The organism is Bacteroidales bacterium (assembly GCA_023229505.1).
Lineage (GTDB): Bacteria > Bacteroidota > Bacteroidia > Bacteroidales > JAGOPY01 > JAGOPY01.
Map to the genome: position 1 here is coordinate 1 of JALNZD010000024.1, position 57,148 is coordinate 57,148.

Here is a 57,148-nt window from a genome sequence, read left to right on the forward strand (position 1 = left end):
AATGACAGGCGAAGTATTCTTTCCTAAACTCAATGAAAACCAACTCACCTCATTCAAGGACATCACTGAAGAATTCATTAAATCCTCAGGCTCTGAATAGTCCTGAACTCTCCAAAGCAGCCATTGTACAGGTGATGACTGAATGTTTACCAACCTTTCACCATATAGAGACGGGGAAGAATCTGGACCAGAAGATGTGACGGATAGAGCGAGGGAGCGAACGAAGCGAACGAAGCGAAAGAGGCAAAAGAGGCGATAGGGCGACTTATGCGAAGGTAGTGTAAGTAGCAACTTTAGCAGTTTTTAAAATAATCAACTCATTATAAATTGAAACTGATGGAAAAGATCAAAACACACAGGGAACTAAAGGTTTTTCAGCTATCGTTTGAAGCAGGTATGGAGATTTTCAGGATCAGTAAATCATTTCCGAAAGAAGAGACCTATTCACTAACCGATCAAATTCGCAGATCATCGCGTTCGGTTTCAGGCAATTTAGCCGAAGCATTCAGGAAAAGAAGATACCCTAAATCTTTTGTCGCAAAGCTATCTGACTCAGAAGGTGAGAGTGCCGAAACCCAGGTCTGGCTTGATTATGCGCTGGAATGCAACTACATTGACAATGTATCCCATGCATCACTGAACGACAAATATGACCACATCATAGCTATGATCGTCAACATGAGCAACAAACCCGAAAACTGGGCTTTCTAAAAGAATGACTCGCCCACTCGCCCACTCGCCCTTTCGCTCCCTCGCCCACTCGCCCACTCGCCCCTTCGCCCCTTCGCTTATTTTTCTTTAAAAAATCACCTATGCTAAAAAAAATCCTCTTCTTCGCATATCTTGTCCTGATCACCGCCCTCAGCCTCTGGCCCTCGGATGGTCTGCCGGATGTAACGCTTGTTCCGTTTGCCGATAAATTAATTCATGCAGGCATGTATGCAGGGTTTACTTTCCTGATGCTTTGGGCCTGGCCTGAGGAGTTTTCCGGAGCCAAACAAATTTTGCCTTTATTATTAGTCATTGCATGGGGATTTTTAATGGAAGTATTACAACAATACAGCTATTTCGGCCGTTCGTTCGACATTACCGATGAACTGGCTAACAGCCTGGGATTTCTGCCGGGATGGATTGGCTGGAGGTGGTTCGGAAGAAGGCATGCATAACAACAAAATGAGAAAATACTACCTGCCGCTAACGTTGCTTTACTTGCTTTTGCTAACGGTCCTTTACTTGCTGCCGGGCGGTTTGTTTCCGCGGCTGCACCTCAAGGGTATAGACCTGTTGGTGCATTTTTCCAGCTATGGCTTGTTTACCTGGATGGCATTGGCTGCACTTGGAAGTTGTCCGTTGCGCTGGCGTAACCTGGCCCCCTGGGTTTTTGTGATAGCCCTGGCCCATACCTATTGGATGGGATTTTTACAGGGGCAGTTGCCGCAACTCAACCGCCATTCATCCTATAGTGACCTGTTGGCGGGCTGCATCGGCGCTGTTTCAGGCATCCTGCTCCGCATCCGGCTCGCATACAGGCATTGTAACTGTAGCCTGATGGCGATTGCCACCCGTGCCGGGCTGCCCGCACAAGGTATAGCGCTGATAGAGGCTGCCATGCAGGAACCTCCCTCAGCGCTGCCCCTCACCATCGCCAACCATCCTGGCCTCAATAGCATCATCGCCGGAAGCTTCGGATGGAAGCCCATGCAACTGCAGCCTGTACCGGGCATCACTATCGACATGGTATGCACAGGCAAAAGCTTAGTCTCGTTACCACACTTCTCTTACGGTAGTACTCATAACAGCACAGGCAAAGCGTTTACAGCCGGCGACTGGCAAGAAACACTGTCCGGCTTTGCCCTACCCCGCAACATCGCACAGATGGAGGTAAGGGTCCCCTGGCCAAATCAGCCACATGAAAGTATCAAAATTGCCTCGTGGCTAAACCTGTCAAACAGCATGGATAAACAGATGCACACCTTCAACCCCAACCTGAGGCGCAAAATCAGAAAAGGCCTGCTAAACGGGTTTACTGTCGAGCAGGGCAGCAACGGCCTGCTGAATGATTTCTGGCATGTTTACGCCCGGCATATAGACTTGTTGGGATCAGTTGCCCTACCCAAACGATTCTTTTACAACCTGTTACACCAATATACACAGGGCCATGTTACTATTTTCCTTCTCCGGCATAAGGGCCGGGTGGTGGGTGGTGCCTTCAACCTGGCCTACCGGGGTTTTTACGAAAATGGCTGGTTTGCCACTCTGCATGACGTTCAAGGCCGCTACGCTTCTTATGTGCTGCATCATGCCATGATCGCCCATGCCATCAGCATGCAATGCCATACTTACAGCTTTGGCCGCAGCACAGCCGGCAGTGGTGTACACCGCTTCAAGCATCAATGGGGCGCTACCGATGTTCCGCTATTATGGGCCCATTACCCTGTGCAAAAAATGAGCCTGCGCAAACAGCACTGGCTGCATCACTTTTGGAAAATCCTTCCCTGGCCCTTCCGGCAGCATCTTGGCAGCTATCTTGCCAAGTGGGTTTATTAGATTTGCATGAATGGAAGTGGGTTTTTTAAGACCGGAGGCATTTCTTTTGGTATTTTTGCCGGAACGACTTAAAAGAATGGGGTAAGATTTGCATGTACTAAGTTTCGATTTTGAAGAATGGTTTCATATTTTTGGACGCAATCCACTACTGCAACGACATCGCTGGGATAATCTTCCGGTCATGTTGCCCCGTATTACCGGCTCAATCCTCGAGATGCTCGAGCGGCACCAGGCCACAGCTACCTTTTTTTGCCTGGGCTGGGTGGCCTCACGTTATCCGCAGCTCATCAGGGCCATTGCTTTGGCAGGACACGAAGTGGCGGCGCATTCCTACTGGCACGAGCAGGTTCACCGCCAGCAGCTTCCTGCTTTCCGCGACGATCTGTTTCGCAATATTGGCGAACTTGAAAGCATCACCGGCACAAAAGTAATAAGTTACAGGGCACCCGCTTTCACACTTTTCCCTGTTTCGGGCCATGCTGTTGAATTGCTGCTCGAAGCGGGTATCCGTGTTGACAGCTCCATCATGTCGGGCATGCGATACAATGGCATGAAGCTTCCCAACCATCCTTTTACTTTCGGTCCTGCAGGCAGCGCATTGGTTTACTACCCCGTCAGCACCTTCCCCTTTCTCTTTCATCGGATACCCTATGCCGGAAGCGGTTATTTCAGACTGTTGCCCTTCCGCTTCGTGAAAAGAAACCTTGCACAGCCCGGTTACCACATGCTGTATTTCCATCCGCGTGACCTTGATGATCGGCTGTATGAAGTGAAAGAATTCAATCCTGTTGAGCGCCTGCGTTTTCTCCCGGGAACGGGCTTAAGTATGGCAAAACTTGGGCAATTGTTAGCTATGTACAATATGTCTAGCATCATAAGTTCATTAGTATCCGAAAACAACCTGCTGATGTTTCCCTTGTCCTGTGCGGTGAATAACGTAACAAATAAAAAAAATCGTTGAGTTGGATAAATTTTCTCAAAAAAAACACTATATTTGTATCCGTGATGCCAAACACACTAGTTATAACAATTAATCATTATGCCATCAACTCTTGACCCCCCGATCCTGTTAGTTGTATTGAGCCTTTCTGTAGCTTTCTTAGTAACATATATTTCCATCCCTTCCATCATTGAAGTGTCCAGAGCTAAACATTTGTTCGACGAACCCAATGGGCGTACTTCTCACCTGGTAAGTACGCCCAGGTTGGGCGGAATGGCCATTTTTACAGGCTGCATCATTTCCGGGATGATCTTTATCAATATCTCACGCATTGGCTATATCCAATATGTCATTGCCGGTTCGATCATTATCTTTTTTCTGGGTTTACAAGATGATATTCTCTCCCTTTCACCCCTGAAGAAACTGCTGGGGCAAATTGTTGCGGTTGCCATCATCATCGTCCTGGGGGATGTACTTTTGACCGACCTGCATGGTTTTTTGGGCATTCATAAGATTGGCTATGTGTCAAGCGCTTTCCTCAGCCTGTTCGTGATCATTGTGACCATCAATGCCTTTAATCTGATCGATGGGATCGACGGACTTGCCGCTGGTGTTGGGATACTGGCGGTGGGTTTTTTTGGCATCTGGTTCTTTTTGGTTGGTCATATTGAATTGGCTGTGTTGTCGGCTGCATTGGTTGGCTCCCTGGCCGCTTTTTTAAGGTATAATGTCTTTTCAATAAAGAATAAGATATTCATGGGGGATATCGGTTCTCTCACCCTGGGCTTTTTTGTTGCGGTACTGATGATCCGTTTCAATGAGATCAATATTGGCCTTCAAAGTCCTTATGCCATTCATGCAACGCCTGTCGTTACTCTTGGTATCCTGATACTTCCCATGTACGACACCCTGCGCGTATTCACCATTCGTGTTGCAAGAGGACATACGCCTTTCAATGCCGACAAGCTGCATTTGCACCACAAGCTGCTCGCCCTTGGTATGAGCCACCGCAGGGCAACAGCCACGCTGCTCCTGGTCAATATCCTGTTCATTGTTATGGTACTCCTGTTGCAGCGTATCGGAATGCATTTGCTATTCCTGATCGTGTTTGGGCTGGCAACCATCCTGTCGTACCTCCCCACTTATCTTTGCAACAAAGAAGCCAGGTTAACCGGTAAGATTCCCACAAAAGTGAAAAGGAAGAACTGACTTTTTTTTAAGCAAAACGACTAAGCGAGCGGAGCAAAGGTAGATTTACTACTCCTAAATTTCTCAACCCACCAAACCCAAAGTGCAAAAATCACCACATAAAAAAACGGACGAAGAATCCATTCATGCGTAATAGTCCAGTATTCCGGTTTCCAGACTACCATGACCGAAAGGAGCACGATGCGCAAAATGTTCACGAAATGCATGATCAGGATGCTCATCGGGATGAACCATAGCTTATGCTTCCATGGCCCGGGAAACAGCACAAAAAGCACAATGATCTGGTAAAACTGTTTTAATCCTGAGCAACTTTCACTTACGCCCACATAGCCTCCGTTGCTGAACCACATCGTGTTGGGGTCTTCGGTGGTGATGTGCAGTCCAAGAACATTCCGGTTTATCCACAAGCTGGATTGGTAAACCTGCCTGGCCAACCAGTCGGCTGTCATATTTACCGCAGTGAAAGATTTGATGAAATTGGCGAAATCCCACCACAGGCGGTGAAAAGCGTAGGTGATGATAGCAAAGAGCGCAATATCAATTACAAAGCCAAAAGGGCCGGCATAAAACTTCCGAAACCGGTGGTAATACCGTCTGAGCATAAAGCTTGATTTTGACGCAAATGTAGCGTTAATTTCCTGTTTTGGTTTCGACAAATATGTTTCCGGCAACTGACAATAAGCTACCTTCATCTCACTGACTTTGCTTATTTTTACTTTCTGAAATAGATTATTGCAAAGCCTGCCTTTCAGTCAAGACAAGCAAACTATTAAAGAAACAACATTGATAAGTATGTTAAAATTTGTACTCTGCACTTTCTTCGCTCTTCTGCTGTTTCCTTTGCTTAGCTACGGACAGTATATTCCCCTGGATAATCATTTTTATGATCTTATCATGCAAAAGTCCCAGGCGAATAACACTTCATTGCTTTCATCAATGAAACCTTTGCTGTTGCAGGATATGGATAGTTTGGCAGACACTGAGAATGCATTATACCAGGTTCCGGGTAATGCAAAACATAAAAACACCTTTGTTTACCGTAAACTTTTTAGTGAGAACCTTATCAGATACAAAACAAAAGATTTCAGTATCACGGCTGATCCGGTATTTAATTTTGGACTTGGATATGATATAAAAGAACCTAAAAACACCTGGATAAATTCCCGTGGTTTTACTGTGACAGGATTAATTGGTAAAACGTTATCGTTTAATACTGAACTATATGAGAATCAGGGAGTATTTGCTTCATGGCCTGATTCAATTATCCGTGCAACCGGGGTAGTACCCGGACAGGGTGCGACCAAACCCTTCAAAGATACCGGTGTCGATTTCTTTTACTGTAATGGATACGTGAGTTATAGCCCTTCAAAATACATTAACATGACTTTGGGCTATGGTAAAAACTTCATTGGTGATGGTTATCGCTCTATGATATTATCGGATGTCTCGTTCAGTTATCCATATTTAAAGCTGACGGCTAATTTTAAGAAAGTTAAATATACTGTACTTTACAACCAGTTTATTGATCGCAGTTCGACGCTCTCGAGTGGATTTGGCCTAGACCGCAAATGGGCAACCATGCATTACCTGCAGGTTATGCTCTGGGGCAGGCTGAGCCTGGGAATTTTTGATGCCATAGTTTGGGAAAATGCCGATTCGACAGGTTATCGCGGATTTGATATTCAATACCTGAATCCGGTCATTCTAATCATGAGGCCTGTTGAAGAATCATTTGGTTCGCCGGATAATGCCCTTATGGGAGGTACTTTTAGTCTTCGTATCAACAAACATTTCAATGTTTACGGTCAATTGCTTCTGGATGAGTTCAAATTGTCGGAAGTAATGGCAAATGATGGATGGTGGGCAAATAAGTTCGGTTACCAATTGGGGATTTCGGGATGGAACCTGCTGAATATCCCAACGTTAAATGCCCGGATCGAATACAACCAGGCTCGCCCCTATACCTACGCCTATGATAAAACCATTGAGAGCTACGGGCATTATAATCAGCCGCTGGCCCACCCGCTGGGGGCCAATTTCAGAGAATTCATTGCCATGGCTTCCTATATCAGAGGAAACTGGATGGTTCATCTTAAATTGAATTTTGCTATGTATGGGGTAGATACAGCTGGGATGGATTTCGGAAAAAACATCTTTATTCCATATAATCAGCGTGTGAGTGAATATGGCAATGAAATCGGACAGGGGTTAAAGACTAATCTTGCTATTGTTGATTTTAACATTTCGTATCTGCTCAACAGACGGACCAATTTGCGTCTTGAAGCTGGTTTCACTAACCGGAAAGAGCATAATACAAAGTGGGACAAACAGATGCAATTCATCTATTTTGGCATCCGAACCGGGTTGAGAAATATCTATTATGATTTTTAGCATCGGGTTCATGAGTGGAACGGTGGAACGGTGACTGGGTGACTGGGTGACTAGGTGACTGGGTGACTGGGTGACTGGGTGACTGGGTGACTGGGTGGAAAAGGTGAAACGGTGAAACAGTGAAACAGTGAAAAGGTGAAACGGTGGAACGGTGGATGCATGTTAGTTGGACAGTTGGCAGTTGGACAATTTCCAATTTCAATTTTCAAATTTCTTGACCGTCTTACAGTCTTAAATTAAGCTTAAATCGTAAAAGGTGAATTGGATACGGAAAACTCTTTATCTTTGCGAATAATATCGCAACGAAAAATATCGCAATAAATGAAAAACAACCCTTTCAAATTTGGCAGCATTGTCGAAGATCAATACTTCACTGACCGTACTAATGAAATAGAGCGGGTGAATTCAATCATTGGTAGTCAAAATCATCTGATTATCATCAGTCCCCGCAGATTTGGAAAATCAAGTCTTATCATGAAAGTAACCGGCCAGCTCGACAGACCAGTGATTGCCATTGATATGCAACTGATCACCAGTACAACTGATCTTGCAGCCCAGATTCTTAAGCGGATTTACAGGATTTTCCCTTTCGAAAAAGTCAGACAGTTGGTGCAACATTTCCGTATCATCCCCACCATCACGTTGAATCCGGTTACTAACCAGGTAGAGGTGGCATTTCTCCCCGACAGTTCCCACCTTCCTTTGCTTGAAGACGTGCTGAACCTGATGGAAAAACTCAGCACCGAAAGAAAAAAATTACTGGTCATCTTTGATGAATTCCAGGAAATCCGGCGAATTAACGCAGATCTGATGCGGCAATTGCGGTCTATCATGCAACAGCATAAACTGATAAATTATGTCTTTCTGGGCAGCCAGGAGTCATTGATCAAAGAAATCTTCGAAAAGAAAAAATCTCCTTTCTACCACTTCGGCATGATTCTTCAACTTGGCAAAATTCCTGAGGCCGACTTTATCGATTACCTGGAAAAACGACTGATGCCGGTCCATGAAAATGCAGCAAATCTGGCCCAACAAATTATCAGTTATACCAGCTGTCACCCCTATTATACGCAACAGCTAGCATTTGTGGTTTGGGATAAATGCAACCAGGATTCCTTAACAAGTAACCCCGTTAGGGATGCTGTTATGGACTTAATTGCCATGCATGACATGGATTATGAAAGGTGGTGGATGGCTTTAAATAAAACTGATAAAAAACTTATGATCGGACTGTCATATTCCGGTTTTGCTCCGCTTTCGGAAGCGTTCTACAGAAAATATGATATCGGGGCATCAAGTACCGCTTTTAGCAGTATCAAACGACTGATGGAAAATGGATATATTAATAAAGTCGATAATAAATACGAAATGGATGATCCGTTCTTCAGCCAATGGCTGAAACAAAGAAGAGAGGCGTGATACTGTAAAACGGTGACTAGGTGACTGGGTGACTAGGTGACTGGGTGACTAGGTGACTAGGTGACTAGGTGACTAAGTTACCCAGTTACCATGTTACCAAGTTACTATGTCACCTTTCCAGGAGTGACTGGGTGACTGGGTGGAAAAGGTGAAACAGTGAAATGGTGGAATGGTGGGACGCAGGAAGATTCGAATTATTGTTGTTCTTATTAGTTAAATTTGTATTATTTTTGTAGAATATACACAACAATAAATGGAGGCACTGATTAGGAAATCATTAAGAAAAGTTCAGCAAACCGATTCGTCATTTAAGCGATATCTCTATGATATAATTGACTGGTCCGACCGGCTTATTTTTATCAAAGGTGCAAGGGGAACGGGTAAGACGACCCTGCTGTTACAGCATATTAAAGAAAATTTGGGAACCTCTGAAGAAGCGCTTTATGTTAGCCTGGATGATATCTGGTTTTCTGATAATAATCTTGTCGATCTTGCTGAAAATTTTGTCAACCTGGGCGGTAAGTTCCTTTATCTCGACGAAGTTCATAAATACCCCGACTGGTCACGTGAAATAAAAAATATCTATGACGACCATCCCGGTCTAAAAATAGTTATTACCAGCTCTTCTGCACTTCATATTTTTAAACAACAAGCCGACCTGAGTCGACGGGCAATGGTTTATGACCTTCGTGAACTTTCACTTAGAGAATTTATCGCATTGCGATACGGACATCTCTTTCCGGCTGTTGACCTTCAGCATTTACTCTCTGACCATGTTAACCTGAGCTTCGGGATCATCGAAAAGATTAAACCGCTCCGAATATTCAAAGAGTACTGCAGTATTGGCAGTTATCCATATTTCATGGAAAACCAGGATAATTACCATCAACGTTTGCTGATAACTGTTAATACTATTTTGGAAACAGACCTTCCTGCAATCCTTAATATCGATTATTCTTCATCAACTGTCTGAGGCACACTTGATCTTACTTCTCCAAAGCAATAAAGGAGGCAATAGTATTTTAACCAAGCCCGAAAAAATATACCTTCATAACAGCAATTTAATGGCAGCACTAGCGGAAAATGAAGCTAACGTGGGAACAATCAGGGAAACATTCTTTCTTAATCAACTTTCTGCTGCCGGAAAAGTAAACTATTCCGAACAAGGTGATTTTGTTTTTCAGGATAGGTATGTCTTTGAGGTCGGTGGAAAAAATAAAACCAGGAAACAAATCAAAGGATTATCTGACGCATTTATCGTTGCGGATGATATTGAGTCGGGGTATAAGAATAAAATCCCTTTATGGCTGTTCGGTTTTTTATACTGATAATTTGTGAGACGTGAAGCGTGATGCGGTGGAATAGTGAAACGGTGACTGGGTGACTAAGTTACCATGTTACCATGTCACCTAGTTACTATGTCACCTTTCCAGGAGTGACTGGGTGACTGGGTAACTGGGAATAACAATTTAACAATTTATCAGTTTAACAATTTTATAAAATTTGCTTCTTTTTGTAGAATCACAAAAAATTAGTAATTTTGTAAACTAATAATACGATAATATTGGATGTTTGGTTCACAAAATAAAGATATCGTACTGACCTTGTACAAGGATACCCGTACTGTGTTCCGGTTGGTTGATGTAGCTATGCTTGTCGGAGAAACAGATTTGCAGATACTTGGTAAGAAACTAAACTATTATGTACACAAGGGTCAGCTGCACAACCCGCGTAAGGGCATCTATACCAAACCGGAATTTATTACTGAAGAACTGGCCTGCCGCCTCTACAGCCCTTCCTATATTTCGCTTGATTATGCGCTGCAGAAGGCTGGAATAGTCTTTCAATTCGACTCACAAATTACTATAGTCAGTTATTTGAGCCGTTTTATTGAAATTGAAAATCAATTTTACCGTTTCAGAAAATTAAAAGGAACGATATTGACAAATACAACTGGAATCATACGGCAGAATAACCACGTAAATCAGGCTTGTCCTGAGCGTGCATTGCTTGATACACTGTACCTCGAACCTGATTACTACTTTGATAATCTCAATCCTTTGGATAAATCCCTTTTAAAAAAGATTTTACCGATCTATCAATCAAAGTCGTTAACCCAAAGGATTAAAAAATTGATCAAAGATGTTTGATATTAACCGCCATAAATTTTTTCTTGTTCAAATACTTAAGGATATCTATTCAGATCTTGAACTGGCTAATTACCTCGGATTCAAGGGTGGTACAGCTTTGATGTTTTTCTATGATCTGCCCCGGTTTTCGATAGATCTGGATTTTAATTTGTTAGATACCAATAAAGAGGAAATTGTTTTCGAAAAAGTTCGGAAAATTATTATGAAATACGGGACGATTTTCGATGAAGCTAAAAAGTACTTCGGTCCTTTGATTGTATTGGATTATGGTATTGGTGAGCGTAAATTGAAGGTAGAAATATCCAATCGACCGTTTAACAATAGTTATGAAATAAAAAACCTGTTAGGATTCAATGTCAAGGTTATGACGGTTTCAAACATGTTTGCACATAAGTTGTGTGCTTTACTTGATAGAAGTACAGCAACAAATCGCGACATTTTTGACACATGGTTCTTTTTGCAGCGTCAAACTCCTGTGAATAAAAGTATTGTGGAATACCGAATGAAAGTGGCGCTGGCAACCCATATCGAAAACTGCATAAGCCTTCTTGAATCTATGAAGGGCAATCGCTTACTGGACGGCCTGGGTGAATTAATGGATGCTGACACAAAAAAATTTGTTAGAACAAAACTTCTGGTTGATACGATTAACCTTTTGAAATTTTACCAGAGATTCCCGATTCTTTCAGAATAATAGCATGTTACCCAGTTACCATGTCACCTAGTTACTATGTCACCTTTCCAGGAGTGACTGGGTGACTGGGTGACTGGGTGAAACGGTGAAACGGTGAAATGGAGTTATGTTCCAAATTTCAAATTTCAATTTTTCAAATTTCTTAACAGTCCTACAGTCCTAAAGTGATGTGGCGATGTATCGAAGTAACGAGGTAACGATATTAAGGTCAGCAATTTAACAATTTATCAGTTTAACAATTTTATAATGGTTAATACTAAAAAATCATTTGTTTCCTTTTTAAGAAGGAAATAAATAATTATATTTGTCCCTTTATAAAGGGAATAAAATGAAAGAATATTATAGAGAACTAATCATAGATTTTGTAGATCGGGATTTATCGGCAATAAAATCAAGAGAGCTTTTACTGCCCGATGAACCTGGTAGAATAATTACAGTAATTGGTGCGAGACGTGTTGGAAAAACCTACTTATTCTTACACCATATTGATAAGTTGCGTAATAAAATTCAAGCCTCAAAATTGCTATATGTTAATTTTGAGAATGATAAATTGTTTTTTGTTTCTTACAGGGTCATCATCGCGCTTGTTAAGTAAAGAAATTGCAACATCGTTGCGAGGACGTACCATCACTTTTGAACTTTTTCCTTTATCGTTTCGCGAATATATTCAATGGTCTGGTTTTAAAATATTAAAGAATTATTCGTCCAAACAAAAGGCAGAAATAATTAATGCTTTTCATCGTTACATTGGCTCATCGGCTTTACCCGAGTTAATTAAAGAATCAGATATTACTATACAGCAAGCTGTTTTACATGAATATATTAATATGGTGGTTTATAAAGATCTTATTGAAAGACATGGATTGACTCAACATACTTTAATTAAACTTTTTATTCGATTTTTAACGGTTAATATTTCTAATCTGATAAGTATAAACAAATTATTTAATGATTTTAAATCACAAGGATTGCAGTTATCAAAAAATAGTTTATACGATTTTCTGATTTATTTAGAGGATAGTTACATTTTTTATAATACAAGCGTATTTTCCAAAAACTTAAGAGAACAGCAACGAAATCCCAAAAAAATATATGCTGTTGATATTGGATTAAAGTTATTGATGGATTATCAAGTAGATAAAGGACGTTTACTCGAAAACCTTATATTTCTCCAATTAAGACGCAAATACCAGGAAATTTTTTATTTAAAAGGCATCCGGGAAGTTGATTTTTGCTTCTATTCCGCAGGTGTCCTTCAATTAGTTAATGTAGCTTTTAGTATTTCAGAAAAGGATACTTATGAAAGAGAGATAAATGGATTATTGGATGCAATGAATCGCATGTCTATTTTTGAATCTACTCTCATTATTGGCGATGGCAATCGTTTGAAATTGTCACTAAATAATTGCCAAATTAATATTGTACCTGCGTGGCAATGGTTGCTCGAAAATTTTTAGAATATTTGAAATGAACAATGAGCGGTGGAATGGTGGAACGGTAAGATGGTGACTGGGTGACTGGGTGAAACGGTGAAATGGTGAAATGGTGAAACGGTGAAATGGTGACTGGGTGACTGGGTGACTGGGTGACTAAGTTACCATGTTACCATGTTACCTAGTTACTATGTCACCTTTCCAGGAGTGACTGGATGACTGGGTGACCGGGTGAAACGGTGAAATGGTGAAATGGTGAAACGGTGAAATGGTGACTGGGTGACTGGGTGACTGGGTGACTAAGTTACCATGTTACCATGTTACCTAGTTACTATGTCACCTTTCCAGGAGTGACTGGATGACTGGGTGACCGGGTGAAACGGTGAAATGGAGTTATTTTCCAAATTTCAAATTTCAATTTTTCAAATTTCTTAACAGTCCTACCGTCTTTTAATATACTTTTTAGCGGTTTGTATCTCTTTTTATTATGTTTTTTTGTGATTATGATTTAAAGAAAACTATCTTTGTTCCAAATTTTACAAAATGGTTAAAAGAGAACTGGAACAGCTCATTCATAAATACCTGTTTAAAAATAAAGCTGTTATCATTTACGGTGCGCGACAGGTGGGAAAAACTACGCTGGTTGAGCAACTGGTCAGTGGTTACGAGGAACAAACCCTTTTCCTGAATGGCGATGATGCTGATGTCCGCGACAGATTATCAAATCTTAATGCAACACAACTCAGACCTATTATCGGTAATCATAAAATTTTGATTCTTGATGAAGCTCAGCGAATTCCGGAAACAGGTCTGGTTTTGAAACTCATTCATGATAATTATAAAGATGTTCAATTGATTGCAACAGGTTCTTCAGCATTTGAACTGGCCGGCAAGATCAATGAACCCATGACCGGACGAAAATTCGAATTTTTCCTGCATCCGTTTTCCTTTGGAGAAATGATGGACCATCATGGTTTCCTGACTGAAAAAAGACTGCTTGAGCATCGGATGATCTTTGGTTATTACCCCGACATTGCACTTAACGTTGGACAAGAAACTAAACTCCTGAAAGCACTTGCATCAAGTTTTCTTTATAAAGACCTCCTGACCCTGGATCACGTCCAAAAGCCGGTATTACTGGAGAAGATATTAAAGGCACTTGCATTACAGATCGGTAATGAGGTTAATTACAGCGAGTTGGCTCAATTGCTCAATTCAGATAAAGAAACTATTGAAAAATATATCGACCTCCTGGAAAAAACTTATATCATTTTCAGGCTGAACGGACTGAACCGCAATGTTAGAAATGAAATTAAAAAAGGCAAAAAAATCTATTTTTATGACAACGGGATACGAAACGCAGTTCTCGGTAATTTTCTGCCTCTCTCATCACGTATGGATACCGGTGCATTGTGGGAAAATTTTCTAATCAGTGAACGATATAAGTTTCTGGGGAACAGAGATATAGACTTTAAGCGATATTTTTGGAGAACAACCCAGCAACAGGAGATTGATTATATTGAGGAGCTAGACGGCCGGCTTTTTGCTTTTGAATTTAAATGGAACCCTTTAAAAAAGCCTTTCCTGTCAAAAACATTTGCTAATGCTTATCCCCAATCTGAATTTCAGGTCATTTCACCTGAAAACATGCATTTGTTTCTGACGGAAACACTGCAAAAGGAGGAACAGTGAAACGGTGAAATGGTGAAACGGTGAAATGGAGTTATGTTCCAAATTTCAAATTTCAATTTTCAAATTACTTAACAGTCCTACAGTCCTGAAACAATCGAACAATTTAACACTTTTGTCAGACGTTATTTAGAAATATTATTTAATTTTACATGATATTTAAAATTATTACTTTAGTTTATCATGTATATTCGTAAACAAGTATTTGAGGGGATAGGAAAGGAAAGTGCTTTTTTGTGGGGTGCAAGGCAAACAGGAAAAAGCACTTTGCTGAAAGCGCTCTATCCCGATGCACTTTGTTTCGATCTTCTGCTTAGCAGCGAATATGAACGTTTTCAACGTAACCCTTCTCTGCTACGGGAAATTATTCAGGCTACAAATGTCACAGGACCGGTAATTGTGGATGAAATTCAACGGATGCCATCTTTATTAAACGAAATTCACTGGCTGATTGAAAATGAAAAAATCCAGTTTATCCTTAGCGGATCAAGTCCGCGAAAAATCCTGCGTTCCGGAGGAAATCTCCTGGGAGGCAGAGCCATCCGGTACGAACTCTACCCCCTGATATATCCCGAAATTCCCGGTTTCGACCTTTTAAATGCACTGAACAATGGCCTGTTGCCGCGCCACTACCTGACTTCCAGTCCGCAAAAATTATTGTCGGCATATATAGGCAATTATTTGAGAGATGAGATCATGGCAGAAGCCAAAATAAGAAATATCTCCTCCTTTTCCCGCTTCCTTGAAATGGCCGCCTTCTCTAACGGCGAAATAGTGAATTATTCCAATATCGCTTCTGATTGTGGGGTCAGCGCTCCCACAATAAAAGAATACTTCCACATTCTCGAAGATACGATGACAGGCCGGTTCTTGCCATCCTTCCAAAAAAAACCCAAACGAAGGGTTATTCTCTCCCCGAAATTCTTCTATTTTGATGTGGGTATTGCAAATTATCTGCTAAAAAGGGGACATCTTGAATTCGGGAGCGAATCTTTCGGAAAAGCATTTGAGCATTTCATTTACCAGGAAATTTATGCTCATAGTAATTATTCCGGTTTAAATTACCCGATGAGTTATTGGCGAACTGCTTCGCAACTGGAAGTCGACTTTGTACTGGGCGACCACGAAGTTGCTATTGAGGTAAAATCCACTAATATGGCTAATTTGCGCCATTTAAAAGGATTAAAGAGTTTTGCCGATGAATACACGGTAAAAAAAACAATACTGGTAAGCAACGATCCGCTTCCAAGAAAAATAGACAATGTCCTTGTTATACCCTGGAAAATTTTCCTGGAACAACTGTGGGCCGGTGAGATTATCCATTCCTGAAGCGTGAGGATTGAGGAGTGAAACGGTGAAACGGTGAAACGGTGAAACAGTGAAACGGTGAAACGGTGAAATGGAGTTATTTTCCAAATTTCAAATTTCAATTTTTCAAATTTCTTAACAGTCCTACAGTCTTACAGTCCTACAGTCTGGAAAATCAGAAATAAATTTGAGTTTAATATTTTACAAATGTGCGTATATTTGTAAATTATTTTTTACATAATGAAAAAACGGCTTTTATATCATGAGATAATCAAACAATTGGATCATAAAAATGCCATTGTGATCACCGGTATGCGCCAGATTGGAAAAACAACCCTGATGAAGCAAATCTTCCAGGAACTTACTTCTCCAAAACTCTGGTTCGATTTCGACAACCCTCTTGACCAACTGCTTTTCGAAGACACTGATTATAACTCCATTTATAAGCACCTGGTGAGTGAAGCCGGAAATCATCATGAAAGATTATTTGTTTTTATTGATGAAATTCAGAATTTTCCACAAATAACAACGATCATTAAGTACTTCATTGATCATTACGGGGTAAAATTCATCGTCACCGGCTCTTCTAACTTTTATTTGAGAAACTTATTTCCCGAATCGCTTAGCGGTAGAAAATTCCTGTTCGTTCTCTATCCGATGAGTTTCAGGGAATACTTGTATTTTAAAGATGACCAGGCGACACCCCCTCCAATTCCCGCTTCATTCGCGGCAAACATAGATCAATCACTCTATTTTCATGAAAAACAATTCTTTCCATACAACCAGTATGTAGAATTCGGTGGCTTTCCTGAGGTGGTGACTACTGAAGACGTTACTACAAAAAAAATGGTGCTTAAAAATATATTTGCTTCTTTTTTTGAGAAAGACCTGAACCTTTTGTCTGATATTAAAGACATCCGCGAGCTAAGAAACCTGATCCTGCTACTGGTCCCCCGAACTGGAAATATACTCGACGTTACCAGGTTATCTGCCGAACTTGGGGTTAACCGGGTCAAAATATACAATTATCTGGAGTTCCTGCAAGGCGTCTTTTTTATCCATCTTACACCAAAGTATTCTAAAAGCATCGACCGCTCTGTTGCCGGCGGTAAAAAGGTCTACTTTTCCGATACAGGCCTGTTGAATATTATTGGTAAAACAATGGAAGGACAGCTCTTCGAAAATGCCGTAGCAAACCAATTGCAGCATTATGGTTCGATATCTTATTATAACAAACGAAATACTTCAGAAATTGATTTCATCCTGAACCATGATACTGCAATTGAAGTGAAACAAACAGGCACTCCAGGCGACTATAAAAAACTTGAGAAAACCGCCAAGGAACTCGGAATTGAAAAGTATTACCTCGTATCCCGAAAATACCTGGATCTTAAAGGGTTTCTTTCTCCGGTTGTCATTTGAGTGGAACGGTGGAACAGTGATACGGTGAAACAGTGGAACGGTGGAACGGTGATACGGTGAAATGGAGTTATTTTCCAAATTTCAAATTTCAAATTTCAAATTACTTAACAGTACTACAGTTCTACAGTCCTACAGTCCTACAGTCCTACAGTCCTACAGTCCTAAAGATTAGATGGTAGGAAAATAGAATAACTGACAGAATATTGGGTGAGATTATTTTGTATCTTTAACATGGCTTATGAACCACAGCATGAATTTGATAAACTATTTAAAACCTCAATATTTTTGGGATGTTGAATTCTCAAAACTTGATAATCAATTGTCAAAGTGCCTAATTATTGAAAGGGTATTCAGCCTGGGCAGTTTGAACGAAATTAATTTATTAATAGATTATTACGGTAAAAAAGAAATCGTGAATGTGCTGTGTAATCTCAATTATCTCGATCCCAAAACATTCAATTTCGTTTCAAAACTTTTTCACATATCCAAAAAAAAATTTAAATGTTACACACGGAAGCAGTTGATGCCTCAATACTGGAACTCTTAAAATTACTTCAAAGTAAAGAATATTTAAAAGGGTTTTATTTAGCTGGCGGTACTGCTCTGGCATTATATTTCGGACATCGTAATTCCGTTGATATTGATTTGTTTTCAAACTTTAATTTTGATTCTGCCGGAATTCTTGAAAATATTAATCAGGATTTCCAATTTCAACTTTTTAATTCGGCCCCAAATACACTCACGGGAAGCATAGGGAAAATAAAAGTTGATATTATTGCCCATCGGTATCCATATATTAAAGATCCCAACATTCACAACGATATTTCTATTCTGGCAGAGCAGGATATTGTTGCCATGAAACTTAATGCCATATCGACCAGCGGTCAGCGTGTCAAGGATTTTATTGATATTTACTATCTTTTGGATAAGTTTGATCTGGCCGAAATGTTGAGTTATTATAAAGCCAAATACAACCAGCAAAATGAAACCCATGTTCTGAAAAGCCTTATATATTTTGATGATGTGGACCGCTCTGACTGGCCGATATTGATAAAGGACCCCCAACTTAAATGGTCAGAAATCAGGAAAAGAATTGAAAAAGTTGTAATGCTTTATACTAAAAAGTAAAAGATGCAGAATGTGAAGAATGTGGTGAAATGGTGAAACGGTGAAACGGTGAAATGGTGAAATGGTGACTGGGTGACTAAGAATAACAATTTAACAATTTGACAATTTAGCATTGTTACAGTCTTACAGTCTTACAGTCTTACAGTCTTACAGTCCCACAGTCCTACAGTCTTACAATCTTAAAAATAGTGGTTTGTAAAAATGTACCCTTTTAAAATCATGCTTTTCTTTCATAATTTAACTTTTTAGCAACCATCATTACTGTAACCATAATTACTATAATTTTATTATCTTTACTGAAAATTTGATAACTAAATCATTATTATGAAGTTTTATGGTCGGTTAACGGAATTGGAGCTATTGGAAAATACGCGGAAATTAGCTGAAAAATCAGCAAAAATGACGATTATTGTTGGACGGCGCAGAATCGGAAAAACCAGCCTGGCCATTAAAGCGTTTGAAAAACAAACATACCTCTACCTGTTTATCGCCAGGAAAAATGAAACCCTTCTTTGCAAAGAATTCACCGAAGAAATTGAACGTGCATTCGGGAAACCTGTTATAGGTGAATTCCGGAGTTTCGTCCGACTTTTTGAATACCTCCTTATACAAGCCCAATCAAATCCCTTCACGCTCATCATCGATGAATTCCAGGAGTTCTACCAGGTAAATCCCGTTGTATACAGTGAAATACAAAACCTTTGGGACAAATACAAATCTTCATCAAAAATGAACCTGGTGCTATGTGGGTCGATTTTTACCTTAATGAAAAAGATCTTTGAGGATGCGAAGGAACCTCTTTTTGGAAGAGCGGATGAAAAAATCCATCTTAAGCCTTTTGATGCCTGTGTAATGAAAGAAATCTTTACTGATCAGCAACCGGAAGGGAAGATGGAAGATTTCCTGGCTTTCTATACCATCTCAGGGGGTGTCGCAAAATATGTGGAGATATTCGCAGATAAAAGCCTCTTCTCCCTTGAGCAAATATTAAGTGAAATTTTCAGAGAAAACTCTATCCTTATTGAAGAGGGGAAAAACATCCTTATCGAAGAATTTGGAAAAGATTATGCTACCTATTTTTCCATTTTGTCATTGATTGCTTCATCCAAAACATCCCGTTCCGAAATAGAATCGATCTTGGAAAAAAATACCGGCGGTTACCTCGACAGGCTTGAAAATGAATACCAGATCATCAAAAGCCTCCGTCCTGTCTTTTCCAAACCGGGTGGAAGAATCCAGAAATACTTTATAGATGACAACTTCCTTAATTTTTGGTTCAGGTTTGTCTATAAATACAGAAGTGCTGTGGAAATTGGCAATTTTTTATATGTGCGCTCTGTTACTGAAAGAGATTTCGATACATATAGCGGGCCTTTCCTTGAGAAATATTTCCGTGAAAAACTCATTATCTCCGGCAAATATTCATTGATCGGAAGGTACTGGAACCGGAAAAATGAAAATGAACTGGATATCGTTGCCCTCAATGAATTGGAACAAAAAGCCATTATTGCAGAGGTGAAAAGAAATCCCAAAAAAATTAACATCCATTTGCTTCGGATTAAAGCAAAAGCAATACAAGACAATCTGATGGGGTTTGATGTTTCATTTAAAGGATTCTCTCTAAAGGATATGTAAATAAGGTCTTAGCGTCGGACATACAGCGGAAAGATGCCTGAAGGAAATCAAGCAACTTTTAATGAAGAAGGATTTCAACTTCGCGATAGGCTCAATCTCATTGTCGACACCTCTTCTATTGAAACAGTAATCAAAAACATGAGTGCATCCAGGTGGAGGCAGGTGAGAAAAGGGATGGCGCATGGAATAGGTATGCCCTGATGTGAACAAGCTGTTTTGTAAAATATTGATATACAGATAAGTAAAAAATGGGGAAGTAAAAATTAGGTTTTTAGAAAACCATTTTGTAACTTTGCATCGTTAATAAACGGGCATAAACTAGTTTTTCGAGGTGCCCTAAATATTATGTTATTCAGGAGAAAAAGAAAGATATCCAGGCTTCTTGTGGATTCCTTCAGGCAAAATTACATTTCGGATGATCCGTTAATGTATTTTCATGAGGCGTTGCATAACGGGCAAGAATTTGTCGGTATTAAAACCAATTCGAAACTGAAGATAGGGCAGTTTGATCCCGGTGAGAAGTTATGGGCCGTCAGGAGAAAAATCAAGGTTTATGATTCAGCCCTGACAGAACTTCCAAATGGAGACAGCATTACCACTCTTCTTGGGATTGATGAGTTGGAAGATCTCCTGCGGATTTCCGTTTATCGTTTTTTAAACAAGTCACTTTTTTCTCTTACATTTCATTTTCCTTTCATTTCTCCGGAAGAGGTTGAATATCTTATGGGATTAATCAAGGAAAAGTATCTTTCCGGTGTGGAAATGACTGCTCCGGACTTCACCCGCATTACCGGAAGCAATGATGTGATCATTCTCCTGAATCATTTCGTTTCTTTATCCTATGAATTCATTCATGCATCTACTTCAAATATTGCACTGATTTCTAAACTAAATGAAAAACGTCGCCTGATGGAAAGCTCAATTGAGAAAAAAAGGAAAGACATGCTCCTCGGCGAACTTTGATCTTATTTTTCAATTTTCGATGCCTTCTGATTTAATTGCTGAATTGTAATCTGATCTGTGCCGATCACAGATTTTTTTATTTTTGCAAAACTTCTAACTGATTACAAACTGAAAATTCAAGAAAGATGAAAAAAAGACTAATCTTATTCTTAGCCTTTATTTTAACTGTTTGGGCAGGCCGGGATGCTATGGCCTGCACCAATTTTCTGGTTACCAAAGGCGCTTCGAAAGACGGCTCGGTGATGATTTCATACTCCGCCGATTCACATACCCTTTATGGTGAGCTATATCACTGGCCTGCTGCAAGCTGGCCTGCCGGAAGCATGCTCGATGTATATGAGTGGGACACCGGTAAGTTCCTCGGCAAAATCCCGCAGGCCCATATTACTTACAATGTGGTCGGGAACATGAACGAGCACCAGGTAGCTATCGGCGAAACGACTTATACCGGGCTTGAAGAGCTGGGCACTCAATCCGGCGCTATCATGGATTACGGCAGCCTGATGTACATCGCACTGCAGCGGTCGAAAACGGCCCGTGAAGCCATGAAGGTAATCACCGAACTTATGAATGACTATGGCTATGCCAGTACCGGCGAGTCCCTCTCGATCTCGGATGCTAATGAAGCCTGGATCTTTGAGATGATAGGTAAAGGCGAAGGACAGAAAGGCGGTGTCTGGGTAGCAATGAAAATACCTGACGGATATATAAGCGCCCACGCAAACCAGGCCCGGATTACCACATTTCCCGTAGCTGATGGCAAAAAGTCCATTAAATTCAGCCAGCGTTCTTTGCTGATGAACCCCGAAGTGGAATGTTTCTATGCTGATGATGTGGTTTCCTTTGCCAGTTCCAAGGGTTGGTTTAAAGGAAATGACGTGGATTTTAGCTTCTCTGACATCTATGCTCCGGTCACTTTCACATCAGCACGCTTTTGCGAGATCAGGGTATGGTCATTCTTTAAATCGGCTAACAAGGAAATGGAAAAATACCTGGACTATGCGAGCGGAAATCTCAAGCACGATAAGATTTTTGAAGATGGCCGTGCAAACAAAAACGGCTATCCTTCCAACCGTATGCCCCTTTGGATCAAACCTGACCACTTGCTGGAATTGCATGAGATGATGAACTACATGCGCGACCACCTTGAAGGCACACCGCTTGATATGACAACAGACCTGGGGGCCGGCCCGTTCGGCTGCCCATACCGTTGGCGTCCTCTTACCTGGACAGTCGATGACATCACCTATTGCAACGAAAGAGCCACCTCCTCACAGCAAACCGGTTTCTGGTTCGTGGCCCAGTCACGCTCATGGTTACCCGATCCGGTCGGCGGGATTTTCTGGTTTGGCGTTGATGATGCCACCAGCAGCCTGCTAATGCCGATGTACTCATGCATTAAACGGGTTCCTGAAAAAATGGCCCGGGGTTATGGTTCGATGATGGAATTTGTCGATGATGCCGCTTTCTGGGTATTTAACCAGATATCTAACCTCTCGTATACCAGGTATTCATATATCCACCCTGAAATTTTCATCAAACAACAGGCCAATGAAATGAAATTCATCGCCGCAGTCCCCGAAATCGATAATGCTGCAAAATCTCTTCTTGGAACAAATCCTGACAAGGCCATCGATTTCCTTACAGATTTTTCAGTAACTACCGGTAATAATGCTGTCATGGATTGGAAAAAATTCTATGGGCACCTGTTTACCCGTTTCATGGACGGCAACATCAAGACTGCCGTGGAAGTTCCGGAAGGTTACATTTACCAGGCTCCAAAAGTGGAACAGCCCGGATATCCCGAATGGTTTCTCCGTATGATCATAGACCAGACAGGCGATAAGCTGAAGGTAGTTGGCGATGGGCATTAATGACAATAAGACAATAAGACAATAAGACGGTAGGACGGTAGGACGGTAAGACTAATGGTTTTCCTACAGTCCTACAGTCCTACAGTCCTACAGTCCTATAGTCTTACAGTCCTATAGTCTTACAGTCCTATAGTCTTACAGTCCTAAATCACATTATCCATGCGCTATAACTTTGATACACCCATCCCGCGCGAAAACACAAATTCCGCGATTTATTTTAATTATCTTTGTTTTAAATCCGTGAAATATGGAATATGCCCCAAATGAAAATAAGACCAGAAGCAGATCAAACGCCACAATGACAGCCATTGTCATTGTACTTGCCATTGTTGTGATCGGATTGGTCATCATGCTTTTCAATACCAGGACAAACCTCAGGAGTCTATTGGCAGAAAAGGAGCAGCAACGGCTTGAACTAAAACAAGAGCTTGATTCATTACTGGTGGAACATGAAAAAGTTAAGATTGAATACGGCGAACTGGCAGATTCCTTGGTTATCAAAGACAGCGTTATCCAGGCTAATGCCACGGAGATCCGGAGGTTACTTGATACCGAATGGGAATATTATAAAGTGAAGAAAAAGCTGGGACAGCTGCAACTGATTGCCCAGGGGTATGTCAGGCAGATGGATTCCCTTTATCGCGTAAATGCTTCACTGTCTGAAGAAAATGTTGCGATCAAAAGGGATCTGAAAGTTTTAAAGAAGGAGAAAGAAGAGATTGAAAATGACCGCAAGGTGCTGTCAGGAAAGGTTGAGATCGCTGCCGTGCTGAAGGCTATCAATATGGAGGCTGCCGGCATTCGGGTTCGCGGCGGGGGTGGTGAAAAAGAAGTTACCACTGATAAAGTGCAGCGTGTAGACCAGGTTCGGGTTTGTTTTACCATCGGTGAAAATGAAATCGCCTTACCTGGAAGGAAAGATATCTATATCCGGATTGCCCGGCCCGACCAGGAAATCCTTATAAAAGGCCGTCTGGACGATTTTTCGTTCGAATATCAGGGGGAACGGCTCCAGTATTCTATAATGCAAACCATTGATTACGAAAACCGCGCCGTTGACCTTTGCGTTTACTGGAAAAAAGAATACTCAAGCCAGGAAATGAAGCCGGGACTGTATCACGTGGATATCTTCTGCGAAAACGCTATCATCGGGCATACGACGTTTACGCTGAGGTAGATCTAAAATAAGATATTAATACCATTATTCACCTATCTGAATAAAATGTCCACTTCCGGCCATAGTCACAGAAAACATCGAAGTAGAAACCCGATCGCTAAATTTCTCGACCGCTTACGGGGCAAAAAGCGGCATAGGCCACATCACAGGTCTGAATTTCCTGGCATCAATATGCCGGGAGATTACAATCCGGAAACCTGGCAAAAGAAAGATGAAGAAGAAAGAATTTCTTCAAGGAAAAAGTCCATTTTTGATTCTATCGACCTCTATTTCAAGCGTAGAGCCCTTCGCCGGGAGGAACGCCAGAAGCAGCGCATGAAAAGAAAGCTCCGGAGAAAGCACCAGAAGGAATACCGTAAGAAGGAAGCCAGGCGAAGTGTCAGACAAAAATTATTCATCATTTCCGAAGAAGGGGAAGAAGTATTAAAAGAAAAGAAAATACCACTGTTTTCCCAGCGAAGTAACATATTCCGGAATTTGACCATTACTGTCAATTCTGTTTTTGTTTTCCTGATCTCCTATATCCTCGTTTATCTCTTTTACTGGCTAACCTGCATGCTCGTAGCATCCTGGTACGGATTGGATTCGACCCTGTATTTTTATGACCTGAAATTTAATGATCATTCGACGCTTTGGAGCCGCTTTAATATTTTGCTGGTCACCGGTATTCCGCCTTTTTTCTGTCTATTTCTGGGTCTTTTCCTTTACAAGGTCTTATTAAAAAAGAAAAGGTTTGTTGGGTTACAGAAACTTTTCATCCTTTGGAGCGCTTTCCATTTGTTCAATCATTTTTTCGGAGCGTTCCCTTCAGGAATAGTAACTGATGAAGGCTTTGGTTATGTCGCGGCCTGGATGTATATGAACACGGCGTTCAAATTCATGTTCTCCCTTATTTCGTTATTCGCCTTGGGGGTTATCGGCTACTTTTCTGCACAATATATTCTTGAAACTTCCGATTCCTTAAACCGGATCAAACCGGAAAACAGGTTGGCATTCATTCTGTTGCAAATGGCTTTGCCCTGGTTAATCGGCACCATTATTATGCTCTTGATCCGTATACCTGAGAATTTCGATTATCCTTATGAAACGCTGATGCTGTTCTCGACGATATTCCTTGTAATCCCGCCATTCTTTAACGAGAAAGTTAAACCCCAACTCAATTTGTTAAAGGTAAAAAAGAGAAAGCATATTAATTTGGGCTACTTAGCTATGATGCTCGCCTTATTGTTATTTCTGCGGATTATGCTCGGCATCGGGCTGCATTTTTTAATTGAGATCAAGATTTCGATTTCACCGGCAGTGACTTAGTTAATGGTTAGTGGTTATTGGTTATTTTGACTGCTGACCGCTGACTCTTACTTTCTTCCAAAGTCCGCAGGTATTTCTCCCCAAAATTCTGTTTGCCATTTAAGGACTTTATTAGGGCATTCGTTGCTATTTAACCAGTCAACTGCCCGGTCCAGGAGCACAAAAAGTGGTTCGCTTTTAGCATTCCTCGGCAGCTTGGTTTTCACTGTTTTGTCTTTTACCCATTTTATGGCAGTTCGGGAATCAGAATAGACGGGAAGGTTGTTATCGTGTTTTTTAAGGTAGGCCAAGGCATGCACAATAGCCAGGAATTCCCCTATATTTATGGTTCCTAAAGGAAATGGGCCCTGGTGAAAAAGCTGATTCCCGGTTTGCGTTTCAACACCCCGATATTCGAGAATTCCCGGGTTACCACTGCAGGCTGCATCAACACTTATGCTGTATAAAACAGGGTTTCCAACCCGAGGGTTGGAAACCCTCTTGCCTATAAAATCCTTCCAATTCCCCGCAAAAGCAAGCTGTGCCTCTTTTAAGTCCGGAAAAGATTTGTAAACCGCTCCTTCAAATCCCCTGATCTGGGCCTCGCAATCCTTCCAACTATCAAAAACACCGGGTTTTAAACCCTTCCAAACAACGTAATACTTCTTCACTTTCATTATCATCCGTTTTGAAAACGAAATTAATGATCATTTCATTTAATTTTGTGGAAAGTCTTCGCAATGAATAAACTTATCCTGACTTGCATCGCAGGTATGCTTGTATTAACCTCCTGTAACCCCCGGAAGATTTATGAAAAACACCTTGATAATGACCGGATTACCTGGAACCGGTTTGATGTTAAGACTTTCAAGGTCGATATCAAAGATATCTCGGCAAATTACGCTTTTTATATTGCCATCAGGTATTTAACCGATGTCCCTTTTCGTTACCTTACTATAAATTTTACCCTATATACTCCTTCGGGGGAAAGACGGACCATGGAACAAAAAATATTTCTGAAAGATAATGAGGATAATTTGCTCGGGGATGGAATGGGAGATCTTTGGGACCTGCACCATCTCGTCAGGGACGATTTTGAATTCACGGAGCCGGGAATTTGTATGATAGAAATTTCCAGCACCATGTCACAAGCTGATCTGCCAGGCATTATGCAGGTAGGGTTGATAGTTAAGAAATCCAATTGAGAGTTTTATTCCACCGTTTCACCATTCCACTGTTCCACTATTTTAATATCCCCAGCACCCTGGCCCGGTCGATGATTAGCTGGTCCCGAAGAGCGGAAAGGTTTTCAAATTTCTTCTCATCCCGTATCCAATCAATAAAATAGATAATGATGCGGTCGCCATAAATTTCTTCGTCAAAATCAAAGATGTTCACCTCAATGGTCAGGTTACCAATATCGATCGTGGGCCGGTAACCAATGTTGCCCATCCCTTTAAATATACTGCCGTGATAATCAACCTTGCAGGCATAAACGCCCACAGCTGAGATCAGTTTATACTCATCTTCGATTTCAATATTTGCGGTTGGGAAGCCTATCGTCCGGCCAATGCGGTTTCCGTAAATCACTCTGCCGGAAATTGAATAATCATAGCCGAGGAGGCTATTGGCCAGCCTCACATTACCTTTTGTCAAGGCGTTACGGATTTTGGTTGAACTCACCGGTACCCCGTCGATCATGCGGGCCGGGACTTCCGCTAATTCAAACCCGTGTATCCTACCCAAACCCTTTAATTCATTAAACCCCCCAAGCCGGTCTTTGCCAAAATGATGATCATAACCGACAATTAATTTGTGCATGTGAATTTTATCGACCAGGTAGCGCTTGACAAATTCTCCTGAAGACAGGTTTGAAAACTCTCGTGTAAAGGGAATAATGATCAGGTGGTCGATCTGGCTGCGGCTGATGATCTCGTACTTCCTTTCCTGGGTGTTGATAAACTTAAGCTGCTTGCTATCGGGATGGATTACCAGGCGGGGATGTGGATAAAATGTCACAACCACTGTTTCTCCACCGCACCGTAGGGCTTCTTCCTTCATACAGGCAAAGATCTGCTGATGACCCAGGTGTACACCGTCGAAAGTGCCAACACTGACAATAGGATTGGGTACCGGCTGAAAAAGATCGATGCTATGGTAAATCTTCACTTTATTATCTCAAATGCAACAAATTACCACCACTAACTACTAACCACTAACCAATAACCTTACTCCCTCACCAACCCTTTTTCGATCAAATACTTCGCGATCTGCACGGCATTGGTGGCCGCACCTTTCCGCAGGTTATCCGATACAATCCACAAATTCAGCCCGTTTGAAATGGTGTGGTCCCTTCTGATCCTCCCGACAAAAACCTCATCCCTTCCACGGGTATAACGCGGCATCGGATATACAGACCGGCCAGGATCGTCCTGGACAATAATGCCTGGCTCTTTCGAAAGCAATTCCCTTATATCTTCAATGACGAAAGGCTGCTCAAACTCAATGTTTACTGCTTCGGAATGCCCGCCGTATACCGGCACCCTGACTGCAGTTGCTGTCACCCTGATGCTGTCATCCCCGATTATCTTGCAGGTTTCAAAACCCAGTTTTAACTCTTCTGTCGTATAATCATCCCCGTCAAAAACCCCGGCTTCGGGTATGAGGTTTAAATCGATGGGGTGCGGAAAAAAAAGAGTCGTTTCTAAGCCTTTACGCTCATTTTCCAACTGGATCTGGCCTTTTGCCCCGCTTCCTGTAACCGATTGATAGGTAGATACGACCACTCTCCTGATCCGGTATTTCCGGTGAAGGGGTGCCAGCACCAGCACCATTTGTATGGTTGAGCAGTTTGGATTTGCAATAATCTTATGAGAAGATGTTAATATCCCGGCATTGATCTCGGGCACAATAAGCGGGATGTCATTTTCTCTTCTCCAGGCCGACGAATTGTCGATCACAGTAGTACCGGCCGCGGCAAAAACAGGGGCCCACCGGCGTGAAACCGCCGCTCCAACCGAAAAAATTGCTATCTGGGCTTTCTTTGCCACCGCTTCTTCCATGCCAATTACAGGGTGATCTTTGCCCTGAAACCTGACAGGTTTACCCACCGAACGTGCCGAGGCTACAGGGTAAAATTCATCCTGCCCGAGGTTGAATTCCTCCAGCACCCTGACCATTTCACCGCCCACTAATCCTGTCGCACCGACTACGCAGATTTTCATGTCTGTATTGTATAAACGGTTGCAAAAATAGTGATTTTAAGGATAAAAAAAAATTTCCACACACCGGGTATAATTGACCGTAAAAGCCGATAAACAGGAAAAAAACCATGAGAAAATTTTTACTTTTTCCTGTTTTTCTGCCCATTTGCCTGTTAGCACAGGTTACTGAAGATTTTTCAGATGGGGATTTTACCCAGGATCCTGCCTGGTACGGAGATATGAACCATTTCAAACTAAGCTCTTCCACCGCCGTACCGGAAGTCCAGCGTCCTGCCCTCCAGCTTGATGCCCCGGAAGCGGGCATTTCAACACTTGCTTATTCAAATCAATTCACAGGAGACCTGGAATGGCACTTTTGGATCAAACTAAGCCTGAACACATCTTCGGGAAATTTTGCCCGGGTTTATCTTTTGTCCGGTGCACCGGATCTTAAGGCTCCATTAGATGGCTATTTCCTGCAGATTGGCGGGGCGGAAGACAGCGTCATTTTTTTCAGGCAGGATTCGCTGGATGCAATAAGGTTGCTTTGCCTGAATTCGGTTTTTACCGGCAATTCAATCAATGCCGTGAGGTTTAAGGTTCTCCGCAGTCAGGATGGATACTGGAAATTTTACGCTGATCCGGCCGGCGGTCATTCGCTGGAATTCCAGGGAGAAACAAATGACTTGTCTTTTTCTGGTGGTGAATATTTCGGTATTTTCTGTCAATATACATCTTCCAATGTTTCTAAATTGTATTTTGATGATTTCTATACTGGCCTACTCATTATCGACAGTCTTCCGCCGGAATTGTTAAAAGCTGTTGCTGTCAGCCCGGCAGAGGTCTTATTGACATTCAGCGAGGCACTTGACCAGGAAAGTGCTGAAAATCTTTCTAATTATGAGATTAATCCTGCTTTAGGCCATCCCTATGCAGCCATCCGTCTCCTGGACCCTTCCAGGGTGCAATTGTTCTTTGACCAGGAAATGCAAAGCGGCATTACTTATGAATTGAGCATTTCGGGTATCGAAGACCTTGCAGGAAATATAGCAGGATTGATTTCACGGCCTGTCTTGTATTACCAGGTAAAGCCTTATGATGTGGTTTTTACCGAGATCATGGCCGACCCAACTCCATCTGTCGGACTGCCGGAGTATGAATACCTCGAAGTTTTTAACCGCAGTACTTACGAACTGGACCTTAGTGGCTGGAAACTGGATATTTCATCAACCATTCATGAATTGCCGTCATTCACCCTCAGCCCCGGAAATTATCTGTTGCTTTGCGACAGTAATGCAGCCGCGGCTTTTAATCCTTATGGTGAGATCATCGCTTTCTCATCCCTTGTGCTGCCAAACAGCGGCGCATCCCTCCACCTGGCAGATACAGCCGGAAACACCGTTTGCTATCTGCAATATGACCTGTCATGGTATAAAGATGATTTGAAATCGGATGGCGGATGGTCGCTGGAAATGACCAACCCGGCCAATCCCTGTAAAAATGAGGAAAACTGGATGGCTTCCGGTTATCCTTCCGGGGGAACTCCCGGAAAAGAGAACTCAGTCCCTGTTAATCCTGGTGATGAGATGAAAATAATAAAAACCTGTTGTTTAAGTGACCGGGAAATTGAAGTTGAATTCAATGAATCGCTCGACAGCCTTATCGCATCTGAAACTGCCTGGTATCTGGCAGAACCATTATTTGGGAATCCTGAAAATGCCACCCCGGTATCACCGGATTTCAGGTCAGTAAGGCTGAAATTCAGCCAGGGATTCTCCACCGGGCAGGTTTATCAACTGACCGTTCATCCCGGTATGCAGAACTGTATCGGGGAAGAAGCGCTGATCTCTCTACAGACGGTATTTGCTTTGGCCCAGCCTTCTGAACCGTTCGATATCATTATTAACGAAGTCCTTTTTAACCCGCTCGGGGATGGGGTTGATTATGTCGAAATATACAACCGGAGCGGAAAAGCGATAAACCTGGAGGACCTGTTTCTTGCTTCTGTCAAGGAATCGCAACCTGAACCACCCGATACACAATCCGTTTCAATCACAGCTTCCTGCTCTGTGATGTTGCCCGGACAATATCTCGTCCTGACAGCTGATCCGCAAAAGGTTTTAAATCAATATTATACAACTGATCCCGGATCATTACTGGCATTATCATCTTTCCCTTCTTATAATAACGATAAAGGATATGTTTTATTAATGGACCGTGATGGACTGGTGCTTGATGGATTTCATTATGCAGAAGACATGCATTTCCTGATGCTTAATTCCCCGGAAGGCGTTTCCCTGGAAAGGATCTGCCCGGACAGATTGGGCGACGATCCGTCGAACTGGCACTCGGCTGCCGAAACGGTGGGTTTTGGTACGCCAGGGTATGAGAATTCACAATTTCTTGAGATGTGGGACGACGGGACCTCTTTCTCCATTCAGCCTGAAGTTTTTTCACCCGATGGCGATGGGTGGAATGATCAGTTAGGTATTGTATACGACTTCAGTTCTCCCGGAAAATTTATATCGGTGATGGTCTTCAACGCCGAAGGAAGATTGGTAAAGACACTCGCCAACAATGAAATGCCCGGGACACACGGTATCTACTCCTGGGACGGAACACTGGATGACCGGACCGGGGCACAAAACGGGATTTATATCATTTACATGGAAGCCCTGGGAATGGATGGAAAGGACCGGCATTACAAAAAAGCTGCAGTCCTTGCCAGGTCCAGGTAGTTAATAGCTTGCAAAGGCAATTGCAGCTACACTGACTTTCACGCCCGGAACTTCCAGCAATGCCTGTGCACATGACTCCAGGGTGGCACCGGTGGTGATCACGTCATCCACAAGAAGAAGGTGACGGCCTTGGATCTTTTCGGGATGGTTCACGACAAAAATATTTTCGACATTTTCCCACCGGTTATAGCGGGCTTTGCGGGTCTGGGTCTTAGAATCGACCTTCCGGAAAAGACACCGGGTTTCCGGCTCAGCCTTCATAACAGCAGAAATGCCTTCGGCAAATGCCTGGCTCTGGTTGTAGCCACGCTTTCTCAGCTTACGCGGATGAAGCGGGACCGGAATGATCAGTTCCGTATCGCGGAAAACATCTGCCTGGCGCAATTCCAGGCCATACCACTTCCCGATCCGCAGGCCGATTTCCTGGCGGCCCTTGTACTTTAGCTGGTGCAGCAAATGTTGTACAGTGCTTCCTTTATGAAAATACAAATAAGCAGCAACAGCTTCCAGGTTCACGCGCCCCCAGAATACCCGGTTGAGCGGGTTTTCCGGATCATTGTGAAAGTAAGTTTTGGGAAGATGAAAGTGGCAGATGGAACAGATCACTTCCTCTCCCTTGATCAAAGGCTGCCCGCAACCCAGGCACAGGTTCGGGAAAAACAGGCTGAACAGATCACTGGCAGCTTCTTGTAAAGTTTTAAGCATTTTGATTCTTTTTTACCGACGGGTTAACCCGTCGGTAATTCACTACCAGTTAATCCGATTTTTTGCGTTTTATACCCGGTACCAACGAAAAATATTACCTTTGATCAGAGGCAAAGGCCATTATGCAGACGGATATTCTTGAAATCGGGGAACTCACGGTAACTTTCCGAACGGGAAGAGAAGAGATCAGGGCTGTCGACCAGGTCAGCTTCACCTTGAAAAAAGGATGCACTACCGGTATCGTCGGGGAATCCGGATCAGGAAAATCTGTCACCGCATTGTCTCTCATGCATTTGCTGCCTTCTCCCCCGGCAATCATCCATGCTAAGAAAATGCTGCTCTTCGACCAAAATGATATCCCGCAAGATATTAATTCACTTGATAACCGGCAGATGCAGCGCATTCGTGGAAACCGGATATCGATGATCTTCCAGGAACCGATGACCAGCCTCAACCCCGTTACCCGTTGCGGAAACCAGGTCGTTGAAGCAATCCGCGCACACCAGGCCCTTTCCCGCCCTGAAGCAAAAAAGAAAATCCTTGAAATCTTTCGTGAAGTCCTTCTGCCCCACCCGGAAGAAATCTTTTATTCTTACCCGCATGAACTTTCAGGCGGTCAGAAGCAACGCGTGATGATTGCTATGGCTGTGGCCTCCAGGCCTGATATCCTGATTGCCGATGAACCCACTACGGCTCTTGACGTGACCGTCCAGAAGAGCATTCTCCAATTGCTCAAAGACCTGCAGTTGAAATACGGCATGGCTATCCTGTTCATCACCCACGACCTGGGCTTGATTTCCGGGATAGCCGACGACCTTCTGGTTATGAAGAACGGGGAAATCGTAGAATCAGGCCCGGTAAAGGAAGTTTTTTCTTCCCCGAAGCATCCTTATACCCGGGGATTGCTTGCCTGCAGGCCGCCTCTTGATATTTCCCTCAAGAAACTCCCTACAGTCGGTGATTTTTTGCATCCGGGACACGATGAAAATAATGACAACCTATTCCGGTTGCTGAAAAGGGATGAAAATAAATATCAGGAAAAACTCAGAGAAATCTATCTTAAAAAACCACTGCTTGAGACCGACAGTCTTATAACCTATTTTCCTTTAAAGGCACGGAGAGGTGCCGGCAGATCAATTATAAAAGCCGTCGATAGCGTTTCCCTGAACGTTTTTCCGGGTGAAGTCCTTGGGTTGGTCGGTGAATCCGGCTGTGGTAAGACAACCCTGGGCCGGAGTATTTTAAGGCTGATTGAACCTACAGGAGGGAAGATTCGTTTCCAGGGCCTGGATTTGATGGAAATACATGGCAGGAAGCTGAAACGATTAAGGAAAGATATCCAGATCATTTTCCAGGATCCTTATTCTTCATTAAATCCGAAAATGACGGTCGGGGCTGCTATAACCGAACCTATGACCGTTCACGGAATTGGGCGTGATAATCGTGAACGCAGGGAATTAACCTTTGAACTGCTGGAAAAAACCGGGCTGGATAAAAAGTTTTTCTACCGATATCCGCACGAATTGTCAGGCGGTCAGCGGCAACGCGTCTGCATCGCGCGGGCCCTTTCCGTTCAGCCGAAATTTATCATTTGTGATGAATCCGTTTCGGCGCTCGATGTCTCTGTGCAGGCACAGGTGCTGAACCTGCTGCAGGAGCTTAAGGAAGAATTTGGATTCACTTACATTTTTATCTCACACGACCTGTCGGTGGTTAAATTTATCTCCGACCGGATTGCCGTCATGAAAGACGGAAAGATCATAGAGACCGGCATGGCGGATGAAGTTTACCGCTCTCCAAAATCGGAATACACAAAGAAATTGATTGGCGCGATACCATCTTAAATTTATTATTATGTCGAAAAATAAGAAAAACCAGAAATCCGGGCCCAGGGGTAAAAACGCATTTGCCGACAGGGTTCTGACCGGCAAAGTCGATATGAAAGGGACCGGAAAGGCCTATATTATTAATGATGAGGGCGGGGAAGACATTTATATCGCTCCCAATAATACTTCCCGGGCCCTGAATGGTGATAAGGTAAAAGTGCTGCTGTTCCCTAAACGAAGGGACCATAAAACCGAAGGACAGATCATCGAGATCCTTGAAAGGGCAAAAGAGCAATATGTAGGAATAATTGATGTTTCCAAACATTTTGCCTTCCTGGTTGCCGATAACAACAACATGCCGGTCGAGATCCTTATTCCCAAAGAAGGCCTGAAAGGTGCTCAGACCGGGCAAAAAGTCATTGTAAGGATCACTGAATGGCCCGAACATTCCAAAAACCCCATCGGCAATGTCGTAGAAGTCCTGGGAACACCCGGCGACAACGACGTGGAGATGAAATCAATCCTGGCGGAATTTGATTTTCCGTGGATATTCCCTGAAAAAGTAGAAAAAGAAGCATCGAAAATTGAGCGCGCGATCACCCCTGAAGAGATCAGAAGAAGAAAGGATTTCCGCGACGTATTCACCATCACCATTGACCCACCTGACGCCAAGGATTTCGATGATGCTTTATCGCTCCGGAAATTACCAAACGGCAACCATGAGGTCGGTGTCCATATTGCCGATGTTTCGTTTTATGTTAAACCGGGCAGCCTCGTGGATAAAGAAGCTTTCGACAGGGGGACTTCGGTTTACCTGGTAGACCGGACCATCCCCATGCTGCCTGAAAAGCTCTCCAATGACCTCTGTTCGCTTAAACCGCATGAAGACAAGCTTTGCTATGCTGCAGTATTTGAACTCGATGAGGGGGCTAATATCAGGCAGCAATGGATCGGCCGGACAGTTATCAATTCAAGCCGCCGTTTTAACTATGAAGAAGTGCAGCAGGTCATCGAAACCGGGGAGGGGGAATTTTCAGAAGAAATAATGATTTTGCATAAGCTGGCGACAAAGCTCCGGGATGACCGTTTCCGGAAAGGCTCGATAAATTTCGACAGCCAGGAGGTTAAGTTTGTGCTTGATGAAAAGGGAAAGCCGCTCAGCGTTTATATCAAAGAACAAAAGGAATCCAACCGGCTGATCGAGGATTTTATGCTGCTGGCCAACCAGAAAGTGGCTGAATTGATTGGTAAAGTAAAAGCCGGCCAGAAAGCCAAAACCTTTGTTTACCGGATACATGATACACCAAGCATGGAAAGACTGACAACTTTCGCCCAGTTTTTATCAAAGCTCGGATATAAGCTGAATATAGATAACCGGAAAGGACTGGCCTCTTCATTTAATAATCTTTTCAAGCAAATAGAAGGAAAAGGCGAGCAGAATATGATCGAAACCATAGCCATCCGTACTATGGCCAAAGCGATTTATTCAACTGTAAACATCGGGCATTATGGCCTGGGCTTTAAATTTTACACCCATTTCACCTCTCCTATACGCCGCTATCCCGACCTGATGGTTCACCGCCTGCTGGACTTTTACATGCACGATGGAAACAGTGTCGGACAAGATGATTTCGAGAAGAAATGCGAGCATTCGTCGGACATGGAAAAAAAGGCCGTCGAGGCCGAAAGGGCATCGGTTAAATATAAACAGGCTGAATACCTGATGGATAAGATCGGGGAGGAATTTTACGGTTTGATTTCAGGTGTCAGTAAATGGGGTATATACGTCGAGCTTATCGGGAGCAAATGTGAAGGAATGGTCCGGCTGAAAGATCTTGCCGATGATTACTATTTCCTGGATGAAGAAAACTACCAGGTTACCGGCCAGCGTTATGGTTATCAGTACAAACTCGGGGACAAGGTTAAGATCAGGGTTAAGAAAATTGATCTTTCCCGTAAGGAGATGGACTTCCAGATAATCAATGAAAAACTTGAAAAATCTAAAAAACCAAGGTCGGGAAGAAGACGCTAAAAACTGTGGGTTTCTAATAAAAGAAAATCAGGAGAAATATAAGGGGGATGATTATGCCCAATAAAGTCATCCATGCGCCGCGACCTGTGATGCCTTTAGCTCCCCTGACCAGGAACAGGCCGGTTATCGCCAGGATGATAAGAGCCCCTGCAAAGATATCGGAAATCCAGGTCCAGCTCACTTGCGGGTTGTAATGCAGATAATTCATTTCACGGAAAAAAGGCCGGCGGGTCACTCTTTCCAGCAGGCCATTTCCGGTTTCGGTATTGATAATGGCAGAGCCCCCTTTCAGGAATATCTTTAACTGGTCGCTTTGCGGGAAATAATGATTTTTATAGCTACCCTCCTCCCCGATTTCTTCCAGCAAAGCTTTTACTTCGTCCTTGGTGATGCCGGGATAAATCTGCCCGGGGTTTTTCAGCGTGATTTCCTTACGGATAATAATATAGTTTGAATTCCAGTCGTCAAGATGATTCAGGGTAATCCCTGAAATAGAATATACAAGCGTAAGGCCGAAAAACAAATATCCGAAATCACGGTGAACAACCCGGAACCATTTTCTCCATTGCAATTTGAAAGTCTTTATTCTTCTATGGTTTTGAAAGCTAAGCAGGAAATGGAAAATTGCGGTGTGTGGTAATAGTTTGTATGATCAGCATCCTGGTTTGCTTTTTCTGCTTCGGGAAGTTCTTCCTCAGCAATAGGCTCAATGATCCCTTTTACCATAATCGTGCTTCCTTCAAGCTCCGGCTCAAACACACTGACCTTATCGCTGGTAGTTATTTTTACACGCTTTTCAGGATCTTCCCCGATTATAAATAATTTCTTTCCGCCATGTTTGCAGACATGAACCACCATGCCCTGGATCTCAACTTCTTTACCAACATTATTTACAGCGAATTCCTGGAAATTCTCCGGTGTAAGAGCCAAAACTTTGGAATCAGCTGAAACAGCCGTTGATGTTGCCGTCATTTTATCCTGTGCAAAAAGTGTGCTTGCCGAAACAAGGATAAATGATATTAACGCTAAAACGGTCATTTTTTTCATCATATTTTTTCTTTGATTGGTTTGTGGCAGCAAATTTAAAAAAAAACCCGATCCTATTCCGGTTTTGTTTCTGTTATTTGTATTCCGTCGTAACGGTACTCAATGCCGTCTTTGTAAGACACCATGATAAAGGGGGTTCCATCGTAATTATAATAAATCCATTCACCCTCTTTCCGGCCCATCGAATATTCACCTTCATCCTTTTTATTTCCATTATCCCAGTAATATGTGTGCTTTCCGTGAGGGTTATCTTCAATAAACCGCCCTTCAAACCTGAGAATCTTCTGTTGCCCCATCCCTTCAGGCAGATCATAAGTCTTCCATAATCCGTTGCGCATCCCTTCAGCATAATTTCCTTCCGTTTCACTGTCGCCAATGCGGTACAACCAGGTTCTATCTTCTTTTCCTTCAATATATCCGCCCTTTGTGATAACGTTTCCGGATTCATCGTATTCAGTCATTAACCCATCCAGCAAGCCGTTATAATAAGATTCCTCCCTCAGGACCTGTCCTCCGGAGTAATACCACTTCCAATCACCTTCCGGTTTGCCATTCGCATAAACGCCTTCCTGTTCCGTTGCACCATCCGGATGGTAAAACTTCCAGGAACCTTCCCTGACATCTTTGTTGTACCTGCCTTCAGCCCTTAGACGTCCATCATCATAATACTCTTTCCAGAATCCGTCACGCTCACCTTTTTCCGTGACAATCCCTTCACCGATCATGATGCCGTTTCTGAAGATAAAAGATTTTTCCACCGTTCCGTCGGGCAAATATTCACGCCTGACCCCTTCCGGTTGCCCTGCTTTATTATAAGTGGCTGCAATTTTTACTTTCCCGTCGGGATAATAATCCTTTCGGACATCCAGCTTAACCAATTCGGCTACATCTTCCAGTTTAATACCTTCAGCATACTTAGCTGTGGAGAGAAGGTTGCCTTCCTCGTCATATTCCTTGAAATACCCGTTTTCAAGGCCGTGCTTAAAAGTACCTTCCTGCCTTACCATCCCGTCAGGATAAAAATATTTCCATAATCCATGTTTCTTGCCGTTGTTATCAAAACGGTTAATGAGTTCCCGTTCTGTGATAAAACCGCTTTTGTATGTTATAAGCGTGATGATCCTGCCGTCTTTATCAAATTCCCTGGCAAGGCCTTCTTCCAGGCCTTCGCGGAAACTGACATCTTTTCTGACCTGACCATCCAAATAGTAATACCGGGTTAAACCGTCTTTAGTATCATTTTTGAAATTTTCTTCGATTATTTCATCTTCCCGGAAAGTCTTCCTGATGCCATCTTTTTTACCATTCCGGTAATTGATATCCATGGCGATTTTGCCTTTATCATCATAAAATTTCCAGGTGCTGTCGAGCTCAAAATTTTTCCGGTTACCTTCCGAAACCAGTATACCCTGATCATTATAAGTTTTCCAGTAACCATCCGGTTTTCCATTGCGCATAGTACCTTCACTTGCTTTGGAACCATCGGGATGGTAAAAAACCTGGTAACCGTCCGTAATTACCTTCGTTTCTACCTGTGAAAACACAGAAAGATTTATCAGTAATATTAAACCTGTAAGCCCTGCAATAATCTTTTTCACTTCCCGCAAATTATTTGATCAGGTTAGCTTTTTTTGAAATTTCCAGCATTTTTTCAATCGGTTTACATGCTTTTTCAATGATTTCCGGCTTCAGTATGATTTCCGGTCTTTCGTTTTTCAGGCAAAGGTAAAGTTTCTGCATAGTATTGAGTTTCATATAAGGGCAATCATTGCAGGAACAAGTCTCATCCGATGGAACGATGATAAACTCTTTCCCGGGCGATGATTTCCTCATCTGATAAAGTATGCCTGTTTCTGTGGCGACGATATATTTTTTTGACTCATCATTTTTGGTGAAATTTAACAGGGCTGTGGTAGATCCAACAAAATCAGCTATTTCCAGGATGGGTGCTTTACATTCCGGGTGGGCAATGAGTTTCGCATCCGGATGCTTAATTTTCAGATTAATGACTGCTTCGGTCTGAAGAATGTCATGAACCTCACAGGTCCCATCCCAAAGTACCATGTTCCGTCCCGTCATCCGGTTTACATATCCTCCTAAGTTTTTATCCGGGGCAAATATAATTTTTTGCTTTTTGGGAAATGACTCTACAATCTTCACTGCGTTACCGGAAGTGCAGATAACATCGGATAAGGTTTTGACGGCTGCACTGCAATTGATGTAAGATACTACAACATGATCCGGATGGTGGCTGATAAAATCACTGAATTGGTCATAAGGACAGGAATCTGCCAGTGAACACCCTGCCTCAAGGTCCGGAAGTAATACCTTAGCCGCAGGATTTAATATTTTAGCCGTTTCGGCCATGAAATGAACCCCCGCAAAAACAATGATTGATGATTCCGATAAAGCAGCCTGCTGAGCTAAACCGAGACTATCACCAACATAATCAGCTATTTCCTGTATTTCATCTACCTGGTAATAATGAGCAAGTAAAATCGCATTCTTTTCTTTTCGCAATTTTAAAAATTCATTCCTGTAATCAATTTTTATGTTGTTATGGACTCTATCATTTTCCATGCTCTTGTTATGAACTTACTATTATTATTAATTTAAATAAATACTTTATTATTAGATATTATTCCTGTTAGTAAGGTTTATAACTTATCCGGTAAAAATTAGAATTAGTGAGTTATTCATATTTATAAACAGAAATATTTGCAAATTTCTTCATTATTATTTGATTTCACGAATATTAACAATTATTAACAACATGTCCATAATTTATATTGTTAAAAAATAAACATATTATTTCAGATAACGGGTGTTTATAAAAATGAAGTGAACTACTCATATGTAATTATAAAAACAGGTAAAACCCATCACCACATAAATCAACACCTTCTTCTATCAAAACAAGTACCAGTTATACATAACAATACCCAGTTATAAACAAATATTTGTTAAACAAATTCATTATCCATTTAACTTTGTTTGATGCTAATAATGTAAAAGATGGATATCAGCAAAGAAATAATCCCTGTTGCTTCAGACCATGGCGGTTTTGAAATGAAGAGATATATCATCGATAACCTGGTTACAAGCGGTTACGAAGTAAAGGATTTTGGTACGTATAACAGTGAAAGTGTTGATTATCCGGATTTTATTCATCCATTAGCCGGGGAAATCAATAATGGTATTTATAAATTTGGGATTATTATTTGTGGCAGTGGCAATGGCGCACAGATGGTGGCGAATAAATATCCGCATGTCAGAGCTGCCCTGTGCTGGTCGGAAGAAATTACCAAACTGGCAAGGCAGCATAATAATGCTAATATTTTGTCTTTACCGGGCCGGTTCCTGAAACCGGAGTTTGCCATGAAACTGGTGAAGATTTTTTTAAATACTGAATTTGAAGGTGGCAGGCATCAGAAAAGGATTGAAAAAATCAGCTTAAAAAAATAAGGGGGTACTATGGAACTTCAGAAAAAATTTCTGAAAGATGCTGAAAAAATTAGCTTTGACCTGGAACACAGGCGCAAGATCCATTATAATATATCGAAATATAATACGAATGTTTTAAAAGGGAAGCTACAGTTCAGTGACCTTGAGCTTGCCAGGAAGAGGGCAGCTAACCTTAAGCATAAAATCCTGAATGACCTGGATAAATACCTGATTGAATTCGAGGTCAATTTTCAGAAGAACGGCGGTAAAGTCATCTGGGCCCCTACCAGGAAAGATGCCGTAAAAGAGATATTAGCCATCTTAAAAAAAATTAAAGCAACTTCGGTGGTCAAATCAAAATCTATCATGACCGAAGAGCTTGAGCTCAATGAGATTTTGGAGAAGAAAAAAATAGAACCGATAGAAACGGACCTTGGTGAGTTCATCGTGCAGCTTGCCGGTGAAAAACCCTATCACATATTAACGCCGGCCATGCATAAATCGAAAGAAGATGTGGCCGCGCTTTATAACCAGAAATTCGGATTGCCTGATGATTCCACCCCTCAGCAAATAGCAGCCTTTACGCGAAAACACCTTCGAAACAAATTTGGGGAAGCGGAAGCGGGAATAACAGGGGCAAACTTTTTACTGGCAGATGTCGGGGCTATTTGTCTGACCGAAAATGAAGGAAATGCTATGATGTCTTTTTCATTTCCTAAAGTGCATATCGTCATAGCCGGCATAGAGAAGCTCATCCCTTCCATCAATGATCTGCAGCTATTCTGGCCCTTACTGGCCACATTTGGCACCGGGCAGAAAGTTACGGCCTATAATAGTATCATTTTCGGGCCGGCGAAAGAGGGTGAATCAGACGGGCCGGAGGAAATGTATGTGATCCTGCTCGATAACCGGCGCACAGAAGTGCTTAAGCAGGAAAGAGCCAGGCGGGCCCTGTCGTGTATCCGCTGCGGTGCTTGCCTTAACGCTTGCCCTATTTATCGCAACATCGGGGGCTACACTTATTCAACAGTTTATACCGGGCCCATAGGCTCTGTCATCACGCCATATCTTGAGAACATGAAGGATTACAAGCATCTGAGCTATGCTTCCTCCCTTTGCGGCAGCTGCACGGATGTTTGCCCGGTTAACATTCCCCTTCATGAACTGCTGCTGGTAAACCGTCATGAAAGCATTGAACAGGGATTGTATACCGGGGGAGAAAAATTCGTCATGAGCAATATGCGAAGGGTACTGCTAAGCCGTAACCTGATGAATATGGGGGGAGGGCTGAAAAATGCAATTTTCAAAAATTTCTTTGCCTCAACCTGGGGCCCGCGCAGGGAATTGCCACGCCTGGAGGCCAAGACTTTCAATAAATTGTGGAAGGAGCAGCAGGCTAAGATTCAGAAGACTGATAAAGAAGAGGATTAACCATAAAGATTCCCGCGCAAGCGGGAATCTGCCAGATTATTGCAATACAACCGGGAACAACTCCTCCAGCTTCTTTCTCAGGTCTTCTCCCCGGAGATTTTTCGCGATGATTAAACCGGAAGGATTTAACAGCACATTCGATGGAATTGACCGGATGCCATAAAGCTTTCCGACTTTATTTTCCCATCCCAGCAGATCGGAAACATGGTTCCACGCCAGGCTGTCAGACTTAATCGCTCCCAACCAGCGTTCGCGATTTGAATCAAAAGAGACACCTAGAATATCAAAACCCTTGTCATGGTATTGATTGTACAGCGCAACCAGGTTGGGATTTTCTTCCCTGCAGGGGGCACACCAGGAAGCCCAGAAATCAACCAGGAGATAATTCTGCCCGATGAGATTGTCAATGGACTGGGACATTCCGCTGGAGTCCTGCATATTGAACGGAACATACATCTGCCCGACAGAAGTCCGCTTTAAGGTTGCCAAATATTCATTCATAAAACCTGTGTATAAGGAATGCGTAAGTGCCGTATCGAAATTACCTAAGCTTTTTTCAAGCTCTTCCATCTCATAATTCCATGAATTTCGATAGATTATATATGGACTTATAAATGATTGGTTGTTCTCCAGGACATATTTTTTCGAGAACAGTTCCCGTTCGGAATCGATTGCATTGGTGACGGAATCATAATACCGGGCTTTTTCCTTGTCACCGACCTCCTGCGCAACATTATACATCTGATAACTTTCCCGGATCCTGGTGTTATACTGGTCAACCTGATCAAGATATCGGTCATATTCTGTCTGGGTCTTTGAACCGATAATTTTTGTCTTATTAATTTCTTTGGTATTGATATTTACCGTAATCTCCGCATGTTCAATAAAAAATGGAATAGATGATTTGGTTGCAGGGATGGTAAGATAATATACTTCCGGGTAATCAACGGTACCATTAAATCTGAACTTCCCACCGGAGATCTGAGCTGAATCTATGGTGATAAGAGGGGCCTCAATCCTTCTCTGCAAATAAACAGAGCCATTGAAGACAGAGTCAACCGTACCGGTGATTGTAAATTCGTTTTTGGCAGTCGGGCTGCATGATGCTATCGTAGCGGCAACCAATACGATAATGAACAGATTTTTAAACATATGGTAATATTTTAATAAGATGACAAAACTACTAAACAAATCTTTAATCCGGCCTCCTGGAATAGAATAAATACTGGATCAGCATAATAATCAGTGAAGTCAGAACAGTATTGATGAGAACCTTAAGCAAGGTATGGATGAATTCACTGAAACGGAACACTTCAAGGTAAAAGAGAAAAAGATGATGCAGAAAAACGAGAATGATGGCATAAGTTAAGAACCAAAGAGAGCCTGCATCGCGGACATTAGGGTAATGCCAGGGCTCCAGGTCGTCTTTTTTCCCAACGAGGCGGATAATGCCGGGGCGGAAGAATGCCAGCATCACCGATGCCGCAGCATGCATCCCGGGTGTATGTTGAAAAAAATCAATGGTAAGGCCCATGATAAAAGCAAAAGTTAACAGCCAGAAGCCGGAAATCTCAAAGGGAAGCATGAGTATAAACAGCACGTAAACCTGCGGATTGATATAACCGCTGACCTGGATTTTATTGAAGATATAAATCTGTGCAAAAGCCAGTAATATGAACCGGATGATATTTCCAACCAGTTTCCTATTCATTTGGTGTAGTCGTTTTTAAGCGTATGATCTCTTCCCTGGAAGAATTTTCAATCACATACACATAAGTGATCTGATTATAATCAATGGAAAAACGGACCTTTCCTTTTTTAAAAAGATTCTCCATCTCATCTTCAACATATTCGACTGTTCCGATCATCAATCCTTCCGGGAAGATCTGCGAATTTCCACTGGTCAGGATAGTATCGCCGGGAACCAGGTTTACGTGCGTCGGGATATGAGAAATGTCGCCAAGCCTATAATTCAGGCCATCCCAGGAAATGTTGACCAGCTGTTTATTTTTCTTTATCCGGCCGCTTATCCTGGTATCTTTATGCAGGACCGATATACCGGAACTATAGTTTTCAGATACATCGATTATAATACCCACAACACCTTCCGGGGTAATCACCCCCATATCTTTTTTTATACCTGAGTGCCACCCTTTATCGAGCATGAAAAAATTATTCCTTTGCTGAACGGAATTGCTGATCACTTTCGCGCTGATATAGCGGAGGGTAAGGCCAGACTCAACGGTGATAAGCGAATCGGGGATTGTTTTGATTTTGATTTTGAGCAGGGATCGGAGACGTGCATTTTCAGCCGCAAGGTCTTCATTGGATTTTTTAAGGTCGAAATAACCGGTAAAATTTTCATATTGCTGGTTGAGCTTTCCGGTAATCCGGCCGGTGGTGCTGACAACCTTTGACCTTTGGTAATAGTTGTTGTTGTATAAGAGTATGAATGAGATGCCCAAAAAGATCAGGAAAAGAAATAAAAACTGGTACCTGGAAATAAATGCCAGCAGGTTTCGCATCTTATTTGATCAGGAATGTGAATTTATCAAAGTTCTTAAGCGCAATTCCGGTACCCCTGGCAACGGCCCTCAACGGATCCTCGGCCATATGTACCGGCAGCTTGGTCTTCAGGTGCAGACGTTTGTCCAGGCCGCGGAGCAACGATCCGCCCCCGGCAAGATAAATGCCCGTGCGGTAAATATCAGCCGACAGTTCAGGCGGTGTCATTTCCAATGCATTCAGGACAGCCGCTTCAATTTTGGAAATGGATTTATCGAGACAATGGGCAATTTCGGCATAATTTACCGTGATCTCTTTCGGGATGCCGGTAAGCATGTCACGTCCATGGACGGGGTAATCATCAGGGGGATTGTCGATATCGGTCATAGCTGCCCCAACCTCAATCTTAATTCTTTCGGCAGTGCGCTCACCGACAATGATATTGTGCTGCTTGCGCATGTACTCTTCGATGTCGGCATTAAAATCGTCACCGGCAATACGGATCGATTTGTTATTCACAATGCCTCCCAGTGCAATAACGGCGATCTCACTGGTTCCGCCACCAATGTCGATAATCATGTTACCGGTAGGTTCCAGGACATCGATCCCGATCCCGATTGCAGCGGCCATGGGCTCATGGATAAGCCTGACTTCCTTGGCGCCCGCCTGTTCGGCAGAATCCTTAACGGCCCGCTCTTCCACTTCAGTGATACCGGATGGGATGCAAATAACCATTTTCAGGGCAGGGGGAAAGATATTATTCTTAAAGCCGATCATTTTGATCATTTCCCGGATCATTATTTCCGTCGCTTTGAAATCGGCAATCACCCCGTCGCGTAAAGGCCTGACTGTCTTGATATTTTCGTGGGTCTTGCCGTGCATCATCATAGCTTTCTTCCCTACTGCTATTACTTTGCCTGTATTTCTTTCAAGTGCAACAATAGAAGGTTCATCCACGACTACCTTATCATTGTAAATAATGATCGTGTTGGCAGTTCCAAGGTCAATGGCGATTTCTTTGGTGAGAAATGAAAAGAGTCCCATTCGTTGTATTCGTTAGCGCTGTATTTAATTTTAATGTTTAAAATGCCGTATTCCGGTGAAAACCATGGCTAATCCGTGTTGACGGCAATAATCAATTGAATCCTGATCGCGTACCGAACCCCCCGGTTGAATGATGGCCGTAATACCAGCACGGTGGGCGATTTCCACGGAATCAGAAAAAGGGAAAAAAGCATCCGATGCCATAACAGCTCCCGATAGTTCAAAGTTGAACTCCCGGGCTTTTGCAATAGCTTGTTTTAGTGCATCAACCCTTGAAGTCTGCCCGACACCACTGGCAATCAGCTGCTTGTTTTTCACCAGCACAATTGCGTTTGAGCGGGTATGCTTCACGATCTTGTTGGCAAAAAGAAGATCGTATGTTTCCAGGTCCGTTGGCCGCCTGTCGGTCACCGCCTGCAGGTCTTCTTTCTTCTCACTTTTCAGATCTTTCTCCTGTTCTATCACACCATTCAATACTGATCTGAACTGCCGCGCAGGAAAACTATATTCCCCCTGCTGCAAAATTATTCTATTTTTCTTGCTTTGAAGCTTTTCCAATGCACTTTTTTTATAAGCCGGCGCCAGGATGATCTCAAAAAACAACCTGTCAATTTCAATGGCCGTTACCTCATCGATCTCTGCATTAGTGATCAGTACGCCGCCGAAAGCCGAAACCGGATCACCGGCCAGGGCATCTTTCCAGGCTTCGGCCAGGATGGGACGACTGGCGCACCCACAGGCATTGTTATGCTTCAGGATTGCAAATGTCGTCTCGTCAAATTCGTTGATAAGGGCTATGGCAGCATCAAGATCACCTAAATTGTTGTAAGAGATTTCCTTGCCATGCAAACGTTTAAAAACTTTTTCCAGGTCACCGTGAAAAACACCTTGCTGGTGCGGATTTTCGCCGTATCTCAGGATATGCGGGGGCTGGATATACCTTAAAATAGCAGTATCGTAATGTGAGGAAACCCCGAAAGCCATACCGGCAAACTTCCGGCGGTCACCTATGCTGGTTTTGCCATCCCGTTCCTTTAGCAACCGGATCAGATCCGGGTATTGCGAGGAAGAAGCTATTATCAGAACATCCCGGAAATTTTTTGCTGCTGCGCGAATCAGCGATATCCCGCCGATATCTATTTTTTCGATGATTTCATCATCATCATCAGTCCGGGTAACAGTTTCTTCAAAAGGATAAAGATCTACAATGACCAGGTCAATGGCAGGTATTTCATATTGACGGGCCTGTTCCAAATCATCTTTATTTTCCCGGCGGTAAAGGATACCTCCGAAAACTTTTGGATGCAGGGTTTTTACGCGGCCACCAAATATGGACGGGTACGATGTCAGGGATTCCACAGCAGTGGCCGGGATTCCCAATTTGCTGATGAAATCATATGTTCCGCCGGTGGAATAAATTGTTACGCCAAGCCGGTGGAGTTCCCTGACTATTTCTTCCAAACCATCCTTGTAATAAACTGAAATCAGGGCACTGCTGATTTTCTTATCCATAAAAGGGTAAAATTTTGTCTTTTAAGATGAATCTTCAAATATAAGTCTTAATTCGTTTTTTATTTATATTAATTTTACGATCGATATCGGAACCATATCTTTATGAAGATTTTCCTGAAACTCTTGAGAGAAAGCTACTTATTTGCCTTGCATGAGATCGTCATGAACAAGGTCCGCACGCTGCTTTCCCTGTTGGGGATCACTATCGGGATTTTTTCAATTATCGCTGTTTTTACCATTTTTGATTCAATGGAAAGCACGATCCGCACCAGCATAAACTCACTGGGAAATGATGTCTTGTTCGTTCAGAAATGGCCCTGGGCGATGGGTGGCGATTATCCATGGTGGAAATACATCAACCGGCCTGAAGCTTCACCATCCGATCTTAAGGAAATCCTGCGCCGCAGCCAGTCTTCCCAGGCCTGTGGTTATGCTGCCGGGATTAATGAAACAATAAAATACAGGGAAAAAGCCATCGAAAATGCCAACATCATCATGATTTCAGAGGATTATGATAAAGTGATGCCCATAGATATCGCGGAAGGCAGGTTTATTTCATCGGTGGAATTCACTAGTGGAAGGGCGGTGGTGATCATCGGCAGTGATATTGTTACGAACCTTTTGCGAACAAATGAACCGATCGGTAAAAAGATACGGATTTTCGGTCTGAATACGGAAGTAATCGGAGTAATGAAGAAAGAAGGAAATAATATTTTTGGCAATTCGTCAGATGACCAATTGATCGTCCCGGTGAATTATGCGCGTAACCACATGGATATCAGGGATCTTCAGGGAATGATTGCGGTAAAAGCAAAACCCGGTGTTTCACTGGATGAAATGAGGGATGAGTTGACCGGAATCATGCGGTCTGTTCGCAAACTTAAACCTAAAGCTGAAGATAATTTTGCCATTAACCAGACGGATATTATCAGCAAAGGTTTTGACCAGTTGTTTGGCGTGATTGCCATGGTAGGCTGGGTCATCGGGGGATTTTCACTGCTTGTGGGGGGATTTGGGATTGCCAATATCATGTTCGTTTCAGTGAAAGAGCGCACCAGGATCATCGGCATTCAGAAATCGTTAGGCGCTAAAAAATATTTCATCATGCTGCAGTTTCTGTTTGAAGCGGTATTTTTATCCCTTTTCGGGGGGATCTTAGGCTTGATCATCGTTTTTATCCTGGCGTTTGCGGTTTCACAGCTATATGATATGGATCTTATCCTTACCCAGAAGAATATTTTGCTTGGGATTTTTGTTTCTGCTTTTATCGGCTTTATTTCCGGGCTTATCCCCGCATGGAACGCTTCCAGGCTAGATCCCGTGGAAGCCATGCGCTCCACTTTTTAAAGGCTTTTTCAGGGATTTAAAAAGTTTTTTGGTTCAGACCGGGTATATTTTACCTGATCTCCTGATTAATAAGCAGATTATTTGCTTAATTTTATCAAACAATAAGTTATGGAAAAACGCTGGGTATTAAAACCCCAAGGAAATAAAGATTTGGTCAGGCATTTGAGCAAGGTTCTCAATATTAACGAGAACGTGGCGAATCTATTGGCCCAACATGGGGTTACCAGTTACGATGAAGCGAAGGCTTATTTTCGACCGCAAATGGAGCATCTTCATGACCCCTTTCTGATGAAAGACATGCACCTGGCAGTAGAAAGAATCGAACGGGCGCTGAAAAAAGGTGAAAAAATACTTGTCTACGGAGATTATGATGTGGATGGCACAACGGCCGTCGCTTTAGTTTATACATTCCTAAAAACCATTCACGACAAGGTTGATTTTTATGTTCCCGACCGCTACAGCGAAGGATATGGCATATCTTTCAAAGGCATTGATTTTGCCGCCCGGAATGGGTTTAGCCTGATCATTGCGCTCGATTGCGGGATCAAAGCGGTTGAAAAAGTGGATTATGCAAAAGAACACAAGGTAGATTTTATTATTTGCGATCATCACCGGCCCGGCGATAAACTGCCGGCCGCCTGTGCTATCCTCGATCCGAAAAGGGACGATTGCACTTATCCTTATAAAGAACTTGCCGGTTGCGGTATCGGCTTTAAGCTTGTCCAGGCATTTGCCTGGAAAAACAACATTGCTTTTTCATCACTGGAAGAGTACCTCGACCTGGTCGTGGTCAGCATTGCCTCCGATATCGTTCCGATAACCGGCGAAAACCGGGTGCTGGCTTACTATGGCCTGAAAAGGATCAATACCCAACCCCGTGCCGGGCTTGAAGCGATCCTGAATGTCAGCAATAAGTACAGCAAATCGAACGGGGGGGATGGCGTCAATAAGCAATATATCAGGGAATTGACGATCAACGACCTGGTGTTTATCGTCGGCCCGAGGATCAACGCGGCGGGAAGGATAGAAAGTGCGCGCAACTCTGTTGAATTGCTTATTACAAAAGATCCGGAACGGGCTTTCAAGCTGGGAAACCAGATCAATGAAATTAACACCGAAAGAAAAACCCTGGATTCGCATGCCACGCTTCATGCATTGGAGATCATGCATGCTGATCCGAAGCTTAATGAGCGAAAGAGCACGGTTCTGTACCACGCGGAATGGCATAAAGGCGTAATCGGCATCGTAGCGTCCAGGCTGATAGAAACTTTCTACCGGCCAACCATCGTTTTAACTGAATCGGAAGGTATGATTACCGGATCAGCACGCTCCATCAAAGGGTTCGATATCTATGATGCCGTCGATGCCTGTGGCGACCTGCTCGAACACTTCGGCGGCCATACTTATGCCGCAGGCCTTTCCTTAAAGCCCGAAAATCTGGATAAGTTCAAAGAACGGTTCGAGGATTATGTCAGGACCCACCTGACGGAAGAACTTTCCACGCCGGAAATTGAAATCGATGCAAAGTTAGACCTTCAGGATATAAAGCGGAAATTTTATGACGTACTCAAACAGTTCGCTCCCTTTGGCCCGGGAAATATGTCGCCGGTTTTTGAGACAGATAACGTCGTGGACGCCGGTAAAGCCAAGATCGTCGGCAATAACCACCTTAAACTTGAAGTCTTTCAGCGCGATGTAAGGAGCGAACCGATCTCATCCATTGCTTTCCAGCAGGGAGAGGAAAATTTTGAGTATATCCGGGATGGCAACCCGTTTAATATCTGTTACCATATCGAAGAGAATGAATGGAACGGCAAAAAATCGTTCCAGCTCAATATCAAAGATATAAAGGCGGATGTTGGGTAAGCTCCGGCACCCCGAACCACTAACCATTAACCTTCTGAACGGATCCCCTTATTTTAAAGGCTAAGTAAACAAGAAGTAATCCCGCAATCAGGGCCAATAACCCGATAACGATAAAGAGGGCTTCTATCGCACCCATCGGGTTAAAAAACAATAACAGGCCGAAAACCAAGGTAATAACCCCATTCAGGGTAAACAAACTGGAATTTCTGACCTTCCCCTTCATTTGCACGGCAATGATAATCTGCAATAAACCCATAATGGTCGCCCAGATACCGATCATGATAAGGAAAATCTGCAAAGATGATTTTGGATAAAAAACGATAACAGCACCGATCAGGATGGCTAAAATGGCCTCTGCCATAAGTAACAGATAGGGCTTTTCTGCGCGGAGGTTTTTATAAGAGAAATAAAATAAAATCAAACCCCCTAATAGTATAAGCAGGCCAAAATAAATAGTAAGCGAAACAATGGTTTCAGCAGGCACCAGCAGCGCTAAAAGGCCAAACAGGATGGCAATCACACCGTTGACCAGGAAAATGATCCAATTGGTTTTTTTCATAACTGTGATTATTAATACATATTAAATTTTTACTTTTGATACACTCCCCTTTTAAACACCTATCTCCAGGTAAGTCCGGATAACCAGGTAAATACCGAATAAAACCAGCCCAAACCCCGCAATCCGGTTGATCCAGACAATATTATGCGTTTGAATATATTTCTTGACCTTATAAGCGGAGAATATTTTAAACACATCCATCAGAAGTACAATTCCTAGTGTGGTAGTGAAGAAAATGATCAGTGACAGGATTTCACCCTTATAGTGTGATGTAAACCCGACCACCACCCCCATCCAGAAAATCCAGATGAAAGGATTGGTGAAATTGATAAAAAAGCCTTTGAGTATATACGTTAAAAAAATTGGATTTTTTTGTTTCAGTTCAGGATTATGGCTGTCGACATCGATAGTTGCTTTTCTCCTGTAAGTAACGATGCCGAATATGATCAGGATGATACCGCCAATCAAACCAAGTAGCGTTTTGTTATTTTCGAAAATCTGCACTGCGCCGATGAAACCCATGGCAACTATTGCTGCATCACTTAAGAAAACGCCAAAAGCTAATAATACAGCTGCCCAGAAACCCCGGAGTATACTGGTTTGAATTTCAGCCACCAGCGCAGGGCCAAAACCAAAGAAAATGCTAAGGGTAAGGCCCAGTATGACACCTTCTATGATAGTCTGCATCAGCATTTTTTGAAATTAAAATCAGCCAGGTACTTTTCCCACGTAGCCGGCTGATCCTTTTTCAGGACGCGTGGAAATTTATTAGCTCCGCCTTCTTTGTTGTGAATTTTCATCCAGGTCGAAAAAGCCTGCGATGGCAAAACCTCGACGAAAATATCCTTGATGGCGGCTACCCGCTCAACACGATAATCGTCATTGAGGATTTTCAGGTATTCATCGATCTTTTCCTTTGCCAGGTTAGCATTGAGCGGGTCATCCGTTCCCAGGTACCATTTATGAGCAAACAGGCTTTCATGCTTGATGCCGGTTACTGTAAACTCCCTGATCTCAATATTTAGCTCATCGCAAAGCATTTTAACCGCACAGTTCATGTTTTCCACTGAAAGATGCTCACCGCAAATGCTTATAAAATGCTTGGTCCGGCCTGTTATGATGATCTCCGAATGTGCCTTTGAGGTAAATTTTATCGTATCACCGATCAAATAGCGCCAGGCCCCGGCACAGGTTGATAATAACAGGGCATACTCCTTATTCTCCTCCACCTGGTTAATCGTAAGAGTTACCGGATGATCCACCATGTCGCCTTCATTGTCAAAATTATACTCGTCAAAAGGAACAAATTCAAAAAACAAACCATTATCAAGGACCAATTGTAACGCTTTCACATTAATCCTTTTCTGGTAAGCAATATAACCTTCTGAAGCTAAATAAGATTCATGAAAGATCATCGGCCTGCCGAAAAGTTTTTCAAATGATTTTGCATAAGGTTCAAAGGATACACCGCTATGAACATAAATCGCCAGGTTAGGCCAGATATCGTGGATCGTCTTAACCTGGTAAAAAGAGATGATGCGCTCCAGGATGATCTGTATCCAGGCCGGGACCCCGACGATAACCCCGATATCCCAGGTTATGGCTGATTTAACGATCTCATCGAGCTTCGTGGCCCAGTCACGCTCCCTGGATATCCTCTTGCCTGGCTTGTAAAAATGCTGGAACCAGAAAGGTATCGTGCTGGCAGAAATCCCCGACAGATCGCCCTCGTAATAAGTACCGTTGAAATGTAAATGAGTGCTTCCGCCAATCATCAACATACCTTTTTCATAAAACTTATCGGGCAAATGGTAAGAAAGAGAATATACTAACTGCCGGATACTGACTTTCCGTATCGCCCGGATCATTTCCGAAGTAACCGGTATATGTTTGCTTGATGCTTCCGAAGTACCGGATGTTAAAGCGAAATACTTGACACGCCCCGGCCAGGTGATAAAAGCTTCTCCGTTCAGGATACGGTACCACCACTTTCTGAACATGGTGTTATAGGTAAAAGTCGGAACCCTTGATTGAAACATCTTGACATAATCGTCATTTTTCAGGATGTCAGAAAAACCGTAATATTCACCGAAAGCAGTAAATTGGGCCTTCCGGAGCAGTTTTTTAAGTACCCGCTTTTGTGCAGTATAAGCATCAACTTTTGGTTTAGCCATATCAGGTAGCCGGCCTAATTCATATGCTCTTTTAACTAATGGTCCTAATATCGGCATCTGGTGAAACGGGTTTTTGTCAAACAAAAGTAAAAAATAAATGATAATTTAGTATTTTTAAGTCCGTTAAGCAATGAGATCATGATGAGATGGCTGAAAGCAATTGCAATCCTGGTATCTGCCCTCGTTGTCCTGGCATGCCTGCTCTTATTACTGGCAACACTGGCAGATTACAGGCCGGAAGATCCTGAAAAAGCGGAAATGAAAGGTAATGCTCCTGAGATTCAAATAAATGACAGTATCTTCACTCTTCTGTCCTGGAACATCGGCTATTTCGGATTAGGAAAAGATTGTGACTTCTTTTATGATGGCGGCCGGATGACAAGGCCTTCAATAGCAGATTACCAGAACTATTCAAGGGAAGCCCTGAAATATCTTGAACTATCCGAAGGGGTTGACTTTTGTTTTTTTCAGGAAGTGGATCTGAAATCCAGGAGAAGTTATTACGATGACCAGGTTGACAGGCTTCGTAAAATATCTCCGCACATGGAATCATCTGCCGCAGTTAATTATCTTGTCAGCTTTGTGCCGGTGCCCTTGCGCAATCCTCTCGGTAAAGTGAAAAGCGGCCTGGTAAGCTTTTCGTCCTTTCATACCATGGAAAACATCCGTTATGCATTTCCGGGCGGCTATAACTGGCCGCTCAGGTTGTTCATGCTTGACCGATGTTTCCTGCTGTCGAGGCTTGCTCTGCCCGGTGGCAAAGAACTGGTACTGATAAATACGCACAATGAAGCCTTCGATGACGGATCGCAGCGAAACCAGCAAATAGCTGTATTGAAGGAAATGATGCTGAAGGATTATGAAAAAGGCAATTTTGTGATCACGGGCGGTGACTGGAACCTGAACCCGGTCGGGTATAAGGCCGGAACTTTTATTACGGGAGATATTGCGAGAACGATTGAGCCGGGAATCGGAGCAGATTTTATTCCGGAGGGCTGGAAATGGGTTTTTGACCCGGAAATCCCTTCAAACCGTAATGTTGATGAAATATATACCAGGGGGAAAACTCCGACGACTATCATTGATTTTTTTGTCGTATCGCCCAATATTTCGGTTGAAAAGATCAATACCCAGGATCTTGGCTTTGCCTGGAGCGACCACCAGCCGGTACGGATGGAATTTAAAATTAATTGATCCTCTTAAAATTCTTATTATTAACCGCAAAGGCGCTTAGAAATGTTGAATTTTGAATGTTGAATGTTGAATTCGGGAAAATATTTTAATTAAATTCCTTATGTGCCTTAATCTTAGTGCTTCTGAGTGTCCTCAGTGCCTTAGTGGTTAGACAAATAAACCCGAAGCAATCCCATCAGCAAAAAGCTTTCCTTCATCCGTCAGAAAATACTTTGTCCCTTCCCGGTATAAATGATGTTTTTCTAAGTAGATCTTAGCATTCCGGATAAAACATGATTCAAAATCACTTCCGAATACGTTCAGGATATGAGTAGTATCACAGCCCCAGACAGTTCGCAATGAAGTCATCACATATTCATTATACTTCTGGTCTTTTGTTAAAATTTCCTTTTCCTCTATGGTTGTATGAAAGTTATCAAGCTGAATATATTTGGTGATGTTGGAAACGTTCCATTGCCTGGAATTTCCGTTGTATGAATGGGCTGAAGCCCCGAGGCCCAGGTAATGCCCGCCAAGCCAGTACAGGCTGTTATGCCTCGAATAATAACCTTCCCGGGCGAAATTCGAAATTTCGTAATGAATAAACCCATTTTTCCTGACCTGTTCAAGCAGGATCTTATAGTGCCCGATCGATTGCTTCTCATCCACCCTGGCGTATTTTCCCTTCCTGATCAGCAGATCGAGGGGGGTTTTCTGCTCAACGGTCAGGGAGTATGCAGAAAGATGTGGAATATTCAGTGAGAAGAAATATTCAAGGTTTTTTGCCCACTTTTCGTCAGTCAGCGTGGGGATTCCATAGATCAGGTCGATGGTCAGGTTATCAAAACCGTTTTTCCGTGCGTCATCAATGGCCTGAAATGCCTGTCCGGAATTATGGACGCGGTTGAGGTAAAGAAGATCATCGTCAAAAAATGATTGAACCCCTATACTTAACCGGTTAACAGGTGTGTTGTTCCATTCCCGGGCACTGATTTCTGTAATGTCATCAGGATTGGCCTCCAGGGTGATCTCAGCCTGGGGATCAACGGGAAAATGCCGGTAAATCTGGTCGAAGATACGGATAAGCTCATCTGTTTGCAAAAGGGATGGAGTCCCACCGCCAAGGTAAATGGTTTTTACCGTTTCCCCGTCGAAATAAGCCTTACGCAATTCGATTTCCTTCAGCAAAGCCTCTATGTATGGCACTTTCCACCGGGTCGTTGCAACGGAGAAAAAGTTGCAGTAATGACATTTCTGCTTGCAAAAAGGGATATGTATATAGATTCCGACCATTATTTTAGCTTAACCGCAAAGGCACACAAAGTACAACGCAAAGTAACGCAAAGTAAATACATCTAAGGTAGAAAACCTTCGCGCGCCTTCGTGAAAACCCTTCGTACGCCTTCGCGGTTAAACAACAATCTTTGCATTCAGAAAAATCTTTTTAAACGTCATGAATCCAGGTGGTCAATTTGAAGGAATTTTCCTTTCTGACAACTTACTATTACAACATCTACATTTTGATCCATTTTCCAGATTGTATAGTCCGTTGATTCTGATCGAATATACGATAAAGATAAATCCCGGTAGGCAGGCTGGAAACACTTATTGAATTAGTCCCTATTGTAATTTCCGATTGCCTGAGCAAATTCCAGAACCATTATTTTAAATCTTAATTTCAGGTATTCTTTGGTTTCTTTATTCATCTTATTACCTTTGTTTTCACACATTTAAAATTACTTAAAAGTGTAACTAAGGTATTGTGTACCTACAGATCTCCTTACCATATCCAACACGATTATTATATTTGGGTAGGACATCGAATATTAGACTGTATAGGGTGGGCCGACAATATATTGGAATATTGAATACTTACCGAAAATAATCTGGCATGAAACCTCTTTCAATTTTCATTTTTCTCCTTAATATTTATTTGTTCTTAACTCCATTTGAAGTTTATCCACAGGACTCAACTTTTGTCATAAACTGGATGGGTGACTATGATGAATCTCCTTCAAACTTCATATTAACAAGTGATGGAAGTTTCCGTGGAATTATCAATAAAGTACTTCAAACTGATAGCAGCTATACAAATTTCCCGTTCGTATATAAAATAAGTCAGTTTGGAGATACCCTGTGCCGGCAAATTGAAAAACAAGACACAATTCTAGCCTTTTACAATCTTATTAATTTAAATTTCAACTCCGGAGGCGCTCTTTTGATGGGTACGGGAATACGGGAAGGTCAGAGTTCTTATTTTCCGTTCACAATATTTATTAAAATAGACAATGATCTGAATGTTATCTGGGAAAAGATCTATCATTTTAACTTTGTTTATAACGGATACAGATATCATGCATTAGAACTCACTGATGGAAATATTTTATATGGATGTTCTCCTGAAGGATGGCGAAATATGTTTTTGTTAAAGATGTCGGGGGATGGTGATAGTCTTCAATTTGTCAACTGGACAGAAGAACAATCGGGAGAATTATGGTGTATGACGTATAATTCCGATTCAACTGCCATATGGTTACACACTGAAGGGGCTTACTATGAAATAGGAGCCCAGATTTGTTCAATCGTTGAAATCGATACTAATTTGGAATACCTGAGGCATTTTTATTATCCTGAATATTATAGAACACCTTATTATTCAAGAATATATCCTGGTAATAAATTGATAACAGGAGGTTGTAAAATAATACCTGAAAAATCAGTTAACAGGTTTACTTCATATTTGCTCGATTCCAACCTAAATATTCAATCTCAGCTAAATTTAACTAAACCGGATACCATATCAAGAGCTGGAGAATTGCAATGTATTGATTTTATTGAGCCATCCTCAATATTTTTGGGCGGGATATTTAATTTCCAGGGATTTACAGGTTCAGATGTGAGTTGGATGTATGTAACCAAGCTCAACGACACTCTTGGAATCGAATATGAAAAATATATCGGAGGTGATGCGAATTATTGGTTAACAGGTGTTACAGCAGCAACAGATGGTGGTGTTTTACTTGCCTCTACAAGACATAATTTAGATGCCACCTGGTGGATGCAAACTGATGCTGTTCTTATCAAATTAGATGCGAATGGTAATTTGACCGGAATAAAAGGTGGTCAGGAAATTTCGATTTATGATGTTATAACTCAAGTTTCGCACTTCTGTAATGCTTAATTGACGTGGCTTTCATGCGACATCCTTTAAATTGTTAATGTTAAAGTTTTCTGATTGTCGTTCCAATATCGCCATTAAAAATAATTGTTCTGATT

52 protein-coding genes are annotated in these 57,148 nt (G+C 42.4%); 33 read left to right on the plus strand and 19 right to left on the minus strand.

The annotated features are described in order from the left end of the window. The first annotated feature begins 336 nt into the window (after positions 1 to 336). Both M0Q51_09800 and M0Q51_09805 read left to right on the plus strand, forming a co-directional pair. Entirely contained in the window at positions 337 to 711 is a 375-nt protein-coding gene (locus tag M0Q51_09800) for a four helix bundle protein (protein MCK9400266.1), read from the plus strand. 101 nt (positions 712 to 812) lie between these two features. Then, positions 813 to 1,166, plus strand: a complete 354-nt coding sequence (locus M0Q51_09805; GenBank protein MCK9400267.1) for a VanZ family protein — start codon at positions 813 to 815, stop codon at positions 1,164 to 1,166. A gap of 291 nt (positions 1,167 to 1,457) precedes the next feature. On the opposite strand, the gene M0Q51_09810 is transcribed toward M0Q51_09805, so the two are convergent. Next, positions 1,458 to 1,673, minus strand: a complete 216-nt coding sequence (locus tag M0Q51_09810) for a hypothetical protein (GenBank protein MCK9400268.1) — start codon at positions 1,671 to 1,673, stop codon at positions 1,458 to 1,460. 25 nt (positions 1,674 to 1,698) lie between these two features. Between M0Q51_09810 and M0Q51_09815 the strand changes: the two genes are divergently transcribed. The 3 genes from M0Q51_09815 to M0Q51_09825 all read left to right on the plus strand — a co-directional run bounded on the left by M0Q51_09815 (position 1,699) and on the right by M0Q51_09825 (position 4,696). Next, positions 1,699 to 2,547, plus strand: a complete 849-nt coding sequence (locus tag M0Q51_09815; protein MCK9400269.1) for a GNAT family N-acetyltransferase — start codon at positions 1,699 to 1,701, stop codon at positions 2,545 to 2,547. Positions 2,548 to 2,635: 88 nt separating this feature from the next. Beyond that, positions 2,636 to 3,508, plus strand: a complete 873-nt coding sequence (locus M0Q51_09820; protein MCK9400270.1) for a polysaccharide deacetylase family protein — start codon at positions 2,636 to 2,638, stop codon at positions 3,506 to 3,508. Positions 3,509 to 3,586: 78 nt separating this feature from the next. Beyond that, a complete protein-coding gene (locus M0Q51_09825; GenBank protein MCK9400271.1) occupies positions 3,587 to 4,696 on the plus strand; it encodes an undecaprenyl/decaprenyl-phosphate alpha-N-acetylglucosaminyl 1-phosphate transferase in 1,110 nt (369 codons plus the stop codon). Between the two features lie 20 nt (positions 4,697 to 4,716). Here the strand turns inward: M0Q51_09825 and M0Q51_09830 are convergent, their stop codons facing one another. Next, positions 4,717 to 5,298: an archaeosortase/exosortase family protein gene (locus tag M0Q51_09830; GenBank protein MCK9400272.1), complete on the minus strand. Its 582-nt coding sequence runs from the start codon at positions 5,296 to 5,298 to the stop codon at positions 4,717 to 4,719. A gap of 190 nt (positions 5,299 to 5,488) precedes the next feature. On the opposite strand from M0Q51_09830, the gene M0Q51_09835 reads away from it, so the two are divergent. The 18 genes from M0Q51_09835 (at position 5,489) to M0Q51_09920 (ending at position 25,287) form a co-directional block, all read left to right on the plus strand. Continuing rightward, positions 5,489 to 7,087, plus strand: coding sequence for a hypothetical protein (locus tag M0Q51_09835; GenBank protein MCK9400273.1), 1,599 nt, complete (start codon positions 5,489 to 5,491; stop codon positions 7,085 to 7,087). 321 nt (positions 7,088 to 7,408) lie between these two features. Then, on the plus strand, positions 7,409 to 8,506 hold the full coding sequence (locus tag M0Q51_09840; GenBank protein MCK9400274.1) for an AAA family ATPase: 1,098 nt from the start codon (positions 7,409 to 7,411) through the stop codon (positions 8,504 to 8,506). Positions 8,507 to 8,759: 253 nt separating this feature from the next. After that, positions 8,760 to 9,479, plus strand: a complete 720-nt coding sequence (locus tag M0Q51_09845; GenBank protein MCK9400275.1) for an AAA family ATPase — start codon at positions 8,760 to 8,762, stop codon at positions 9,477 to 9,479. A 91-nt stretch (positions 9,480 to 9,570) separates the two neighbouring features. After that, positions 9,571 to 9,834 (plus strand): hypothetical protein, encoded by a 264-nt coding sequence (locus M0Q51_09850; protein ID MCK9400276.1) that lies wholly within the window; start codon positions 9,571 to 9,573, stop codon positions 9,832 to 9,834. Positions 9,835 to 10,074: 240 nt separating this feature from the next. Next, positions 10,075 to 10,656: a hypothetical protein gene (locus tag M0Q51_09855; GenBank protein ID MCK9400277.1), complete on the plus strand. Its 582-nt coding sequence runs from the start codon at positions 10,075 to 10,077 to the stop codon at positions 10,654 to 10,656. Then, complete coding sequence (locus M0Q51_09860; protein MCK9400278.1) at positions 10,649 to 11,350, plus strand: nucleotidyl transferase AbiEii/AbiGii toxin family protein; 702 nt, start codon at positions 10,649 to 10,651, stop codon at positions 11,348 to 11,350. The genes M0Q51_09855 and M0Q51_09860 overlap by 8 nt, the downstream gene beginning before the upstream one ends. Before the next feature lie 328 nt (positions 11,351 to 11,678). After that, the gene (locus M0Q51_09865) at positions 11,679 to 11,945 is read left to right on the plus strand and encodes an AAA family ATPase (GenBank protein MCK9400279.1); all 267 of its coding nucleotides are present in this window, start codon (positions 11,679 to 11,681) and stop codon (positions 11,943 to 11,945) included. A gap of 16 nt (positions 11,946 to 11,961) precedes the next feature. Continuing rightward, positions 11,962 to 12,807 (plus strand): ATP-binding protein, encoded by an 846-nt coding sequence (locus M0Q51_09870; GenBank protein MCK9400280.1) that lies wholly within the window; start codon positions 11,962 to 11,964, stop codon positions 12,805 to 12,807. 519 nt (positions 12,808 to 13,326) lie between these two features. Further along, complete coding sequence (locus M0Q51_09875) at positions 13,327 to 14,475, plus strand: ATP-binding protein (protein MCK9400281.1); 1,149 nt, start codon at positions 13,327 to 13,329, stop codon at positions 14,473 to 14,475. A 180-nt stretch (positions 14,476 to 14,655) separates the two neighbouring features. Then, positions 14,656 to 15,801, plus strand: a complete 1,146-nt coding sequence (locus M0Q51_09880; protein MCK9400282.1) for an AAA family ATPase — start codon at positions 14,656 to 14,658, stop codon at positions 15,799 to 15,801. A 219-nt stretch (positions 15,802 to 16,020) separates the two neighbouring features. After that, positions 16,021 to 17,202 carry an ATP-binding protein gene (locus tag M0Q51_09885; protein MCK9400283.1) on the plus strand — a complete coding sequence of 394 codons (1,182 nt, stop codon included), beginning with the start codon at positions 16,021 to 16,023 and terminating at the stop codon, positions 17,200 to 17,202. Positions 17,203 to 17,703: 501 nt separating this feature from the next. Beyond that, a complete protein-coding gene (locus tag M0Q51_09890) occupies positions 17,704 to 18,330 on the plus strand; it encodes a nucleotidyl transferase AbiEii/AbiGii toxin family protein (protein ID MCK9400284.1) in 627 nt (208 codons plus the stop codon). Between the two features lie 324 nt (positions 18,331 to 18,654). Continuing rightward, a complete protein-coding gene (locus M0Q51_09895) occupies positions 18,655 to 19,965 on the plus strand; it encodes an ATP-binding protein (protein MCK9400285.1) in 1,311 nt (436 codons plus the stop codon). Positions 19,966 to 19,998: 33 nt separating this feature from the next. Next, positions 19,999 to 20,166: a hypothetical protein gene (locus tag M0Q51_09900; protein ID MCK9400286.1), complete on the plus strand. Its 168-nt coding sequence runs from the start codon at positions 19,999 to 20,001 to the stop codon at positions 20,164 to 20,166. Positions 20,167 to 20,310: 144 nt separating this feature from the next. Beyond that, positions 20,311 to 20,928, plus strand: a complete 618-nt coding sequence (locus tag M0Q51_09905) for a hypothetical protein (protein ID MCK9400287.1) — start codon at positions 20,311 to 20,313, stop codon at positions 20,926 to 20,928. 125 nt (positions 20,929 to 21,053) lie between these two features. Then, on the plus strand, positions 21,054 to 22,802 hold the full coding sequence (locus tag M0Q51_09910; protein MCK9400288.1) for a C69 family dipeptidase: 1,749 nt from the start codon (positions 21,054 to 21,056) through the stop codon (positions 22,800 to 22,802). Between the two features lie 247 nt (positions 22,803 to 23,049). Then, positions 23,050 to 23,979: a hypothetical protein gene (locus M0Q51_09915; protein ID MCK9400289.1), complete on the plus strand. Its 930-nt coding sequence runs from the start codon at positions 23,050 to 23,052 to the stop codon at positions 23,977 to 23,979. A 171-nt stretch (positions 23,980 to 24,150) separates the two neighbouring features. Further along, positions 24,151 to 25,287, plus strand: a complete 1,137-nt coding sequence (locus M0Q51_09920; protein ID MCK9400290.1) for a trichohyalin-plectin-homology domain domain-containing protein — start codon at positions 24,151 to 24,153, stop codon at positions 25,285 to 25,287. Positions 25,288 to 25,334: 47 nt separating this feature from the next. On the opposite strand, the gene M0Q51_09925 is transcribed toward M0Q51_09920, so the two are convergent. Further along, entirely contained in the window at positions 25,335 to 25,943 is a 609-nt protein-coding gene (locus tag M0Q51_09925) for a ribonuclease H family protein (GenBank protein MCK9400291.1), read from the minus strand. Between the two features lie 63 nt (positions 25,944 to 26,006). Here M0Q51_09925 and M0Q51_09930 point away from each other — a divergent pair, with 63 nt between their 5' ends. Beyond that, entirely contained in the window at positions 26,007 to 26,471 is a 465-nt protein-coding gene (locus tag M0Q51_09930; GenBank protein MCK9400292.1) for a gliding motility lipoprotein GldH, read from the plus strand. A gap of 37 nt (positions 26,472 to 26,508) precedes the next feature. Here M0Q51_09930 and M0Q51_09935 read toward each other — a convergent pair whose 3' ends face one another. Next, complete coding sequence (locus tag M0Q51_09935) at positions 26,509 to 27,435, minus strand: bifunctional riboflavin kinase/FAD synthetase (GenBank protein MCK9400293.1); 927 nt, start codon at positions 27,433 to 27,435, stop codon at positions 26,509 to 26,511. 59 nt (positions 27,436 to 27,494) lie between these two features. Beyond that, positions 27,495 to 28,490, minus strand: coding sequence for an aspartate-semialdehyde dehydrogenase (locus M0Q51_09940; protein ID MCK9400294.1), 996 nt, complete (start codon positions 28,488 to 28,490; stop codon positions 27,495 to 27,497). Positions 28,491 to 28,597: 107 nt separating this feature from the next. Here M0Q51_09940 and M0Q51_09945 point away from each other — a divergent pair, with 107 nt between their 5' ends. Further along, positions 28,598 to 31,207, plus strand: coding sequence for a lamin tail domain-containing protein (locus tag M0Q51_09945; GenBank protein ID MCK9400295.1), 2,610 nt, complete (start codon positions 28,598 to 28,600; stop codon positions 31,205 to 31,207). Here the strand turns inward: M0Q51_09945 and M0Q51_09950 are convergent, their stop codons facing one another. Further along, positions 31,208 to 31,912 (minus strand): ComF family protein, encoded by a 705-nt coding sequence (locus M0Q51_09950; protein ID MCK9400296.1) that lies wholly within the window; start codon positions 31,910 to 31,912, stop codon positions 31,208 to 31,210. Between the two features lie 122 nt (positions 31,913 to 32,034). On the opposite strand from M0Q51_09950, the gene M0Q51_09955 reads away from it, so the two are divergent. Together M0Q51_09955 and rnr are read left to right on the plus strand one after the other, a co-directional pair. Continuing rightward, positions 32,035 to 33,756 (plus strand): ABC transporter ATP-binding protein, encoded by a 1,722-nt coding sequence (locus M0Q51_09955; protein ID MCK9400297.1) that lies wholly within the window; start codon positions 32,035 to 32,037, stop codon positions 33,754 to 33,756. A 10-nt stretch (positions 33,757 to 33,766) separates the two neighbouring features. Continuing rightward, positions 33,767 to 35,770, plus strand: a complete 2,004-nt coding sequence (gene rnr / locus M0Q51_09960) for a ribonuclease R (protein MCK9400298.1) — start codon at positions 33,767 to 33,769, stop codon at positions 35,768 to 35,770. 13 nt (positions 35,771 to 35,783) lie between these two features. Here the strand turns inward: rnr and M0Q51_09965 are convergent, their stop codons facing one another. Genes M0Q51_09965 through nadA form a run of 4 tightly spaced genes read right to left on the minus strand, consistent with a single transcriptional unit; the run spans position 35,784 to position 39,397 of the window. After that, positions 35,784 to 36,341, minus strand: coding sequence for a PepSY-associated TM helix domain-containing protein (locus M0Q51_09965; protein MCK9400299.1), 558 nt, complete (start codon positions 36,339 to 36,341; stop codon positions 35,784 to 35,786). An 11-nt stretch (positions 36,342 to 36,352) separates the two neighbouring features. Next, a complete protein-coding gene (locus M0Q51_09970; protein MCK9400300.1) occupies positions 36,353 to 36,820 on the minus strand; it encodes an OB-fold nucleic acid binding domain-containing protein in 468 nt (155 codons plus the stop codon). Positions 36,821 to 36,870: 50 nt separating this feature from the next. Next, the gene (locus M0Q51_09975) at positions 36,871 to 38,415 is read right to left on the minus strand and encodes a hypothetical protein (GenBank protein MCK9400301.1); all 1,545 of its coding nucleotides are present in this window, start codon (positions 38,413 to 38,415) and stop codon (positions 36,871 to 36,873) included. 10 nt (positions 38,416 to 38,425) lie between these two features. Continuing rightward, positions 38,426 to 39,397 carry a quinolinate synthase NadA gene (nadA, locus tag M0Q51_09980; protein MCK9400302.1) on the minus strand — a complete coding sequence of 324 codons (972 nt, stop codon included), beginning with the start codon at positions 39,395 to 39,397 and terminating at the stop codon, positions 38,426 to 38,428. Positions 39,398 to 39,832: 435 nt separating this feature from the next. Between nadA and rpiB the strand changes: the two genes are divergently transcribed. Together rpiB and M0Q51_09990 are read left to right on the plus strand one after the other, a co-directional pair. Next, positions 39,833 to 40,282 carry a ribose 5-phosphate isomerase B gene (rpiB, locus tag M0Q51_09985; GenBank protein ID MCK9400303.1) on the plus strand — a complete coding sequence of 150 codons (450 nt, stop codon included), beginning with the start codon at positions 39,833 to 39,835 and terminating at the stop codon, positions 40,280 to 40,282. Between the two features lie 9 nt (positions 40,283 to 40,291). Continuing rightward, positions 40,292 to 41,692, plus strand: a complete 1,401-nt coding sequence (locus M0Q51_09990; protein MCK9400304.1) for a lactate utilization protein — start codon at positions 40,292 to 40,294, stop codon at positions 41,690 to 41,692. Between the two features lie 36 nt (positions 41,693 to 41,728). On the opposite strand, the gene M0Q51_09995 is transcribed toward M0Q51_09990, so the two are convergent. Genes M0Q51_09995 through purH form a run of 5 tightly spaced genes read right to left on the minus strand, consistent with a single transcriptional unit; the run spans position 41,729 to position 46,753 of the window. Then, positions 41,729 to 42,844: an AhpC/TSA family protein gene (locus M0Q51_09995; GenBank protein ID MCK9400305.1), complete on the minus strand. Its 1,116-nt coding sequence runs from the start codon at positions 42,842 to 42,844 to the stop codon at positions 41,729 to 41,731. Positions 42,845 to 42,887: 43 nt separating this feature from the next. Continuing rightward, the gene (locus tag M0Q51_10000; protein MCK9400306.1) at positions 42,888 to 43,403 is read right to left on the minus strand and encodes a rod shape-determining protein MreD; all 516 of its coding nucleotides are present in this window, start codon (positions 43,401 to 43,403) and stop codon (positions 42,888 to 42,890) included. Continuing rightward, positions 43,396 to 44,217, minus strand: coding sequence for a rod shape-determining protein MreC (gene mreC / locus M0Q51_10005; protein ID MCK9400307.1), 822 nt, complete (start codon positions 44,215 to 44,217; stop codon positions 43,396 to 43,398). Before mreC ends, M0Q51_10000 begins: the two co-directional genes overlap by 8 nt. Position 44,218: 1 nt before the next feature. After that, entirely contained in the window at positions 44,219 to 45,241 is a 1,023-nt protein-coding gene (locus M0Q51_10010; GenBank protein MCK9400308.1) for a rod shape-determining protein, read from the minus strand. Between the two features lie 30 nt (positions 45,242 to 45,271). Beyond that, positions 45,272 to 46,753, minus strand: a complete 1,482-nt coding sequence (gene purH, locus M0Q51_10015; protein ID MCK9400309.1) for a bifunctional phosphoribosylaminoimidazolecarboxamide formyltransferase/IMP cyclohydrolase — start codon at positions 46,751 to 46,753, stop codon at positions 45,272 to 45,274. 102 nt (positions 46,754 to 46,855) lie between these two features. On the opposite strand from purH, the gene M0Q51_10020 reads away from it, so the two are divergent. Both M0Q51_10020 and recJ read left to right on the plus strand, forming a co-directional pair. Beyond that, entirely contained in the window at positions 46,856 to 48,100 is a 1,245-nt protein-coding gene (locus tag M0Q51_10020; GenBank protein MCK9400310.1) for an ABC transporter permease, read from the plus strand. Positions 48,101 to 48,208: 108 nt separating this feature from the next. Further along, a complete protein-coding gene (recJ, locus tag M0Q51_10025) occupies positions 48,209 to 49,966 on the plus strand; it encodes a single-stranded-DNA-specific exonuclease RecJ (GenBank protein ID MCK9400311.1) in 1,758 nt (585 codons plus the stop codon). Between the two features lie 19 nt (positions 49,967 to 49,985). Here the strand turns inward: recJ and M0Q51_10030 are convergent, their stop codons facing one another. The 3 genes from M0Q51_10030 to M0Q51_10040 are packed head-to-tail and all read right to left on the minus strand — an operon-like array spanning position 49,986 to position 52,756. Then, on the minus strand, positions 49,986 to 50,525 hold the full coding sequence (locus M0Q51_10030) for a DUF308 domain-containing protein (GenBank protein ID MCK9400312.1): 540 nt from the start codon (positions 50,523 to 50,525) through the stop codon (positions 49,986 to 49,988). A 51-nt stretch (positions 50,526 to 50,576) separates the two neighbouring features. After that, positions 50,577 to 51,212: a LysE family translocator gene (locus M0Q51_10035; GenBank protein MCK9400313.1), complete on the minus strand. Its 636-nt coding sequence runs from the start codon at positions 51,210 to 51,212 to the stop codon at positions 50,577 to 50,579. Then, positions 51,212 to 52,756, minus strand: a complete 1,545-nt coding sequence (locus tag M0Q51_10040) for a GH3 auxin-responsive promoter family protein (GenBank protein ID MCK9400314.1) — start codon at positions 52,754 to 52,756, stop codon at positions 51,212 to 51,214. Before M0Q51_10040 ends, M0Q51_10035 begins: the two co-directional genes overlap by 1 nt. Before the next feature lie 81 nt (positions 52,757 to 52,837). Between M0Q51_10040 and M0Q51_10045 the strand changes: the two genes are divergently transcribed. Further along, a complete protein-coding gene (locus M0Q51_10045) occupies positions 52,838 to 53,893 on the plus strand; it encodes a hypothetical protein (GenBank protein MCK9400315.1) in 1,056 nt (351 codons plus the stop codon). 147 nt (positions 53,894 to 54,040) lie between these two features. On the opposite strand, the gene hemW is transcribed toward M0Q51_10045, so the two are convergent. After that, on the minus strand, positions 54,041 to 55,165 hold the full coding sequence (gene hemW / locus M0Q51_10050; protein ID MCK9400316.1) for a radical SAM family heme chaperone HemW: 1,125 nt from the start codon (positions 55,163 to 55,165) through the stop codon (positions 54,041 to 54,043). Between the two features lie 598 nt (positions 55,166 to 55,763). Between hemW and M0Q51_10055 the strand changes: the two genes are divergently transcribed. Beyond that, positions 55,764 to 57,053, plus strand: a complete 1,290-nt coding sequence (locus M0Q51_10055; protein MCK9400317.1) for a hypothetical protein — start codon at positions 55,764 to 55,766, stop codon at positions 57,051 to 57,053. Positions 57,054 to 57,148 lie beyond the last annotated feature (95 nt).

Bases quoted from the DNA above. Each gene is read 5' to 3' on its own strand.
- M0Q51_09800 (MCK9400266.1), top strand. From the start codon at position 337: ATGGAAAAGATCAAAACACACAGGGAACTAAAGGTTTTTCAGCTATCG.
- M0Q51_09805 (MCK9400267.1), top strand. From the start codon at position 813: ATGCTAAAAAAAATCCTCTTCTTCGCATATCTTGTCCTGATCACCGCC.
- M0Q51_09810 (MCK9400268.1), bottom strand. From the start codon at position 1,673: ATGATGCTATTGAGGCCAGGATGGTTGGCGATGGTGAGGGGCAGCGCT.
- M0Q51_09815 (MCK9400269.1), top strand. From the start codon at position 1,699: ATGCAACTGCAGCCTGTACCGGGCATCACTATCGACATGGTATGCACA.
- M0Q51_09825 (MCK9400271.1), top strand. From the start codon at position 3,587: ATGCCATCAACTCTTGACCCCCCGATCCTGTTAGTTGTATTGAGCCTT.
- M0Q51_09830 (MCK9400272.1), bottom strand. From the start codon at position 5,298: ATGCTCAGACGGTATTACCACCGGTTTCGGAAGTTTTATGCCGGCCCT.
- M0Q51_09835 (MCK9400273.1), top strand. From the start codon at position 5,489: ATGTTAAAATTTGTACTCTGCACTTTCTTCGCTCTTCTGCTGTTTCCT.
- M0Q51_09840 (MCK9400274.1), top strand. From the start codon at position 7,409: ATGAAAAACAACCCTTTCAAATTTGGCAGCATTGTCGAAGATCAATAC.
- M0Q51_09845 (MCK9400275.1), top strand. From the start codon at position 8,760: ATGGAGGCACTGATTAGGAAATCATTAAGAAAAGTTCAGCAAACCGAT.
- M0Q51_09850 (MCK9400276.1), top strand. From the start codon at position 9,571: ATGGCAGCACTAGCGGAAAATGAAGCTAACGTGGGAACAATCAGGGAA.
- M0Q51_09855 (MCK9400277.1), top strand. From the start codon at position 10,075: ATGTTTGGTTCACAAAATAAAGATATCGTACTGACCTTGTACAAGGAT.
- M0Q51_09860 (MCK9400278.1), top strand. From the start codon at position 10,649: ATGTTTGATATTAACCGCCATAAATTTTTTCTTGTTCAAATACTTAAG.
- M0Q51_09865 (MCK9400279.1), top strand. From the start codon at position 11,679: ATGAAAGAATATTATAGAGAACTAATCATAGATTTTGTAGATCGGGAT.
- M0Q51_09875 (MCK9400281.1), top strand. From the start codon at position 13,327: ATGGTTAAAAGAGAACTGGAACAGCTCATTCATAAATACCTGTTTAAA.
- M0Q51_09880 (MCK9400282.1), top strand. From the start codon at position 14,656: ATGTATATTCGTAAACAAGTATTTGAGGGGATAGGAAAGGAAAGTGCT.
- M0Q51_09885 (MCK9400283.1), top strand. From the start codon at position 16,021: ATGAAAAAACGGCTTTTATATCATGAGATAATCAAACAATTGGATCAT.
- M0Q51_09890 (MCK9400284.1), top strand. From the start codon at position 17,704: ATGTTACACACGGAAGCAGTTGATGCCTCAATACTGGAACTCTTAAAA.
- M0Q51_09895 (MCK9400285.1), top strand. From the start codon at position 18,655: ATGAAGTTTTATGGTCGGTTAACGGAATTGGAGCTATTGGAAAATACG.
- M0Q51_09900 (MCK9400286.1), top strand. From the start codon at position 19,999: ATGCCTGAAGGAAATCAAGCAACTTTTAATGAAGAAGGATTTCAACTT.
- M0Q51_09905 (MCK9400287.1), top strand. From the start codon at position 20,311: ATGTTATTCAGGAGAAAAAGAAAGATATCCAGGCTTCTTGTGGATTCC.
- M0Q51_09910 (MCK9400288.1), top strand. From the start codon at position 21,054: ATGAAAAAAAGACTAATCTTATTCTTAGCCTTTATTTTAACTGTTTGG.
- M0Q51_09915 (MCK9400289.1), top strand. From the start codon at position 23,050: ATGGAATATGCCCCAAATGAAAATAAGACCAGAAGCAGATCAAACGCC.
- M0Q51_09920 (MCK9400290.1), top strand. From the start codon at position 24,151: ATGCCGGGAGATTACAATCCGGAAACCTGGCAAAAGAAAGATGAAGAA.
- M0Q51_09925 (MCK9400291.1), bottom strand. From the start codon at position 25,943: ATGAAAGTGAAGAAGTATTACGTTGTTTGGAAGGGTTTAAAACCCGGT.
- M0Q51_09930 (MCK9400292.1), top strand. From the start codon at position 26,007: ATGAATAAACTTATCCTGACTTGCATCGCAGGTATGCTTGTATTAACC.
- M0Q51_09940 (MCK9400294.1), bottom strand. From the start codon at position 28,490: ATGAAAATCTGCGTAGTCGGTGCGACAGGATTAGTGGGCGGTGAAATG.
- M0Q51_09945 (MCK9400295.1), top strand. From the start codon at position 28,598: ATGAGAAAATTTTTACTTTTTCCTGTTTTTCTGCCCATTTGCCTGTTA.
- M0Q51_09950 (MCK9400296.1), bottom strand. From the start codon at position 31,912: ATGCTTAAAACTTTACAAGAAGCTGCCAGTGATCTGTTCAGCCTGTTT.
- M0Q51_09955 (MCK9400297.1), top strand. From the start codon at position 32,035: ATGCAGACGGATATTCTTGAAATCGGGGAACTCACGGTAACTTTCCGA.
- rnr (MCK9400298.1), top strand. From the start codon at position 33,767: ATGTCGAAAAATAAGAAAAACCAGAAATCCGGGCCCAGGGGTAAAAAC.
- M0Q51_09970 (MCK9400300.1), bottom strand. From the start codon at position 36,820: ATGATGAAAAAAATGACCGTTTTAGCGTTAATATCATTTATCCTTGTT.
- nadA (MCK9400302.1), bottom strand. From the start codon at position 39,397: ATGGAAAATGATAGAGTCCATAACAACATAAAAATTGATTACAGGAAT.
- rpiB (MCK9400303.1), top strand. From the start codon at position 39,833: ATGGATATCAGCAAAGAAATAATCCCTGTTGCTTCAGACCATGGCGGT.
- M0Q51_09990 (MCK9400304.1), top strand. From the start codon at position 40,292: ATGGAACTTCAGAAAAAATTTCTGAAAGATGCTGAAAAAATTAGCTTT.
- M0Q51_09995 (MCK9400305.1), bottom strand. From the start codon at position 42,844: ATGTTTAAAAATCTGTTCATTATCGTATTGGTTGCCGCTACGATAGCA.
- M0Q51_10000 (MCK9400306.1), bottom strand. From the start codon at position 43,403: ATGAATAGGAAACTGGTTGGAAATATCATCCGGTTCATATTACTGGCT.
- mreC (MCK9400307.1), bottom strand. From the start codon at position 44,217: ATGCGAAACCTGCTGGCATTTATTTCCAGGTACCAGTTTTTATTTCTT.
- M0Q51_10010 (MCK9400308.1), bottom strand. From the start codon at position 45,241: ATGGGACTCTTTTCATTTCTCACCAAAGAAATCGCCATTGACCTTGGA.
- purH (MCK9400309.1), bottom strand. From the start codon at position 46,753: ATGGATAAGAAAATCAGCAGTGCCCTGATTTCAGTTTATTACAAGGAT.
- M0Q51_10020 (MCK9400310.1), top strand. From the start codon at position 46,856: ATGAAGATTTTCCTGAAACTCTTGAGAGAAAGCTACTTATTTGCCTTG.
- recJ (MCK9400311.1), top strand. From the start codon at position 48,209: ATGGAAAAACGCTGGGTATTAAAACCCCAAGGAAATAAAGATTTGGTC.
- M0Q51_10030 (MCK9400312.1), bottom strand. From the start codon at position 50,525: ATGAAAAAAACCAATTGGATCATTTTCCTGGTCAACGGTGTGATTGCC.
- M0Q51_10035 (MCK9400313.1), bottom strand. From the start codon at position 51,212: ATGCAGACTATCATAGAAGGTGTCATACTGGGCCTTACCCTTAGCATT.
- M0Q51_10040 (MCK9400314.1), bottom strand. From the start codon at position 52,756: ATGCCGATATTAGGACCATTAGTTAAAAGAGCATATGAATTAGGCCGG.
- M0Q51_10045 (MCK9400315.1), top strand. From the start codon at position 52,838: ATGATGAGATGGCTGAAAGCAATTGCAATCCTGGTATCTGCCCTCGTT.
- hemW (MCK9400316.1), bottom strand. From the start codon at position 55,165: ATGGTCGGAATCTATATACATATCCCTTTTTGCAAGCAGAAATGTCAT.
- M0Q51_10055 (MCK9400317.1), top strand. From the start codon at position 55,764: ATGAAACCTCTTTCAATTTTCATTTTTCTCCTTAATATTTATTTGTTC.